This window comes from Staphylococcus debuckii (assembly GCF_003718735.1).
Lineage (GTDB): Bacteria > Bacillota > Bacilli > Staphylococcales > Staphylococcaceae > Staphylococcus > Staphylococcus debuckii.
The window spans coordinates 2,133,844-2,191,514 of sequence record NZ_CP033460.1; the positions used below are offsets into that span (position 1 = coordinate 2,133,844).

General features: G+C 36.2%; 51 protein-coding genes, 2 rRNA genes and 1 pseudogene (1 of these 54 running past the window's edge). 9 read left to right on the plus strand and 45 right to left on the minus strand.

Annotated features, from left to right (window positions below; translation table 11 throughout):
- The 9 genes from CNQ82_RS10290 to CNQ82_RS10330 form a co-directional block, all read right to left on the minus strand.
- Window positions 1–897, minus strand: a 23S ribosomal RNA gene (locus tag CNQ82_RS10290); it reaches 2,028 nt to the left of the window's first position.
- Window positions 898–1,141: 244 nt separating this feature from the next.
- Window positions 1,142–2,693, minus strand: a 16S ribosomal RNA gene (locus tag CNQ82_RS10295).
- The 16S and 23S rRNA genes sit together here, the layout of an rRNA operon.
- A gap of 444 nt (window positions 2,694–3,137) precedes the next feature.
- Window positions 3,138–4,205: a P-loop NTPase gene (locus tag CNQ82_RS10300; protein ID WP_095104147.1), complete on the minus strand. Its 1,068-nt coding sequence runs from the start codon at window positions 4,203–4,205 to the stop codon at window positions 3,138–3,140.
- Between the two features lie 168 nt (window positions 4,206–4,373).
- A complete protein-coding gene (locus CNQ82_RS10305) occupies window positions 4,374–5,822 on the minus strand; it encodes an MDR family MFS transporter (protein ID WP_123145180.1) in 1,449 nt (482 codons plus the stop codon).
- 78 nt (window positions 5,823–5,900) lie between these two features.
- Window positions 5,901–6,368, minus strand: coding sequence for a SepA family multidrug efflux transporter (locus CNQ82_RS10310; protein WP_123145181.1), 468 nt, complete (start codon window positions 6,366–6,368; stop codon window positions 5,901–5,903).
- Between the two features lie 102 nt (window positions 6,369–6,470).
- Window positions 6,471–7,808, minus strand: coding sequence for a multidrug efflux MFS transporter SdrM (gene sdrM / locus CNQ82_RS10315; RefSeq protein ID WP_123145182.1), 1,338 nt, complete (start codon window positions 7,806–7,808; stop codon window positions 6,471–6,473).
- 120 nt (window positions 7,809–7,928) lie between these two features.
- On the minus strand, window positions 7,929–8,612 hold the full coding sequence (trhA, locus tag CNQ82_RS10320) for a PAQR family membrane homeostasis protein TrhA (RefSeq protein WP_123145183.1): 684 nt from the start codon (window positions 8,610–8,612) through the stop codon (window positions 7,929–7,931).
- Window positions 8,613–8,632: 20 nt separating this feature from the next.
- The gene (locus CNQ82_RS10325) at window positions 8,633–9,826 is read right to left on the minus strand and encodes a UTP--glucose-1-phosphate uridylyltransferase (RefSeq protein ID WP_123145184.1); all 1,194 of its coding nucleotides are present in this window, start codon (window positions 9,824–9,826) and stop codon (window positions 8,633–8,635) included.
- A gap of 156 nt (window positions 9,827–9,982) precedes the next feature.
- The gene (locus CNQ82_RS10330) at window positions 9,983–10,498 is read right to left on the minus strand and encodes a metal-dependent hydrolase (RefSeq protein WP_095104135.1); all 516 of its coding nucleotides are present in this window, start codon (window positions 10,496–10,498) and stop codon (window positions 9,983–9,985) included.
- 188 nt (window positions 10,499–10,686) lie between these two features.
- On the opposite strand from CNQ82_RS10330, the gene CNQ82_RS10335 reads away from it, so the two are divergent.
- Both CNQ82_RS10335 and CNQ82_RS10340 read left to right on the plus strand, forming a co-directional pair.
- On the plus strand, window positions 10,687–10,944 hold the full coding sequence (locus tag CNQ82_RS10335; RefSeq protein ID WP_123145185.1) for a SunI/YnzG family protein: 258 nt from the start codon (window positions 10,687–10,689) through the stop codon (window positions 10,942–10,944).
- Window positions 10,945–11,088: 144 nt separating this feature from the next.
- Complete coding sequence (locus tag CNQ82_RS10340) at window positions 11,089–11,430, plus strand: heme oxygenase (RefSeq protein WP_123145186.1); 342 nt, start codon at window positions 11,089–11,091, stop codon at window positions 11,428–11,430.
- 49 nt (window positions 11,431–11,479) lie between these two features.
- Here the strand turns inward: CNQ82_RS10340 and CNQ82_RS10345 are convergent, their stop codons facing one another.
- The 7 genes from CNQ82_RS10345 to CNQ82_RS10380 form a co-directional block, all read right to left on the minus strand.
- Complete coding sequence (locus CNQ82_RS10345) at window positions 11,480–12,850, minus strand: YjiH family protein (RefSeq protein WP_123145187.1); 1,371 nt, start codon at window positions 12,848–12,850, stop codon at window positions 11,480–11,482.
- 261 nt (window positions 12,851–13,111) lie between these two features.
- On the minus strand, window positions 13,112–14,074 hold the full coding sequence (locus CNQ82_RS10355; RefSeq protein ID WP_123145189.1) for a FecCD family ABC transporter permease: 963 nt from the start codon (window positions 14,072–14,074) through the stop codon (window positions 13,112–13,114).
- Window positions 14,071–15,102, minus strand: coding sequence for a FecCD family ABC transporter permease (locus CNQ82_RS10360; RefSeq protein ID WP_123145190.1), 1,032 nt, complete (start codon window positions 15,100–15,102; stop codon window positions 14,071–14,073). The genes CNQ82_RS10355 and CNQ82_RS10360 overlap by 4 nt, the downstream gene beginning before the upstream one ends.
- Before the next feature lie 14 nt (window positions 15,103–15,116).
- Window positions 15,117–16,118, minus strand: a complete 1,002-nt coding sequence (locus CNQ82_RS10365; RefSeq protein ID WP_123145191.1) for an ABC transporter substrate-binding protein — start codon at window positions 16,116–16,118, stop codon at window positions 15,117–15,119.
- Between the two features lie 700 nt (window positions 16,119–16,818).
- Window positions 16,819–17,886 carry an alanine racemase gene (locus CNQ82_RS10370; protein ID WP_123145192.1) on the minus strand — a complete coding sequence of 356 codons (1,068 nt, stop codon included), beginning with the start codon at window positions 17,884–17,886 and terminating at the stop codon, window positions 16,819–16,821.
- A 5-nt stretch (window positions 17,887–17,891) separates the two neighbouring features.
- On the minus strand, window positions 17,892–19,649 hold the full coding sequence (locus tag CNQ82_RS10375) for an IucA/IucC family protein (RefSeq protein WP_123145193.1): 1,758 nt from the start codon (window positions 19,647–19,649) through the stop codon (window positions 17,892–17,894).
- Entirely contained in the window at window positions 19,646–20,821 is a 1,176-nt protein-coding gene (locus tag CNQ82_RS10380; RefSeq protein ID WP_123145194.1) for an MFS transporter, read from the minus strand. The genes CNQ82_RS10375 and CNQ82_RS10380 overlap by 4 nt, the downstream gene beginning before the upstream one ends.
- 106 nt (window positions 20,822–20,927) lie before the next feature.
- On the opposite strand from CNQ82_RS10380, the gene CNQ82_RS10385 reads away from it, so the two are divergent.
- Window positions 20,928–22,895: an IucA/IucC family protein gene (locus CNQ82_RS10385; RefSeq protein WP_123145195.1), complete on the plus strand. Its 1,968-nt coding sequence runs from the start codon at window positions 20,928–20,930 to the stop codon at window positions 22,893–22,895.
- A 145-nt stretch (window positions 22,896–23,040) separates the two neighbouring features.
- Here the strand turns inward: CNQ82_RS10385 and CNQ82_RS10390 are convergent, their stop codons facing one another.
- The 10 genes and pseudogenes from CNQ82_RS10390 to ppdK all read right to left on the minus strand — a co-directional run bounded on the left by CNQ82_RS10390 (window position 23,041) and on the right by ppdK (window position 34,290).
- Entirely contained in the window at window positions 23,041–23,538 is a 498-nt protein-coding gene (locus tag CNQ82_RS10390; RefSeq protein ID WP_123145196.1) for an Asp23/Gls24 family envelope stress response protein, read from the minus strand.
- 63 nt (window positions 23,539–23,601) lie between these two features.
- On the minus strand, window positions 23,602–23,841 hold the full coding sequence (locus tag CNQ82_RS10395) for a DUF2273 domain-containing protein (RefSeq protein ID WP_231917562.1): 240 nt from the start codon (window positions 23,839–23,841) through the stop codon (window positions 23,602–23,604).
- Between the two features lie 8 nt (window positions 23,842–23,849).
- Window positions 23,850–24,398, minus strand: a complete 549-nt coding sequence (gene amaP / locus CNQ82_RS10400; RefSeq protein ID WP_123145197.1) for an alkaline shock response membrane anchor protein AmaP — start codon at window positions 24,396–24,398, stop codon at window positions 23,850–23,852.
- A gap of 439 nt (window positions 24,399–24,837) precedes the next feature.
- Entirely contained in the window at window positions 24,838–26,382 is a 1,545-nt protein-coding gene (locus CNQ82_RS10405) for a BCCT family transporter (protein ID WP_123145198.1), read from the minus strand.
- A 171-nt stretch (window positions 26,383–26,553) separates the two neighbouring features.
- A complete protein-coding gene (locus tag CNQ82_RS10410) occupies window positions 26,554–27,567 on the minus strand; it encodes a zinc-binding alcohol dehydrogenase family protein (protein WP_123145199.1) in 1,014 nt (337 codons plus the stop codon).
- A 12-nt stretch (window positions 27,568–27,579) separates the two neighbouring features.
- Window positions 27,580–28,596, minus strand: a complete 1,017-nt coding sequence (locus CNQ82_RS10415; protein ID WP_123145200.1) for an NADP-dependent oxidoreductase — start codon at window positions 28,594–28,596, stop codon at window positions 27,580–27,582.
- Between the two features lie 68 nt (window positions 28,597–28,664).
- Window positions 28,665–29,539, minus strand: a pseudogene (locus CNQ82_RS10420) (alpha/beta hydrolase).
- Between the two features lie 130 nt (window positions 29,540–29,669).
- Window positions 29,670–30,677 carry an NADP-dependent oxidoreductase gene (locus CNQ82_RS10425; protein WP_123145201.1) on the minus strand — a complete coding sequence of 336 codons (1,008 nt, stop codon included), beginning with the start codon at window positions 30,675–30,677 and terminating at the stop codon, window positions 29,670–29,672.
- 165 nt (window positions 30,678–30,842) lie between these two features.
- A complete protein-coding gene (locus CNQ82_RS10430; protein ID WP_123145202.1) occupies window positions 30,843–31,661 on the minus strand; it encodes a pyruvate, water dikinase regulatory protein in 819 nt (272 codons plus the stop codon).
- The gene (gene ppdK, locus CNQ82_RS10435) at window positions 31,648–34,290 is read right to left on the minus strand and encodes a pyruvate, phosphate dikinase (RefSeq protein ID WP_123145203.1); all 2,643 of its coding nucleotides are present in this window, start codon (window positions 34,288–34,290) and stop codon (window positions 31,648–31,650) included. Before ppdK ends, CNQ82_RS10430 begins: the two co-directional genes overlap by 14 nt.
- Before the next feature lie 218 nt (window positions 34,291–34,508).
- Between ppdK and CNQ82_RS10440 the strand changes: the two genes are divergently transcribed.
- A complete protein-coding gene (locus CNQ82_RS10440) occupies window positions 34,509–35,027 on the plus strand; it encodes a YfiT family bacillithiol transferase (protein WP_123145204.1) in 519 nt (172 codons plus the stop codon).
- Window positions 35,028–35,191: 164 nt separating this feature from the next.
- Window positions 35,192–35,671 carry a PTS sugar transporter subunit IIA gene (locus CNQ82_RS10445; RefSeq protein ID WP_123145205.1) on the plus strand — a complete coding sequence of 160 codons (480 nt, stop codon included), beginning with the start codon at window positions 35,192–35,194 and terminating at the stop codon, window positions 35,669–35,671.
- Window positions 35,672–35,774: 103 nt separating this feature from the next.
- Here the strand turns inward: CNQ82_RS10445 and CNQ82_RS10450 are convergent, their stop codons facing one another.
- The 8 genes from CNQ82_RS10450 to CNQ82_RS10485 form a co-directional block, all read right to left on the minus strand.
- Window positions 35,775–37,169 carry a DHA2 family efflux MFS transporter permease subunit gene (locus CNQ82_RS10450; protein ID WP_123145674.1) on the minus strand — a complete coding sequence of 465 codons (1,395 nt, stop codon included), beginning with the start codon at window positions 37,167–37,169 and terminating at the stop codon, window positions 35,775–35,777.
- A 120-nt stretch (window positions 37,170–37,289) separates the two neighbouring features.
- Window positions 37,290–37,757, minus strand: a complete 468-nt coding sequence (locus CNQ82_RS10455; protein ID WP_123145206.1) for a MarR family transcriptional regulator — start codon at window positions 37,755–37,757, stop codon at window positions 37,290–37,292.
- Between the two features lie 421 nt (window positions 37,758–38,178).
- Window positions 38,179–38,388 carry a hypothetical protein gene (locus CNQ82_RS10460; protein WP_123145207.1) on the minus strand — a complete coding sequence of 70 codons (210 nt, stop codon included), beginning with the start codon at window positions 38,386–38,388 and terminating at the stop codon, window positions 38,179–38,181.
- A gap of 75 nt (window positions 38,389–38,463) precedes the next feature.
- On the minus strand, window positions 38,464–41,682 hold the full coding sequence (locus tag CNQ82_RS10465; RefSeq protein WP_123145208.1) for a type I restriction endonuclease subunit R: 3,219 nt from the start codon (window positions 41,680–41,682) through the stop codon (window positions 38,464–38,466).
- A 12-nt stretch (window positions 41,683–41,694) separates the two neighbouring features.
- Window positions 41,695–42,852 (minus strand): restriction endonuclease subunit S, encoded by a 1,158-nt coding sequence (locus tag CNQ82_RS10470; protein WP_123145209.1) that lies wholly within the window; start codon window positions 42,850–42,852, stop codon window positions 41,695–41,697.
- Window positions 42,845–44,536, minus strand: a complete 1,692-nt coding sequence (locus CNQ82_RS10475; protein ID WP_123145210.1) for a class I SAM-dependent DNA methyltransferase — start codon at window positions 44,534–44,536, stop codon at window positions 42,845–42,847. Before CNQ82_RS10475 ends, CNQ82_RS10470 begins: the two co-directional genes overlap by 8 nt.
- 180 nt (window positions 44,537–44,716) lie before the next feature.
- Window positions 44,717–45,160, minus strand: coding sequence for a JAB domain-containing protein (locus CNQ82_RS10480; RefSeq protein ID WP_123145211.1), 444 nt, complete (start codon window positions 45,158–45,160; stop codon window positions 44,717–44,719).
- A gap of 413 nt (window positions 45,161–45,573) precedes the next feature.
- Window positions 45,574–46,116, minus strand: a complete 543-nt coding sequence (locus CNQ82_RS10485; protein WP_164711965.1) for a helix-turn-helix transcriptional regulator — start codon at window positions 46,114–46,116, stop codon at window positions 45,574–45,576.
- A 194-nt stretch (window positions 46,117–46,310) separates the two neighbouring features.
- Here CNQ82_RS10485 and CNQ82_RS10490 point away from each other — a divergent pair, with 194 nt between their 5' ends.
- The 4 genes from CNQ82_RS10490 to CNQ82_RS10510 all read left to right on the plus strand — a co-directional run bounded on the left by CNQ82_RS10490 (window position 46,311) and on the right by CNQ82_RS10510 (window position 50,566).
- Window positions 46,311–46,697 carry a hypothetical protein gene (locus tag CNQ82_RS10490; protein WP_120380551.1) on the plus strand — a complete coding sequence of 129 codons (387 nt, stop codon included), beginning with the start codon at window positions 46,311–46,313 and terminating at the stop codon, window positions 46,695–46,697.
- The gene (locus CNQ82_RS10495) at window positions 46,681–47,997 is read left to right on the plus strand and encodes an FtsK/SpoIIIE domain-containing protein (protein ID WP_123145213.1); all 1,317 of its coding nucleotides are present in this window, start codon (window positions 46,681–46,683) and stop codon (window positions 47,995–47,997) included. Before CNQ82_RS10490 ends, CNQ82_RS10495 begins: the two co-directional genes overlap by 17 nt.
- A 94-nt stretch (window positions 47,998–48,091) precedes the next feature.
- Window positions 48,092–49,201 (plus strand): replication initiation factor domain-containing protein, encoded by a 1,110-nt coding sequence (locus CNQ82_RS10500; RefSeq protein ID WP_123145675.1) that lies wholly within the window; start codon window positions 48,092–48,094, stop codon window positions 49,199–49,201.
- Between the two features lie 306 nt (window positions 49,202–49,507).
- Window positions 49,508–50,566, plus strand: coding sequence for a tyrosine-type recombinase/integrase (locus tag CNQ82_RS10510; RefSeq protein WP_240624883.1), 1,059 nt, complete (start codon window positions 49,508–49,510; stop codon window positions 50,564–50,566).
- Between the two features lie 71 nt (window positions 50,567–50,637).
- Here CNQ82_RS10510 and rpsI read toward each other — a convergent pair whose 3' ends face one another.
- From rpsI to rpmJ, 11 genes are all read right to left on the minus strand, one after another.
- Window positions 50,638–51,030, minus strand: coding sequence for a 30S ribosomal protein S9 (gene rpsI / locus CNQ82_RS10515; RefSeq protein WP_047130843.1), 393 nt, complete (start codon window positions 51,028–51,030; stop codon window positions 50,638–50,640).
- Window positions 51,031–51,049: 19 nt separating this feature from the next.
- On the minus strand, window positions 51,050–51,487 hold the full coding sequence (gene rplM, locus CNQ82_RS10520) for a 50S ribosomal protein L13 (RefSeq protein ID WP_123145216.1): 438 nt from the start codon (window positions 51,485–51,487) through the stop codon (window positions 51,050–51,052).
- 214 nt (window positions 51,488–51,701) lie between these two features.
- Entirely contained in the window at window positions 51,702–52,505 is an 804-nt protein-coding gene (gene truA, locus CNQ82_RS10525; RefSeq protein ID WP_123145217.1) for a tRNA pseudouridine(38-40) synthase TruA, read from the minus strand.
- Between the two features lie 4 nt (window positions 52,506–52,509).
- A complete protein-coding gene (locus tag CNQ82_RS10530; RefSeq protein WP_123145218.1) occupies window positions 52,510–53,316 on the minus strand; it encodes an energy-coupling factor transporter transmembrane component T family protein in 807 nt (268 codons plus the stop codon).
- A complete protein-coding gene (locus CNQ82_RS10535) occupies window positions 53,306–54,169 on the minus strand; it encodes an energy-coupling factor transporter ATPase (RefSeq protein ID WP_123145219.1) in 864 nt (287 codons plus the stop codon). The genes CNQ82_RS10530 and CNQ82_RS10535 overlap by 11 nt, the downstream gene beginning before the upstream one ends.
- On the minus strand, window positions 54,166–54,972 hold the full coding sequence (locus CNQ82_RS10540) for an energy-coupling factor transporter ATPase (protein ID WP_123145220.1): 807 nt from the start codon (window positions 54,970–54,972) through the stop codon (window positions 54,166–54,168). Before CNQ82_RS10540 ends, CNQ82_RS10535 begins: the two co-directional genes overlap by 4 nt.
- 357 nt (window positions 54,973–55,329) lie before the next feature.
- Window positions 55,330–55,698, minus strand: coding sequence for a 50S ribosomal protein L17 (gene rplQ, locus CNQ82_RS10545; protein ID WP_123145221.1), 369 nt, complete (start codon window positions 55,696–55,698; stop codon window positions 55,330–55,332).
- Window positions 55,699–55,720: 22 nt separating this feature from the next.
- On the minus strand, window positions 55,721–56,665 hold the full coding sequence (locus CNQ82_RS10550; RefSeq protein ID WP_046099928.1) for a DNA-directed RNA polymerase subunit alpha: 945 nt from the start codon (window positions 56,663–56,665) through the stop codon (window positions 55,721–55,723).
- 85 nt (window positions 56,666–56,750) lie between these two features.
- Window positions 56,751–57,140 (minus strand): 30S ribosomal protein S11, encoded by a 390-nt coding sequence (gene rpsK / locus CNQ82_RS10555; RefSeq protein WP_095104062.1) that lies wholly within the window; start codon window positions 57,138–57,140, stop codon window positions 56,751–56,753.
- 23 nt (window positions 57,141–57,163) lie between these two features.
- Window positions 57,164–57,529, minus strand: coding sequence for a 30S ribosomal protein S13 (gene rpsM / locus CNQ82_RS10560; RefSeq protein ID WP_095104060.1), 366 nt, complete (start codon window positions 57,527–57,529; stop codon window positions 57,164–57,166).
- Between the two features lie 22 nt (window positions 57,530–57,551).
- Window positions 57,552–57,665 carry a 50S ribosomal protein L36 gene (gene rpmJ, locus CNQ82_RS10565; RefSeq protein WP_002479550.1) on the minus strand — a complete coding sequence of 38 codons (114 nt, stop codon included), beginning with the start codon at window positions 57,663–57,665 and terminating at the stop codon, window positions 57,552–57,554.
- Window positions 57,666–57,671 lie beyond the last annotated feature (6 nt).

Genomic DNA, 57,671 nt, shown 5'->3' on the forward strand with positions numbered 1-57,671 from the left:
AATCATCACTTGAGGCTAGCCCTAAAGCTATTTCGGAGAGAACCAGCTATCTCCAGGTTCGATTGGAATTTCTCCGCTACCCTCAGTTCATCCGCTCACTTTTCAACGTAAGTCGGTTCGGTCCTCCATTCAGTGTTACCTGAACTTCAACCTGACCAAGGGTAGATCACCTGGTTTCGGGTCTACGACCAAATACTCAACGCCCTGTTCAGACTCGCTTTCGCTGCGGCTCCGCATTCGCTGCTTAACCTTGCATCAGATCGTAACTCGCCGGTTCATTCTACAAAAGGCACGCCATCACCCATTAACGGGCTCTGACTACTTGTAAGCACACGGTTTCAAGTTCTCTTTCACTCCCCTTCCGGGGTACTTTTCACCTTTCCCTCACGGTACTGGTTCACTATCGGTCACTAGAGAGTATTTAGCCTTGGGAGATGGTCCTCCCGGATTCCGACGGAATTTCACGTGCTCCGTCGTACTCAGGGTCCACTCAGGAGAGAATTGACTTTCGACTACAGGACTCTTACCTTCTCTGGTTCGACTTTCCAGTACGATTCGTCTAATCAATTCTTTTGTAACTCCGTAGAGAGTGTCCTACAACCCCAATGAGCAAGCTCATTGGTTTGGGCTCTTCCCGTTTCGCTCGCCGCTACTCAGGGAATCGAGTTTTCTTTCTCTTCCTGCGGGTACTAAGATGTTTCAGTTCTCCGCGTCTGCCTTCGGACATGCTATGTATTCACATGTCGATAACACAACATAACTTGTGCTGGGTTCCCCCATTCGGAAATCTCTGGATCAACGCTTACTTACAGCTACCCAAAGCATATCGTCGTTAGTAACGTCCTTCATCAGCTTCTAGTGCCAAGGCATCCACCGTGCGCCCTTAATAACTTAATCACGTTATTAATTATGTGAGTAATCTTCTTTGCCGTAGGCAAAGAAGATTACTAGCGATTCATTTAAATGAATAAAGCTTTTAAAACTCTAATTCACTCGGTTTTGCTTGGTAAAATCTATTTTTACTTACTTATCTAGTTTTCAATGTACAATCATGAATACTCGGATGAGCATTCAAAACTGAATACAATATGTCACCTTATTCCATCAGTTTCTATTGAAACTGTTCCGTATATATCCTTAGAAAGGAGGTGATCCAGCCGCACCTTCCGATACGGCTACCTTGTTACGACTTCACCCCAATCATTCGTCCCACCTTCGACGGCTAGCTCCTAAAAGGTTACTCCACCGGCTTCGGGTGTTACGAACTCTCGTGGTGTGACGGGCGGTGTGTACAAGACCCGGGAACGTATTCACCGTAGCATGCTGATCTACGATTACTAGCGATTCCAGCTTCATGTAGTCGAGTTGCAGACTACAATCCGAACTGAGAACAGCTTTATGGGATTTGCTTGACCTCGCGGTTTCGCTGCCCTTTGTACTGTCCATTGTAGCACGTGTGTAGCCCAAATCATAAGGGGCATGATGATTTGACGTCATCCCCACCTTCCTCCGGTTTGTCACCGGCAGTCAACTTAGAGTGCCCAACTTAATGCTGGCAACTAAGCTTAAGGGTTGCGCTCGTTGCGGGACTTAACCCAACATCTCACGACACGAGCTGACGACAACCATGCACCACCTGTCACTTTGTCCCCCGAAGGGGAAGACTCTATCTCTAGAGCGGTCAAAGGATGTCAAGATTTGGTAAGGTTCTTCGCGTTGCTTCGAATTAAACCACATGCTCCACCGCTTGTGCGGGTCCCCGTCAATTCCTTTGAGTTTCAGCCTTGCGGCCGTACTCCCCAGGCGGAGTGCTTAATGCGTTAGCTGCAGCACTAAGGGGCGGAAACCCCCTAACACTTAGCACTCATCGTTTACGGCGTGGACTACCAGGGTATCTAATCCTGTTTGATCCCCACGCTTTCGCACATCAGCGTCAGTTGCAGACCAGAAAGTCGCCTTCGCCACTGGTGTTCCTCCATATCTCTGCGCATTTCACCGCTACACATGGAATTCCACTTTCCTCTTCTGCACTCAAGTTTTCCAGTTTCCAATGACCCTCCACGGTTGAGCCGTGGGCTTTCACATCAGACTTAAAAAACCGCCTACGCGCGCTTTACGCCCAATAATTCCGGATAACGCTTGCCACCTACGTATTACCGCGGCTGCTGGCACGTAGTTAGCCGTGGCTTTCTGATTAGGTACCGTCAAGGTGCGCATAGTTACCTACGCACTTGTTCTTCCCTAATAACAGAGTTTTACGATCCGAAGACCTTCATCACTCACGCGGCGTTGCTCCGTCAGGCTTTCGCCCATTGCGGAAGATTCCCTACTGCTGCCTCCCGTAGGAGTCTGGACCGTGTCTCAGTTCCAGTGTGGCCGATCACCCTCTCAGGTCGGCTACGTATCGTTGCCTTGGTAAGCCGTTACCTTACCAACTAGCTAATACGGCGCGGGTCCATCTATAAGTGACAGCAAAACCGTCTTTCATTGCGGAACCATGCGATTCCGCATATTATCCGGCATTAGCCCCGGTTTCCCGGAGTTATTCCAGTCTTATAGGTAGGTTACCCACGTGTTACTCACCCGTCCGCCGCTAACATCAGAGGAGCAAGCTCCTCGTCTGTTCGCTCGACTTGCATGTATTAGGCACGCCGCCAGCGTTCATCCTGAGCCAGGATCAAACTCTCCATAAAAGTTTATGATTTGTTTGACTAGCTCATAAAAAACTAATTTGTTTTAAAACGTCTAAGACGTTTGTTAATTGGAATTAACGTTGACATATTGTCATTCAGTTTTCAATGTTCATTTTATTCAGTAACGTCATTTATTTTATCATTTCTTTTCAAGAAAGTCAACAACTAATTAACATTACTTTTACAATTTTAAAATGTTTTCTTCATTTTATCAAGAGTCAATTTTACACTCTCTTTTTTTAATCGCTTTAATTTTTTCGGCGACTTTATTAATATATCATCAATTAGTTATTAAGTCAACACTTAATTTCAAATATATTTTTTTAAGCTGCGAGACATTGTTCTTTCTCTCGCTCACAAAGATATATTCTAACAGGATTACAAAAAATTGCAATAGAAAAACGCATATTTTTTTAAAAAACATGCGTTTAAAGGGATTTCTGTTTATTTCATTGTTTTAGTAATGATTTTTTGTGCCATTTCTTGATATATTTCACCTAATTTATCTGTAGGTTGATAAATAGATGGTGCGAAATCTTTGGGATCCCAAGTTGGTTGAGCAAGTGGTAATTGTCCCAATAACTCTGAATTAAGTTCGTCTGCTAATTTTTTACCGCCGTCTTTACCGAAAACATATTCTTTATTCCCTGTCTCTTTGCTTTCAAAATAGGACATGTTTTCAATAACACCTAAAATAGAGTGTTCAGTATGTTTAGCCATTGCACCAGCACGTGCTGCAACAAATGCTGCTGTTGGATGTGGAGTGGTTACAATGATTTCTTTACTTGAAGGAAGCATTGTATGCACATCTAAAGCAACATCTCCAGTTCCTGGAGGTAAATCTAATAATAAGTAATCTAATTCTCCCCATTTTACATCAGTAAAGAAGTTAGTAAGCATTTTACCTAGCATTGGACCACGCCAGATAACAGGGGCATTTTCTTCAACAAAGAATGCCATAGACATCACTTTTACTCCATGACGTTCAACTGGTTTAACTGATTTACCTTCAATTCCTGGCTTTTTATCAATTCCCATCATATCAGGAACACTGAAACCATAAATATCTGCATCAATTAATCCAACCTTTTTCCCTTCTCTTGCCAATGCTACTGCAAGATTGACTGCAACTGTTGATTTACCTACTCCGCCTTTACCAGAAGCAATTGCAATAAATTCCACTGGGTTATCTTTTGAAAGTAAACCTTCAATTGTTTGAGGCTCAGCATTAGGATCTTCTCCTGTAAATTTAGCAACCGTTTCTGGTTTTAACTCTTCAAAACGGATACCTACAGTATTTGCCCCATTTTCTTTTAAAGTTTCAACAATAGCCATTTGCAAATCTAATTGTGGTTTTCCACCTAATTTAGCCATTGCAATTTTGACGCTAACATGGTCGATTTCTTCTTTTATTGTGATATTAACAATACCACCTGTATCTTTAAGCGGTACATCTAAAATTGGATCTTTTAGATTCCCTACTAATTTGTTGACTTGTTCAACTGTTAACAAAGCTTGTCACCCCAAATATATAATTATTTACTCCTTCTATTTTAACAAACTTAGGGGGTAAGTGGTACTGAATGATTCAATCAATATGCTTTATTCAGTATTTTAATTACAAAAAACCAGTAAAAACGCTCAAAATACTGTCTTTACTGGTTTCAATCAATCTTTTATTTAAATTTCTCTCACGTTCGGCGCTTTACGAGTTTTGTCTTTATCTCTTACAAATAGTCCAATAACTAATCCTATTATTACTAATATAGTTATTACACCGAAGGATAAATCCACTCCTCGTGCTACAGCTTCTCTTTGCAATAATTCTTTTGAAGCTGCTTCATGCGGTTTTGGCGCAAAAGTTTTTGATCCTAAAGTCATCAAAGCAACCATTAAAGCAGTGCCTATTGATGAAGCCATCATTCTAGCGAAGTTCATGATTGCTGTACCATGCGAAATATCTTTGTTCGGCAAAGCATTCACGCCCGCTGTATTTAACGGCATCGTTAATATAGAGACTGAGAACATTCTGATAGCATAGACGACCACAAGAAGCCAATAAGGGGTATCTACCCGTAAGAAAGCTAAAACACCAGTCAATATTATCAACATAGTAAAACCGATAATAATCAATGGTCTTACTCCGTATTTATCATAAGCTTTCCCCGTGTATATTGACATTGCACCATTAATAATGGCGCCCGGTAAAATCACCATACCAGAGAGCATTGCTGAAAGTCCCATTGCATTTTGTACATACATCGGTATCAACAAAGCAGGTCCAATCATGGATGTCATTACAATCATCGAACAGATTGTAGTTAGGGTAAAAGTTTTATTTTTAAACACTCTCAAGTTCAAAATAGGATTCGCAATTGTTAGTTGTCGTTTAATAAACAGACCGATTACAATTAAACTTACTATAAGCGGTACATAGAACATCCAACTCGTAAATCCTAATGATCCAGCATTACTAAATGCATATAACATTACACCGAAACCTAATGTTGAGTAAACAACTGACAGTTTGTCTAATGTAATATCTTTAGGTTCATTATAGTTAGAGATACTTGTTGCTCCGAATATAAATCCTGCTCCTGCAATCACAGCAACTGCAATAAATGGTACGCGCCAACTACTGATATCTATAATTAAACCGGATAAAGTCGGCCCTATTGCTGGAGCGAAGGAAATCACTAGGCCAGCAAGCCCCATTGCGAATCCGCGTCTGTCTTTCGGAAACAATGAAAATAACGTAAATTGCATTAACGGCATTATAATACCGGCACCCATTGCTTGAATGACACGTGCTGTCATCAAGATTCCGAAATTAGGTGCGATAGCTGCTAGAATTGTCCCCGTTAAAAAGATACCCATTGAGGCCAGATACAAAGGTCTGGTTCTTATTTTATCCATTAAATAAGCTGTTAATGGTATCATTACGCCATTAACGAGCATAAAGCCTGTCACCAACCATTGTGCTGTATTCTCTCCAACATGTAGTCCCTTCATAATTGCTGGTAAAGCTGTATTAAGTAATGTCTGATTCAGAATAGAAATAAAACCACTTAATATCATCACTGAAACAATTATATTACGTCTATGTTTGGTTATGACCTGTTCGGACATTTAAACACTCCTTTTCGTACTACCTTTGTTATGATGCAATAATAAAGGTTAGCAAAGCAAACTAATTGCTTGCGGAGATTACTTATTTCTATTTAGATTTTCGCTATCTGGATAAAATACTTCTTTACATATATATAAGAAAGCTATGATCAACATAATAACCCAATAGTCTATATTAATATATACATAATGAATGTGCACAATGAAAAAGAACATCACTGTAGTTACAGAATAGGAAATCAGATGGAAAATTTCGCCGTGAAAATATGGACTCTGCGGTAATTTCTTTTTAAAGTAATCCATTAGATATTCTACGGTAAACATTGTAAAGTAACCGAGTACAATATAACTGCCATAATAAAATAGATTTTGGTAAAAACCTTTATTATAACCAAAATACCCTAGATGAAAGAAAATAAGCAGTCTACTTAACCCATATAACACAAATCCTAAAAGTGTGAGGAATATCGCACCCGAAATCACAAACACAAAAATAACAATTAAAGTAGATATAAGATTAAAAAAGTTGTTTTTAAAGAATTTCAAGCACCCTCACCTCTTTCTATGCAGTTATTTTTACACATGTATCATAACACAATAAAAACCTCTCTATAAATTAAAATATCCCGCTTCACCACGGGATATTTTTCAGGCTTCTGATTTATTATTTTTATACAGAGTCAACCATAGCGCGAACAGAATTAAAATAAACACTATAATTAACGTTACGTTGTTAAGAATACGTGCGCCTCCTATCACAAACGGCATCGCATAAATACCGCCCATAATAGTAGAACCGATGGAGTTGCCCAGATTTTTAGATAAAGAGTAGAAAGACATCATACGCTTCATCTCATTTGGAGATGTTTCTTCTTGCACGATTACACTGTCTTTCGTGTAAACCACGCCGAAACTTGCACCTGCAAGCAATAATGTAATAGCCAATAATACCGGAGCTGCATGTGTAGCAAATATAAGAATACTACATACCAATAACGAAGTGAAAGCGACGATATATAGCGTTTTTCTAGTTATATTCGCCTCAATACGATGCAGATTGAAATTAATAACCAGCCAAGCTACAGATATCGGAAATACTACGAAACCACTTTGTAATGGTGATAATCCCAATTCTTCCTGTAAATAAATCGACATATATAGGTTATAGCCCATTAAAATCATGGCATAAATAAAGTCAGTAACGAATACTAACGTAATTGTGCGGTTGAATTCAGATACAGGAAGAAAAGGAGCACGCATTTTCTTTTCTACCTTAAATAGTTTATAAGCTATAACTGCACCAATCACGAAAGCAATAATCTTCAGCCAAAATGGAAGAGGCGCTGTGACTGCTCCGACAATAAAGATTAACGTTAAGTAAAAGAAGGAAAGACCTTTACTGTCAAAAGGTTCTTCATTTTCGACTTTATCTTCATCAAAATGAAAGGTGATAAAAGCAAGTACAGCCGCAATTACTGCAATAGGTATATTAATGAAGAACAACCAATGCCATGTTGCAAATTCCAAGATTCCTCCACCTAATAAAGGTCCGATAATGCTTGAGATTCCCCAAACACTGCCGACAATTCCCATTATCTTATATCTTAGAGGAATTTCAAAAGCTAATTTAGGTACGATTTGGCTCAATACCATCATAATACCTGCGCCAAGACCTTGAACAAAGCGAGATATAATTAATAATGTAAATGTACTACTTAAACCTGAAAATAAACTACCGATACTAAATAAGAACAATCCCGTTATCGTCACATAAATAAGCTTAAAGCGTGACAGGAACTCTCCTACTAAAGGATTCACAATCACAAGTGCTATAAAATAAACTGAGAATACTAAAGAAATTGAAGCTGTTACATTTAAATCTTGTTTAATTGTAGGCAGTGCTAAAGAAATAATCGATGTTTCAATGGCTGACATGAACATAATCAATACTAGTGCAGTCACTACCCCAATTGATTTCAATTTCATAAAACGAATTCCTCTTTTCTTAATCTCTTTTCTTAGATTCTTACAATAAGAAAGAGGTTGGCAACTTTAAACAACCCTTTCTGATTGTCATTTAAAGATCCATCCTCTGTTTCTTTCTATCTACATATAATACAAAATACCGATGAAGTGGCATAATGAAGCAATTACAATAAAGATATGCCAAATCATATGAAAATAGGGCTTATTCTTCTGAGCATAAAACCATGCTCCGATTGTATATGCAATACCGCCAAGCAAAATAAATAACATAAATTGCCATGATGCTTCTTTCCATATAATCGGAATATAAATGATTCCAACCCACCCCATAATTAAATACATAAATAAACTTAATTTGGGATTCACTTTCTCAGCGATTGCTTTGTAGAGAATACCCCAGATTGTGATGCCCCATAATAGTATCATAATAATCCAGCCGAACCATCCTCCGACTAATACTAGCGACACTGGAGTATACGTACCAGCAATGGCGATATAAATCATACTGTGGTCTACAATCCTCATAATATATTTGTGTGAAGAATTATTTTGCATCACATGATAAATTGTGGAAGACAGCAGCATTAAAAATATACTGATTACATAAATTGAGACGCTGACTGACGTTAACGTACCACCCTGGTTATAACTATGTACGGCTGCATAAGGTAAGGCGATTAATGTTACTAAAGCAGCACCCCCATGTGATGCAGCATTTCCAATTTCTTCTCCGAATGATAACGGAATAATGTCCTTGAATCGGCTAATTGCGTTTTCTTTTCCTGTGTTTGAAGTCTGTTTCAATAATGACTCCACCTTTACGGTTAAATAAGATTTCTGCGTTTTAAATCATTAGTTGCAGTTTCCACGCTATCTTTTCCTTCGCGGTTTTTTAGCGGTGAAAATTCTTCATCTCGCGGTACTTGCAATGTGATAAAACTTGTTGCGTATTTAAAGATATCAAAATAAAATAATTCAAATTTCAAAGTAGGCTTTGTCACTATATCAAAATCTTCATCCAACTGTGCTAATTGCTTCACTGCTAAATGATAAGGCATTTCTCTATCAACAGCCGACTGTATAAAAGCAAGTTTAAAAGCATGAATACCGATATTAGCATTATGGAATGCATCCGCTTCTGCTTCATCCAACTCTGAATACTCAAGCACGGCATCCTTACAATTAATATTGACTAAACGCCCTACACTTTCTCCTGGCTTAGGTTCAATTGATTTAGAGCTGATATCACGATTATATTCTACTGTAAATCCAGCAAATACAGGATCCAGCACACGTGCTAACACATTATCGATATTATTCATAAATATAAATTTTATGCCATCTTCTTCCATCTTATCAAGGTAACCTTGCTCCTCAAGGGCTTTAAATACACCGCCGTTTCCGTTCGGCGTTTCCATAACTTCGCCATTTTCGCCTAATACAATACCGCCTTCTTCATTTAAAGCAACAATATTATGCTGTTTAAAGAAATGAATAGAATTTGCATCATAACCAAAATAGTTCTTTTCCTCAAAGAAATGGCGTGTTGCTTCATCATTGATATCACTTGTCATAATATACCAATCAATATTACGACCTGCTTCTTCTGCTAGATGAATCAACTGTTTGGCTTGTAATTCGAAAAGACTCGTCCCTTCGATTTCAAAAGAACCCTTTGGTCCATCATAGCCTAATCGAGTACCTTGTCCGCCCGCCATAAGCACAACGGCAAATTGTCCCTCTTTAATCGCATCGATTCCTGTATGATAAAATGCGTCCAACTCTTCCTTAGAATAGTCGTCCTTGACTTTATATTTAACTTCAGTTGCCTCTTTTGCTTCTTTACTTTTATTTTGCGACTTCTCAACATAAAGTGATTGATACATATCTTGAATAGCAGTTAAATCCAAAGATTCTAATTTAGAAGCAATATTTTCTTTTTCATTCGAACTCATTAATTTCTCATATTCTAATAAATGTTGTTGATTATTTTTCTCTAATTTGTTCTTATCCAACATGGTACCTTTTACCTCTCCTTAAGTTTCTCCGCGATTAGCGAGTGTTCAAAATATTAATATACTTCGATACTCTTAATACCCTAAGATTATATCATATATTAATCAGTTCGGCTTTATCCTAATCAATTCTATCTTATACCTTTTTAAGTTGTGCTATCAAAACGGCAAGGTTATAAATTGATTCAACCACTGATTAATAACTTCGCGAAATATAACATACGTACCACCGAAAGTAAATGCGGTTGCTAATGATAAATCTACCATTCCGCCTGTTTTAAATTGGATCGGGAGTTTAACAGATAACGGCAATGGATATAACAATTTAACGCCTCTAGGTGTCAACATATCCAAAATAATATGAGATGCCATTCCACCGATGAAAGCTGTGAAATACATTTCCGGTGTATGAATGCTTGTTAATAATAATGCCATCAATAATGTAAATAATAGAGAGTGTGTAAATGTTCTATGACCGAACAAAGTACGAACGATAAAGCTTAAAAATTTGAAGCGCCGCCCTATTTTGCTCTGTGTATGGCAAATATCCGGCAACATACTTCCGCCTACTGCTAAGACAACAGTTGTAATAGAATTGAACAAATCCGGATGATAATAATTAACTGCGAGTGTTCCTATTAAAAACCCGCATGATATGTGCGTTTTTCCTGTCATCTCTAATCTCCCTTCTGATTTTATTATTTTACCACAATTCATCTTTAAAATCGAACATATTTTCGGTTCATATGTTCGCCTTTTTCAATTAGTATGTCACATTCTAAAAAGTATCTCATAATCGTTGAAAACGTTTTCTAAATAGTGTATGATGTATTTACAATATTTTAAAAGGATGTGTTCTTGTAATGGCAATGACAGTAAAAAAGGATAATAATGAAGTAAGAATCCAATGGAGAGTCGCTAACATTAAAATTCCTACAGACAGCATCAAAAGCATAAGAGAAGATCAAGACTTGCACGCAGTACCTGAAGAAGGTAAAGAAGTATCACGAATCGGTACTACTTTTGGTAAAACAAACCGTGTTATTATCGATACTGATGATCACGAATACATCATTTATACATTTAACGACAAAAAAGTTTATAACGAATTAACAAAATAAATAAAAATGATAAAAGCGGTCGCGCACTCTACTAGAAGTGTTCGACCGCTTCTTTATTCTTCTTTGTTTTTATCTATTAACTTCTATAAAATTGAGAAACAGGGTCAATAACTTATAATTAAAATCATAAAGGAGCGATGCACGATGTATATCGTTACAAATAGAATTGAAGTCAAAAAAGGATTTGCTGAAAAAATGGCACCACGCTTCACTTCAAATCCTCAATTAGAAGAAATGCCAGGGTTTAATCGCGTAGAAGTATCTTTAATCGAAGATGACAATAAAGATACTGAAGAAATGTATGTAACGACTTGGTGGGATTCCGAAAAAGACTTTGAAAACTGGAAAAATAGTGATGCATTTAAACAAGCACATCAACGCTCTGATAAAAACGCATCACAATCAGACGAAAAGAAAGAATCGCCTATCATTGGCAGTAATCTTGTAAAATCTCATGTCCTTACTGCACTTGGTAAATTAGAATAGTACACAAAGAGGGGGTTGCGACAAATTAATGTCACAGCCCCCTTTTCTATTAGAAATATAAATGCGCCATCAACGCTATAATAGGCAACACAATGATAGTTCTGAGTAAGAAAATGACAAACAATTTGCCGATACTGACTGGAATCTTAGATCCTAAGATAACGCCTCCGACTTCAGATAAGTAAATCAATTGAGAGATACTCAAAGCCCCTACAACAAATAACGTGACTTGGCTTTTTACGCCATCAATTAAGATAGAAGGTAAGAACATATCTGCAAATCCTACGAGCATCGTTTCAGACGCACGCCCTGCTTCTGGAATTTGTAATAGCTCTAATAATGGAACAAATGGTTTACCGATAATTTCAAAGAATGGCGTATATGTCGCAATAATTGTTGCCAGCGTACCGATTGTCATGACAACTGGTAAAATTGCGAACCACATATCCACTACAGTTCCTAATCCTGATTTGAAGAAATCAACAAAGCCAGGTGCTTTAATTCCTTTTTCAGTAGCTAAATTAAAACCATGTCTTACAGCTGAAACGCCTTCAGGTTTAGATTCGTCTTTACTGTATTCACTGTTTTCAACTGCATATTCATCAGGCACATTGCGTAACGGCCAAATTCTCGGCATAATGACTGCTGCCACTAAACAGGAAACTATGACAGTTAAGTAAAAATAAAAGAAATGATTCTGCATGCCGACTGTTTCAGCTACTACAATCGCAAAGGTTAACGATACTACACTGAAAGTAGTCGCAATCACCGTCGCTTCTCTTCTGGAGTAAAAACCTTGTTCATATTGACGGCTGGTAATGATTACACCCACTGTGCCGTCTCCGATAAATGATGCCAAGTTATCGACAGTAGAACGGCCAGGTAATGTAAATAACGGTCTCATTACTGGTCGGAATATCGGTCCAAGCATTTCTAATAAACCGAATTCTAGCAGAAGCGGTAAAAATAAAGCTGCGAAGAAAAATACCGATAGTAAGGTTGGTAATAAATCTGAGAAAATTAAATTGCCTGTATCATCTGAGTAAACGATTTTTGTGCCGAAGTGCAAGAAAGTCATCCATGCAAACACTACAGCTAACAATCTGACAATCAACCAGATCGGTGTCACATTAAATACCGTGTTCATTAAACCTTGAGGATTAATTCGATTTCTAAGAATAGTAGAACATAATAAAGTAAGAATTCCTGAAAGTGTAATAACAATCAGTAAGATATAAGGCATCGACCCTCCTAATAAATCTTTCAGCCAATGCGCTAAAAATGCTACGGTTAAAGTAGTTTGTTTCTTGCCATCTTCTGTCACTGGTATGGGAATTAAGAAAAGCATAATCCCGATTAATGACATGATAATAAATTTTAAACGTCCTTTTATCATTTGCGATTTTGTATATTTTTCCATAATCTTCTCCCTCTCGTTAAAACAATTATAAGCATAATCATGAGACTTAGCAATAGAAAATTAAATATTAATACAAAATAATGTATAAAATCTACAAATATAATTAGCTTCTCTCTTAAAAAGAAAGGCGCTATACATTGCCTTTCTCCTCTCAAAAGTTTTTCTTTTTCCAAAATAGAAGTATGTATTTTGCATAAACTTAATGGTTTTTCCATAAAAAAAGAACCGCTTCTCTTCCATGAGAAACGGCTCTGACTTTCACTACATTTTTCTTAATACATAGATGAAGTATGGTGCACCGACAATCGCAATAATAACGCCGACAGGAATATCTAGTGGCGGATGAATGCCGCGTGCTAAGGTGTCGCTGACAATAATCAAGATAGCTCCGATTAAACCAGACATCGTAATGATATGAATATGTTTATGACCGACAATGGTTCTAGCAATATGCGGTGCAATCAAGCCGAGGAAACTCAATCCGCCTACTACTGCGATTGAAGATCCTGCGAGCATTACTGCTAAAATAAGCATCACCATTTTTACGGTACGTACTCGAGTACCAAGCGCAGTTGCTACTTGATCACCGAGATGTATGATGTCTAGGCGTTGTGCTAAGAATAATATCAACAGCACTGTAACAATGAACCACGGCAAGATTGATAATACATGATCCATATTACGACCGAATAGGCTCCCAGTCAGCCATACCAGCGCTAAATTCGCTTCAAGCGGGAAACGAATTAATAAGTATTGAACCACTGCCATACAAATCGCACCAATGGCTAAACCGATTAAAGCCAGGCTAGACCCTTGTACATCTTTACGTGCAATTAAGTAAGACAAGATTAAACTGACTACTAATGCACCAATGAAAGATGCTACAGGCAACGCATAGATAGGCGCTTTCGGGAATAAAATCAAGACTGATACCGCTGCTAAACTTGCACCTTTCGTAATCCCGATAACGTCAGGAGAAGCTAATGGGTTACGTACGACGCCTTGAATAACAGCACCTGAAATCGCAATACTGCTTCCGACAAGCAATCCTACTAGCATACGTGGTTCTCTATATTCATTGATAATGAAGTCATCTTGCATAATTAATCCCTTAACAGCTTCAAGTGGATTGACGAAGACCGCACCGACTGAGAGAGAGAATAAAGAAACTAATATTAATATCACAATGACAATCAGATATTTTCTTCCTAAATGTTTTGTCATATGCGTTTCACTCCTCTCAATGTCAATGATAAGAAGTAAATTGCACCTACGAATGAAGTCACAATACCTACTGGTGTTTCATAAGGGTAAGCAATCAATCTGCTGATGACATCAGAAAGTAATAGAATGGCTGCACCGAATATCATAGTGAGTGGAATAATAACCAAATAGTTATGTTGCGTATAATGCTTCACGATATGCGGAACGATTAAGCCGATAAATCCGATTGGCCCAGCAATCGAAACAGAAGCACCTGCAAGTACGACTACTAAGATACCTAGAATCAGACGTGTCAATTTAATATTTTGGCCAAGTCCTCTGGCAAGCTCGTCTCCTAATTCTAAAATAGAGATACTGCGCCCCATAAAGATTGCAGCAATAAATGCCGCTATTAACCATGGCAAGATTGATATCACATCAGCCCATTTTAAGGTAGAGAGTGAACCTACTAGCCAAAAGTAAACAGTTGTTGTGGAGTCCTCATTCAGTAAAATCAGCCCCTGCGTCAAACTTGTGAAGAAGAGATGCACCGTCATCCCTGCTAAAGCTAATTTGACCGGTGTCATACCTTTTGTTGAATCAGATAACATGTAGACGATACTACCACCAATAAATGCACCAATAAAAGCGAGTAAAGTAGATAAAGGCGTTAACGCGGGAAACATAACAGTAATGACCACAATCACGAAGGAAGCCCCTGCATTGACACCAAAGATTTGAGGTGATGCCAATGGGTTGCGCGTCATAGCTTGCATAAACAGTCCAGCAACAGCGAGTGCTGCACCAATAAGCAAACCGCCTATCATTCTCGGCATACGTATATTATGTATCACTAACGTGTTTTTTGTATCGTGGTGCCATATTAAATAATCTGCAACGTCTTTCAACTTCATATTTGTAGTACCGACAGTCAAATTGAAATACATCACAATAAAAAGAAAACACACACTCCCTATAAAAAGGAGCGTGGTGCGTTTTCTTTGTTTCTTTTCAATTAGGCTGTGGTTAGATTGTGTACTCATAACCATTCACCTTCTCCGTCTTACTTATTACCTTGATCGTCTTTGTGTTCTTTAGAGATTTCTACTAATTCTTTAGCAAGTGCTTCAGAAGAAATCAAACCACGTGATCTTGACCAAGTACTGCGATCTGCAGTGTACACACGATTATGTTTAACCGCATCGATTGTTTTCCAAACTTTATCATTTTCTTGTTTATCTAATAAAGGTTTGTCTTTTTCATCAATCATAATAAACATTTGTTGCGGATTTACTTTCGCTAATTGTTCAGTTGACATTTTTAAGTAAGGACCATTCATGTATTTAGGTAAATCTTTAGAAGTACCTTTGTTCAATGCTTCTTTGAATCCTAAATCATGGAAGATTTGACCTACATATGATTTATCAGAGTGTGCCATAATGTCAGATTTAGTAATTACGGCTGGTAAAGCTGATAATTTTTTATCTAAAGTAATTTCTTTGCTGTATTTATCCATTTTTTCGTTATGTTCTTTTAAGCGTTTGTCGCCTTCTTTTTCTTTACCTAATGCTTTAGCAATTGTTTTGAAAGCTTCGATGTTTTGTTTATAGTCACCGTCAAAGCTTGGTAAGAAAATAGTCGGTGCGATTTTGTTTAATTCTTTTTTAATTCCTTTATGGCGTTGTTGGTCAGCAAGAATTAAATCTGGTTTTTCTTTACTGATTACTTCTAAGTTCGGTTGTTTACGAGTACCCACTGATTCGTATTTACCGATTTTTTCACGGATTGGTTTGATGATACGATCTGGTTTGTTATCATCTGCAACACCAACTGGCGTAATACCTAATGCAGCTAATGCATCTACGAAAGAATATTCTAAAGCTACGACACGTTTAGCGCCCTTTTTAACTTTAGTTTCTCCACCGTCATTTTTGATTGTGATTGTATCTTTAGAATCTTTTTTGCTTGATTCTTTAGATTTGTCACTATTACCGTTGCCGCAAGCCGTTACAACAGTTAAAGCTAAAACTAATACTAGAATACCGAGAAACTTCAACTTCTTCATGTTTCTGATTCCACTCCTTCTTATATATTGATGCTTTTGTAAAGTGGCGAATGAAATAATACTCTAGCTGACTTGATTGGTTCAGTTTCAAGCCATAATATGTAAGCGCAGAAAGAATTGATAGAATGTAATATTTCATTGCCGCTTCATCTTTCATCTTTACTTATAATACTATTGATAACGATTCTCATTGTCAACAATATTTTCCACTTTCTTGAAAAAAACTGAGAGAATTGCATGATTGCGTTTTCTTTTGAAAAAGAGGAGCTTGGGATGTGAGGGATAGCGGGAGGTATGTGGGAGTTGTGGGAGTTGCGAGTTTGGAGTGAATGGCTGTGTGGGGATTATGCGAGTTTATTGGACATGTTGCTCTCATTCTTGGCCGATATACCCGTTTATTGGACACGTTTGCCTTATTCTTGGCCAATATATGCGTTTATTGGACACGTTGACTCGATTCTTGGCCAATATATCTGTTTATTGGACACGTTTGCCTTATTCTTGACCAATATATCTGTTTATTGGACACGTTCGCCGCCATCTTGGCCAAATATATCTATTTAACAAGCGTGTAAGGTTAGAAAATGTTAGATTCTAGACACTACCTCACCAGAATTGTCTAGAAAACACACTAAAGGACCGGAACAAATTAATGTTCCGGCCCCTCCTCTATAAACCATACATCTCGCCGTGCAGCCCGCTATTTAATTTTTACTTTTTCATCTGCAGTTTGAAATGTGTCAACTAGGATTTGTATGCCTGGTTCTCTCACATAGTCATGCGGCAGTGTTTGTTGGTACATGCTTTGCGCTAATGCCTGATATCCTAATTTAAAAGTCATGGTATCACCAACTTTATGATAATCAGAATTCTTCAAATCTACCATTAAGTGGTCACTCGTAGCGCCCATAATTCTTACATCGTCAAAAAGCGGAAATATGTCTTTAACTGCAGTATCAATTTGTCCAACATCCAATATTGCTTGTAGATACGATGCATCTTGCGCTGTATCAATGCGAGGTTTGATCTCTATAATTTCTGCTTTTAAAGTGATAGCATTTTGGAATAAATAATGGATTGGTTGTTGATCAACGGTGTTTGTTCCTCTGAACAAGGACTCTCCGATGCGCAAATCATTAATACGGCCAAAAGTACAGAAATCTAAGAGTGGTAAGGCACTAGAGTTGCCGCCTGAAATCATCTTCAACGGATAACCTGTTTTCTTTTCCACAGATTGAATAAATTGATTAATTAGCAGTATGTCCTCTTCTGTAGGCGGAATGTCTTGGAAACACATAAAGTTGAATGCTAATCCAGCTAGACAGATATGTTTCATGTGCAGAATTTCGTTAATATATTCCACTATATCGTAAGTCAAGACGCCTTCTCTGCTATCTTTCCAATCCACCATCAATAATATTTTATGTTTGCGGCCAAGAGAGGCTGCCACTTGATTCAATTCATGAATCGTTTCTAAATCTGTTTGAATACTGATGCTCGTCTTCAATACGGTATCTTTCAACTCGCGGCGATTCGGCGTACGTATCATCATGTAAGACAAATCGTCATCGTGCAATTTATCAATATTAGCAAAGCGCGCATCACCTACATGATGGATACCTAATTCTTTCAACGCTTCGACGATAGGACGATCTCCGGCAATACATTTTATCACTGGAGTGATATCTAAACCGCGTTGTTCTAATTTATATTTCAACATTAAAGCATTGTATTGAATCTTAGCTAAATCTATTTCTAAGTATGCCATCTTGGTCACTCTCCTTCCCATAACGGGTTGGCAACTTCAGTGTTTACATATTTTTTAACTTTGCCTTCCATACGCATACGCATCAGTGATTTGACTTTCATCGTTTTTGCAAATAATACTTTTTTCAAAATATCAGCGTGTGGTTTATTCGGATCGATTGCATTCAGTGTAATATGGCGGATAATCTCAAATATTTCATCTTCCTCGATACAATCGTATTGTTGAAAATGATACGTTAATTCTCCCATCTGATTCTGAATGACTGCATGTTGGAATTTGGCTATGACATCTTCAATTTTATCAGCAATCAGACTTTGATTTTCTACCTCTACATTAGGCAGTTTTTCTTGTAAAGATGGCAAATCAATGCGTGAGCCACCTAAATCGCGTACTGCGAAAGCCATTCTATAATCTTTACCAAGTTTCACAATGGTGTTTTGCATGTGCGCTTCTAACGCAATACCGTAATCTTGAATGTAAGCAATTAAAGGTGGAATTAATGTATGTGCATAAACAGTTATAAATTGCTTAATTGTATTTTTAGAAATTTCGTTGTCTACCCATTCTAAATAACTATCTACAATGGTATGGTCATCAATCGGATTAGGATTGACCAGACTCGCAGTGACAACTGTCACGCCTTCTCCATCTATAAAAGGCTTTTCTCTTACGATGTAAGCCAATTGTCTTGCTTTATCCGCTTCTACATCAGCATGCAATCCATATGGCTCTTTAGCGATTTTCAATTGTGGATAAAGATGCAGCATATCTTGCAGTTCATAACTCAATTTCGGACCGTCTTTGGTGGTTACCGATGAAACTGTGCGAACTGCACTTGTTGCTTGTACTTCAACAGGCAACTTGATGTGAAACGGGCGATTGAGCAAAGCCATCGTTCTAAATGATAAAGTCGCTTTAGAGGGTAACGTGATCGGCGTCGGAATCAGCCGTCTCTCTTGTATCCAGTCTTTGAAGCGGTCAATAATCACATGTTCATATTGCCATGGATGGACAATGACGACATCATAATCTTCTAATTTTAAATTTAATGCTTTGACGAAATGTTTTAAACGCTGCTTTTCATCTCTCAATACTTCATTCAACATAAAGTCAGGATCGAGAGAAGCGGATGTCGCAATTGCATCCTCTTTTCGAATTAACATGACTTTCAAAGGAATTACCTTTTCAAACTCAGGCGCATAACGTTCCACTTCTTCATTCGACAGGGGCAGCTTCGTCTTGGACAACGGATGTGTCGGATGTCCTTCTACTGCCAAGCTTTCTGAATAGAGCAAGTCGTTCATTTCATCTAATGCACTCATGTGCTGCATCCAAGCAAAATAGTTCAAACTTACTGGCATTCTGGAAAACTTCATGCTGTCATGAATTAATTTGCGGCGCTGACCCATCTGAGCATACGTAAGATCGAACCCTCTTCGGCTGTGAATCAGTTCTTGCTCAAGACGTTCTGGAATTGTAACCTCAAATTCTTCCTCCAGAATCTTCAGTAATTGTTCTAAGGTCTGAACGATGACTTCCTGATTTCTAATTTGGAATGCTAACGGGCCGTTCATCGTATAGCGTTTGAAGGCGGCTTCACCTGTTACCTGCACTGACAGAATACGTCCTTTAAATTGAACGTCTAAATGGCCGTCATAGTGATCGATTCTTGTACCTTCCGGAAAAATATTTTCTTTAATCATCGCATTCAATACACGGTGCTGCATATTGATGTCTGCACGTTGAATGGTTGTTTGTATCATACTACACTTCCTCTATTCTTCATTTCTTTGATACCAAAAAAGATGACGGCAACTATAATTGTACTGACACCCATGGCTATAAATGTCGGGATAATACCGATCCACTCTGTTAAAGCACTCATGATCACTGAACCTAGCGGAATCATACCGCGGTCCATCATGACGATACTGAGTATGCGTCCTCTACGTTCATCCTCTATGTGAGTTTGAAAATAGACTCTGTTGGTGGTACGTGCACATTGGCTGAATAACCCAATGAGAAAAATAAATCCAAAGAGTAATATCGAATTCGGCATAATCACTGCAATTAATGCTACCCCGAATAATATTGAGCTTAAGTAATAAACATTAATAGAATAGAAAAACTTCAATATTTTGGGTAATAATAAGGTAGCAGTGATACCGCCGATTGCACTAAATGTCATGGCAATCCCAAAGACAGATGCTTGACCAGGAAAGTTCAAACTGGTTAGCACAGGCAAGAGCGTGGTATATGAGAAACCAGTCGCCATAATAATGAGTGAAGTTATAAATATATTAAACCCTTGTACATGGGTTTTAAAATAATCCGCTACAATACCAAATGAAAATTTAGTGTCAGCTTCTTTGCCTGTTGATGCTACTTTAAAATGCAGTGGCAAGCACAGAAGCGTTGCCAAACAATATGTAATTGTTTGTGCCAAGAAGGCGAACTTCACATTCAGTGCGGCTATAATCGCACCTGCAATAGCCGGTCCGATTGAGCGGCAGATATTAATAATAAATGAATGATAGGAAACTGCCTTGACTGTACTGAGCGATTCAGACAAATCCGGTAAAATCGCTTGTCTGATTGGCGTCTCAACAGCATTGAGTATGCCTCTCCCGCAGGCATAAATCAATATTATATATATAGGCAATTGCCCCATTTTGAAGCTGAGAAAACATAAAATTGCAGTTAATACTGTCGAAGAGGTAATCGTAATACGAATTAACACACCTCTGTCATATTTATCTGCTATCGACCCAGCCCAAATACTTAAAAATAGTATGGGAATGAGTCGAACAAAATTAACCAGTCCTAAGTAAAATGCATTATGATATAACTCATATACATACCAATTTAATGCGATTTGGCCAATCCAATTCCCCAAAAACAGAAGGAATGAACTTGGAAAAAAATACTTTGCCATTGATAATTCCACCTGTCTTTTTAATTGATAATGATTATCATTACCGATATGATGGATTATACAAATCTTTGGTAGTTTTGTAAAATATTTATTGAAGAGGTGTACTATGAACAACAATTTAGAATCACAAAATATAAAAGCTTTATCCCTTACAAAAGAAGAACAATCAGCTTATGATTATCTGGCAGAAAGTCATCCTAAATGGGCTGAAGCCTTCCAAACAGTCTTAATGCAGGCAAGAGATTTAATATCAAAGCGTTTGATTGTTTCAATCTATCGAGAAAATATGGTGGGACAAGGTCAAAATAGCGAGATTATTTCTGCTGAGCAATTACCGTTCGCTTTAACTGCTCCCACAGGAAAAATTATGAAAATGATCTGGCCTCGTTCCGGTAAAATATTGTATGCACCTATTAGCGGGTTCCATGCATTTGATCGCATAGACATGGAGGCTCCGTTTTATTTTTCTGAACTAGAGACTGAAAAGGTACAACGTCTTCAGCATCCGGAAGAAGTGCTTGAAGTTATTCTTAATGAGGCTCCAGAATATAAAGGCGCTGCCAGCAATCAATTCAGCGACGACTTGATGAATAGTGCAGCCAATATGGCAATGGCCTTGAGCTATCAACATTTAGCCTTGCAAGATGAAGACCGCCCTATGTTGGAAATTATTGCCAATCATATTGATAGTTATTTGCGTTCAGAACAAGCAGTTGTTGAAGGCCATCCGCTTCATCCTGGCGCTAAACTGCGTAAAGGTCTATCACCAGAAATGAATTATCAATATTCATCTGAATTTCATCAACCGCAGCACTTAAATTTTATTGCGGTTCACAAAGATTTGACACGCACACAATCACTTGGATATACATATAATGAACTGATTTTCCAAGCGTTTCCAGGCTTAGAAAAAGCCTTTAAGCAATCATTAACTCATGACCAGCAAGATGATTATCGAGTAATGATTCTGCATCCATGGCAATATTCAGAAATTCTGCATCGTGACTATCAAGATGAAATTGCACGTGGCTTAATAGTGGATATGACTTATGATACAACCTATTATGCCGGTCTTTCATTTAGAACTTTGATGCCGAAGCTGCCTATTATCACGCCCCATGTTAAGTTATCTACTAATGTACATATTACTGGGGAAATACGTACTTTATCAGAGCAGACTACTTTCAATGGGCCATTAGTAACTGAAATATTAGAAGACATTATGCAAAAGGATATGTTGTTTAGTGATATTAACTCTAGTCCGATTCCAGAAACAGCAGGCATTCACTTTTACAATACCGATGATAAAGGAGATCATCAAACGAGACGCAGTGAGCAACTTGGAAGCTTATTGCGTACAAACATCTATCAATTAGCAGACAAAGAAACGATTAATCTAATTCCTTCTAGTTTGGTGGCTTACAATCCGAATCAAGGAGAAGCAGTGGTCAATTCATTAATTCACCGTGCTCAATTTGCAGGACAACATGCTGATTTCGAAAAAGCTGCTCATGCTTGGCTTTCTGAATATGCTCAAGCTTTATTAGATATGGTAATTCCGTTGCTCGTGAAATACGGAATTGCTTTAGAAGCACATTTACAAAATGCGATTGCCTCTTTCAATCTAGACGGCACATTGAATCATATGTATATTCGAGATTTCGAAGGGCTGCGCATTGATGAAGCACAATTGAATCGCAGCGGTTATTCAACTGAGCATTTTCATGAAAAATCACGTATCCTAACTCATAAACCAGCTTCTGTTTTTAACAAAGCTTTCTATTCTACTGTGCAAAATCATTTAGGCGAGATTATCTTGACCATCGCTCAACATACAGAGGATAGTGTGCAATTTGAAAATGCTTTATGGGATGCAATTCGCACAATCATTCAAGAGAAGTTTAAAATAATGCGTGCATCTGGAGAAATTGAAGAACAACGTTTGAAGGAAATAGAAGACATCTTCTTCGATCAGAAAATCGATTATAAATGCGTCACTACAATGCGTTTAGAGGACGAAGCACATGAGTACACATATGTGAAAGTCGACAATCCTTTACACACTGAAAAGTAATACCTTGAAAGAGTGTGGCAGAATTAAGGGAGCCGGACATTAAATTGGTCCGCTCCCTTATTTTTTTAGGTCGCAACTCGGTAGTCATAGTGAATTAAAAAAAGCGATGCACGTTTAATATGCACCGCTCATTCTTTACAATTAATTATTGAAGACCTTTGTTTTGGTCTTGTTGTTGCTGTTGGTTATTCTTTTGTTTTAATTCAAACTCTTTACGAGTTAAAACATCATCAACACGCATGTTGACTTCAACTACTTGCAAACCAGTCATATGTTTCACTTGTTCTTTAATTAAATCTGTTACTTTTTGGAAGATTTTAGGTGCTGATTCGCCGTATTCTAAGACTACTTTTAAATCAACTGCAGTTTGTTTTTCTCCTACTTCCACTGACACACCTTGTGTCACATTTTCAGTACTAGAGAATTGATTACTTAAATTATCTACAAAGTTACCTTTTAAAGATAAGATACCTTGTACTTCGCGCGCTGCAATACCTGCAATTTTCTCGATTACTTCATCTGAAAATGTAAGTTTATTATGAAATTTCGGTTTAGTATTCTCTTGGTTTTTTTCTTGTTCAAGTGAATCTACGCCAGTTTCTTGATCATACGCTTGTTTTGCTTTTGTGTTATCTACTGCCATAATAGGATTCCCCTTTTCTAATTTAAAATAGTCGTTAATGCTCAACTACATTGGATTAAGTATTTAGCTCCACCGGTTTAAGAAGTTTAAGAATTCTTGTCTACGGTCTTTAATGTACCCGATACCTATGCCGATTAAACATAGCACCACAATGAGAACCGTCTTCCAAAAGCCCAGTGTTAAAAATAAAACTGCAATGATAAGAAATACTAAAAATCCAACAATTCTGCCTGCGTAATTTTTTATAAAATTAACCACATGCTGTGTCGTGTCATTCGGTTTTTGATTGTTATTCGCCATGATATCCCTCCTTATAGCACTCTTGGACTAGATGGACTTTTCTGATCTTTGACATTGACTTCTAATTTACGTACGGGCACTTCAGAGAAGTATTCTACTTTCTGTTTAATATCTTTTCGAACATTTTCTGTCAGTGTTTTCGCATGTGTGTCGTCTGGCAAAAAGAAATCCGCTTTAATATCTATGTAGGATTTTTTCTTTTTACTGTAGCACTTCGTTACCACATTCGGTTGCATCAATTGTTCATATTGCGCTAAAGTATCATAAACAACTTTGTCTATAGATTTGCGAGCAATATAAATATGTCCATCTTTATAAATTTTATAAAGTCCAGGCTTGCGATGCGTCGGTGCAAATAAACTGAAGACCAATATCAAGCCGAGTAATATGAGCAATCCTGACAACACGAAGAGTACGGGTAGAAACCAAGCGAACGTCAATAATTGATGTCGATAGGTCTCAACTTGTGGGACTTGAGGTACTTTCGCAATCATAAATACGAGCATTCCCACTACGATAACGATGAGCAATCCTAAGATGAAATTTTTCAATCTTCTCACAGCGCTGCACCTCCTTATTTCTATTACATAATATTGTTATATTTTAAAATACCCTCAATAATATGTTAAAAACACTTTCATTTAAATATAGTCAAATTTAATTATCAAAAATCAAAGGAGATGGTTGAATTTTGATTTTTAGTATGAAGGATTGTCTATGTGTATAGGCGCCGGTCGCGAGCCTAGACACTTTCACCTCGATCTGTATAGGCGGAGATTGCGAGCCTCGACACATTCGCCTCGATCTGTATAGGCGCCGGTCGCGAGCCTCAACACTTTCGCTCCGATCTGTATAGGCGGGGATTGCGAGCCTCGACACTTTCACCGACTCGCCCGACAAATCCCCTCTTTTTTCATAAATTTACGTCCCCTCATAAAAAGAAAGCCGAGACTTTGACAAGTCTCAGCTCTCATAGTGAAAGGCTCTCGCCCTTGCACTTTATTCTTCTTTATTTTTCTTGTATAAAATTTCGCGGTAAGTATTCTTTGGAGTATGATACCTTGGCTTTTCAACTGAAAGTGCCCTGAAGAGTGACCACATCATTAAAATAATGACAATAGAGAACGGCAGTGCCGCAATAATCAGTAAGTTCTGGATTGCTTGTGTGCCACCTGTATAAATCATAATTAATGCGAATAAGGCTAGAATCACGCCCCAAGAAACTTTTACCACTGAAGCAGGATTAATACTGCCATTTGAACTCAACATACCTAAGACATAAGTTGCTGAATCTGCAGATGTTACAAAGAATATCATAATCACTACAAGTGTTACTAAACTTAAAATAAAGCCGAGCGGATAATGTTCTAATGTCGCAAAGGTTGCCGTTTCAGTTGCTTCTTTAGCAATATTGGCAATATGATTTTCTTGTAAATAAATCGCTGAAGCACCGAATACTGCAAAGAAGAAGAAACATACGAGTGCAGGTACGAACAGCACTCCTAAAATAAACTCTTTAATTGTACGTCCTCTAGATACTCGGGCAATGAATATACCTACGAATGGTGCCCATGATATCCACCAAGCCCAATAGAAGATAGTCCAATTTTGCATCCATTGGAATTTCTCTCCACCATTTTGTGGAATACGCAAACTCATTTTAAAGAAATTAGCAATATAATTCCCCAATGAATTAGTGAACATATCTAAAATGTATAGTGTAGGTCCTACGGCAAAGAGTACGATTAAAACTATAAATGCTAGAATCATATTGATATTACTCAATGTTTTAATCCCTTTATCAATACCGGACCAAGCACTCCAAGTGAATAAGATAGTAGAAATAATGACAATCACGACTTGTACACCGAAATTAGAAGGCACTTTAAATAAGAAATGCAGTCCTTCATTAATTTGCAACGCACCGAAACCTAAAGTGGCTGCAACCCCTGTAACCGTGGCGATAATCGCAAGTACATCGATCATGCCGCCAAGCGGTCCACGCATACGTTTTTCACCGAGAAGCGGAACGAGTGTCGCACTGACTAAACCAGGATAGCCTCTATGAAAATTAAAGTAAGCAAAAACTAATGCGACGATTCCATAGACTGCCCATGCATGAATCCCCCAATGGAAGAACGCAAACTGCATGGCATCATCAATAGCAGGTTGTGTTCCCGCTTTATGTATCGGTGTTTTAGTAAACGCATGGCTGATTGGTTCTGCAGTAGTCCAAAAAACTAAGCCGATGCCCATACCTGCGCTGAACAGCATCGCAAACCAAGATTTCAAGGAAAACTCTGGATCTTCTCCCTCTTCGCCTAAAGTGATGCTGGAATATCTAGAAAATAAAAGGTACACACATACAATCAATATTACGAGGACTAATAATAAATAATACCAAGTAAAATTTTTCGCAATAAAGGTTGTGATTTGTTGTGTCCCTGTCTCAAGTTGTTTTGGAAAAATGGCACCGAATACTACGAAAAGCGTACATATTGCAAGTGCGAACCAAAACACTTTCGTCATTTTTTTATCTTTCATAACGAAAAAAACTTCCCCCTATTAAGTTGATGCCTTATTATTACCCTCTTTCTATGCTTAGAACACTTTATTCTCGCAGTTTCAACATTCCCCTAAGTAATGTAGATTATCTGTCTCGTTGCATAATAAAAAAGGAACTGAGACATTAATTACGTCCCAGCCCTTTCTACTTTATTCGTCTTCCATATTAATAACCAGTTTACCAATCATACTGTGACTTTCTAATTTTTCATGTGCTTCATATAAAGTATCTGCCGTCAAACCATCAATAACTTTAGTTACTGTTGGACGGTAAGCACCCCCCACCGCTTTATTAGAGATATCTGTTAAATAGCGATGATATTTAATGACATCGTCATCATATAACGCACGTGTATACATAAATTCATGTGTGAAGGTAATACTTTTATCTTTCAAGAGATTTAAATCTTGGTCTTCTTCAAAAGCTACAATAGTTGCAATATGGCCTCTTGGTTTCACTAAATCAATCATCTTCTTATAATATAAATCCGTATTGAACGTGCAAAAGATATAGTCAATCTGTTCAATCCCTTGTTGTTTCAATTGAGCTTGCATATCTTCTTTATAATTCAGAACATAATCCGCTCCCATAATTTCTGACCATTCTTTCGTTTCATTGCGCCCAGCCGTTGTAACCACGCGTAAGCCGTATTCTTTTGCAACTTGGGTCGCAATACTGCCGACACCACCAGCACCATTGATAATTAATAAAGTTTTATCTTTATTATTATCTGGATTAGAAGAAATGCCAAAAACATCGAACAATGTTTCATAAGCCGTTAAACCAGTGAGCGGTAAACTCGCCGCTTCGTTATATGTTAAATTATCTGGTTTACGCGCAACATAACGCTCATCTATGATTTGGTACTGCTCATTTGAACCGTCATAATTAGGTGAACCTGAATAGAAGACTTCATCGCCAACTGAGAATAACTCAGTTTCAGGCCCTGCTGCTACGACTTCACCTACTGCATCAAAACCTAGAATTCGTGGCGCGTTTTTAATGGGTGTTTGACGAATTTTCGTGTCGACTGGATTAACACTGATAGCCTTTACTTTAATCAATAGTTCATTGTGCTTAGGAATAGGCTGGTCTTTATCAAATTCATAAAATAAATTTCCTTCTGACAAGGCAAAGGGTTGATCTGCACCGATTGCTTTCACACTACCACCTCATTAATCAAGAATATTAGAAACTTTAATCACTTGTTTACCGAAGTTTTCTCCAGTAAATAGGTTTCTGAATGCGTGAGGAACTTGGTCAATTCCATCTGCGACAGAGGTTTTTGTTTTAATTTTACCTTCTTTAACCCATTGTGCAAGTTGTTTTCCTGCACTTTCAAAGTTTTTCTCGAATTGAACCACTAAGAAGCCTTGCATTAATGCTTGGTTTTTAATTAAAATCGGTTGAATGGCTAGTTCATAAGATACCTCTTCATCATTATATTTAGAAATTGAACCACATACCGGAATACGCGCAAATGTATTTAAATGTTTAAAGACTTCATTTGCTACAGTACCGCCGACATTTTCGAAGTAGACATCGACGCCATCCGGCACTGCCTCTGCTAATTTATCAGCATAGTCATCACGTTTGTAATCGACAGCATGGTCGAAGCCTAATTCTTCAACTAAATAGCGGTTCTTTTCTTCTCCGCCTGCAATACCGACGACTTTAGCGCCTTTGATTTTCGCGATTTGACCTACCACTGCACCGACTGCGCCAGAAGCTGCAGATACAACAACTGTTTCTCCTTCTTTCGGCTTACCAATATCTAGCAAACCATTGTATGCTGTTTGTCCTGTCATACCTAGCACACCTAGATATAAATAAGACGGTACATCTAATGGCGGTACTTTTCTAATCGTTTTTCCATCTACTGTAGGAAGGGTTGCCCAAGGCATCATGCCTGTTACAATGTCGCCTTCATTAAAATCATCGTTATTGGATTTTTTAACTTGGCCTACAGTGAAACCAACAATCGGTTCATCTAATTGGAAATTCTCAACATAAGAATCTGATGATGGTTTCATGCGATTTCTCATATAAGGATCGACCGAGATATAAGCCGTTTCAACTACTACTTGGCCTTCTTTTGGTTCTTGCACCTCAACATCTTCATAACGGAAATCCTCATCTTGTGGCATACCTTCTGGATATCTTGCCAATACAATTTGTTGGTTTTGTACCATTATTACATCTCCTTTTCAATAATATGATAGTTTATCTATTACCGTTTTAAAGATTTTTTAATCTTACATTATTTCCACAAGAAATTAATCAGTTGATGAGCTACTTTAGGATTCTCATGCAATTGGCTGTGCTGTCCTTTCTTACCTTTAATTATCATTTCTCGATAACTTTTAGTATTACCTTCTAAAAGATATCTTAGGGATTTGGAAGAAGCGTTCGTCACACGCTCATCGCTATTTGTCCCATCTCCCACATCACCGTAAATAATACTTCTACTTTAGGATATGCTTTATTCTTACGTAAACTTAATAAATCAACGTATTCATCTGTCATTCTGTTCGGTTTGCCCTCTGCATTCAGCTCAACTTTGCCAGGCTCATCATTAATACCGATAATACCATTGAAAGTACCTGCAATGTTCACTTGTTTATGTAAACTTGGTAGATCCGGATTATTGCTGTATTGCAGCATATAATAAGCGAATGATAGATTACTCATAGAATGTGTGACGATATTGAATTGATCAAACTGATATTTCTGCTGCATGGCTTCCATTACGTTTTTAATCCATAAAGCATTTTGTTTCATGTCCCCATTTTTATTATCTCTTAAGTTAATGAGAACCACTGGATGTTTTTCATTTTTAGGCAACTCGCCTTTTAACGTCACATGGCCATTTGAAGTGACGTCGGCTATAATCGGATGCTTAGTAACGCCTTCTTTTTGAACTTCTTTTTTAAAAAAAGCTTCGGAGTTTATACTACCGCCATACCCGTGCATAAAGAAAGTCGGCGTACCGATAGATTTATTTGTCGTATCATGACTACTTTGATGATTCGAATCCAACATATATTTGGCGATACCTAAAACGCCTAAGATAATAGCAGCCATAATTAAAATAGCTGTAGTCTTAGGATTCGGTTGATTTTGCTTATCCATCATTGATTCCCCTTTGTTCAGTTTCTTCGATTTAGTGATATTTGAATTAAGTATAGAGGTTTCAGGATTATAGCGCAATTTGTATGTATAGAAAAACGGATGAGCCAAAAACTCATCCGCTTCTCCTCTTTCTTTATTCCTCAGCTACTTTCACAACTTGTTTTCCAAAATTCTGTCCTGTAAAGAGATTTTCAAAGGCTTCTGGTACATGATCAAAGCCTTCTGCTATAGAAGTTTGTGATTTGATTTTGCCTTCTTTGACCCATTGGGCTAATTCTTTAGCAGCACGCGGGAAGTCATCTTTAAACTGTCTCACAATGAACCCTTGCATCAAGGTTTGGTGTTTAATTAAGATGGGTTGGATAGCTGGTTCATATTCAGGTACGTCAGCATTATAAGTCGAAATCGCACCGCATACTGGAATACGCGCGAAAGTATTGAGATGTTTGAACACCTCATTCGCCACATCTCCGCCGACATTTTCATAATAAACATCGACGCCATCAGGTACAGCCTCTGCTAATCTTTCTGCATAATCATCACGCTTATAATCCACAGCATGATCAAAGCCTAATTCATCAATTAAATAACGCGTTTTCTTCTCGCCGCCTGCAATGCCTACAACTTTAGCACCTTTAATTTTCGCAATCTGTCCCACAACTGAACCAACGGCACCTGAAGCTGCAGAAACAACTACAGTTTCTCCTGCTTGAGGTTTACCGATACATAATAATCCATGATAGGCTGTTTGACCTGGAGACCCTAAAGTACTTAAGTACAAGTATAACGGACCGACTGGATTCTCTATCTTTTGCAATTCTTCTCCGTCAACTGTGTTGTATAAACGCCAAGGCAGAGCACCTACTACAAAGTCACCCTCTTTAAAATCTGGATGTTGAGAAGTGGTTACCTTACTTACCATACGTCCTACTATAGGCTCATCCACTTGAAATGATGTCACATAAGGGTCATTTTTACGCATGCCGTTTCTTAAATAAGGATCCATTGAGAGGTAAATCGTTTGTACGAGTACTTCATTTTCTGAAGGTTCCTTTACTTCGACAGATTCATAGCGGAAATCTTCTTTTGTCGGCATCCCTTCTGGAAATTGCGCTAAAACAATTTGTTGATTTTCAACCATTTAAACATCTCCTTAGTTCTCATTAACATACTCTTCTCTTCCCGAATTTCGAAAAAAATAAAAGACCGCGCTTGAGTGTGAGTGCTCAAACACGGTCAGACGTTTATATTTTAAAATGTGAATTTCGGATATTTTTCAAAGTGTGAGAAAGATAAAGCCATATCCTTATTTTTTATTTAAATATTTTTCAATATAGAATGCAGATTCTTCTATAGATTTATATTCTGTATTGATGACAGTCGCATTGAATTTTAAAAAGACTTCTTCTGCATAGCTGAGTTCTTCTTTAATGCGCTGCAAACTATTATAATTTGCAGCACCTTTCATTCCTAAGACGCGAATACGTTCTGTACGGATATTCATAATATAGCTCGGACTTGCAGTTAAGCCGAATACCAACATCTTCTTATTAAACACTTCTTCAGGTATTGGCGCTTCAGGTACTAAAGGTATGTTCGCTATTTTGTAGCCTTTATTTGCCAAGTACATGCTAAGCGGTGTTTTAGAGGTACGGGAGACCCCGACAATCACTGCATCAGCTTCTTCCATGCCTTCATACACTTTGCCGTCATCGTATTTAACCGAGAATTCCATCGCTTCAATACGTTGGAAATAATGCTCGTCTAACTTCCGAAGTGCCCCACTTTCACGTAAAGGTGAACGGTGAGTGCGTTCTTCAATAATACTGAGCAAGCCAGACATATAATCTACATAAGGAATTTGTTCTACTTTAGCAAATTCCTGTCCTAATTGATTGAATTTCGGACTGACTAAAGTAGTGACCACTACGGCATTACGTTGCTTGGCTAAGTTTAAAATCGTTAAGAATTCCTCTTCACTTTTAATAAATGGAAATTTTTTAATTTCTGCTTTCTCTTCTAAATCTGGAAACTGCGTCAATGTGGCGTGTGCCATACGCATCGCTGTTTCTCCGATAGAATCTGAAACAATATACAATGTTAAATTTTCGTTAGTTGTTTGCACCGACCAATCTCTCGCTTTCTACCTGACTTTGTGCAGCAGCTAAAATCGCGCCCGGCACACGGAAAGGTGAGCAAGAAACATAATCAATATCTAAATCGTTAAAGAAGTGAATTGATTTCGGATCGCCGCCAAGTTCACCGCAGACTCCAATTTTGATTTGAGGGTTGCTGGCTTTTGCTTGTTCAACTGCTGTCTGAATCAATTGTCCTACACCGTCTACATCTAAAGTTTGGAAAGGATCAACTGATAACAAGTCTCTATTAATATATTCACCAATAAATTTACCTGCATCATCGCGTGAGAAACCATATGTCAATTGTGTTAAGTCGTTAGTACCAAAGCTGAAGAATTCTGATTCTTGAGCAAGTTGGCCTGCGATGAGACACGCTCTAGGTGTTTCTATCATTGTACCAATAAGATAGTTCACTGTCTTGCTTTCTTTTTCTTCTAATTCAGAAATAGTTGTCTGAATTGTATCTTTTAAAGTCTTAAATTCTTCAACAGTAGAAACTAATGGAATCATGATTTCTGGTTTACTTTCAATACCTTCTGCTTGCAGGCGCATCACACTGCCGATAATTGCTTCAGCCTGCATTTCAGCGAGTTCAGGATATGTGACAGCTAAACGGCAGCCACGGTGTCCTAACATCGGATTGACTTCATGCAAATCACCTAAACGTTGTTTCAATACTTCTGGTTGCACGTTTAATTGTTTAGAGACGATTTGAATTTCTTCTTCTGATTTTGGAAGGAATTCATGTAATGGCGGATCTAATAAACGTACAATGGTAGGTCGGCCATTAGATAATCTGAAGATTTCTTCAAAGTCTTCAGTTTGGTATTTACGAATTTCATTTAGGGCCTCAACGCGCTCTTCTTTTGAAGAAGCTAAGATGAAACGACGCATTTGCACCAGACGTTCAGCGCCAAAGAACATGTGCTCTGTACGTACGAGGCCAATTCCTGAAGCGTCGAATTGATACCCCGCTTCAATGTCTGCAGGTGTTTCAGCATTCATGCGGACGCCTAAACGCGCACTTTCTTCCGCCCATTGCATGAAGCGGTCGAATTCTTCGCTATGCTCAGCACTCGTTGTTTCAATTTCACCCAGGTAGATATTGCCTGTTGAACCATCAACGGAGATAACGTCACCTTCATGAATTTGTTTACCATGATAATTAACCACTTTATTAGCAGTATCAATATTCAAGTTTGAGCAGCCTGTCACACAGCATTTACCCATACCACGTGCAACTACTGCAGCATGTGAAGTCATACCGCCATGTGTCGTTACAATTGCTTCACTTGCGACCATTCCTTCAATATCTTCTGGAGAAGTTTCAGGACGCATCAAGATGACTTTGTCCCCTTGTTCTGCTTGTGCTTTAGCATCTTCAGCTGAGAAGACCACTTTACCTGTTGAAGCTCCAGGGCTTGCAGGAAGTCCTGCGTCAGAAATTGCTTCTGCTGCTTCTAAAGCTTTTTCTTCAAAAGCTGGGTGCAGCAATGTATCGATTGATTTTACATCTACCTTTGTCAGCGCCTCTTCTTTCGTAATAACCCCTTCATCTACTAAATCAACGGCAATTTTCATGGCTGCTTTAGCAGTACGTTTACCGTTACGCGTTTGTAAGATATACAATTGAGCATTTTCAATCGTGAATTCGATATCTTGCATATCTTTGTAATGTGCTTCTAATTTCTCAGTCACATCTACAAATTCTTGATAAACATCCGGCATTTGTGTATCTAACGTTGCGATTTCTTTTGGTGTACGGATACCGGCTACTACATCTTCCCCTTGTGCATTTAATAAGTATTCACCGAATAATTTATTCTCACCCGTTACTGGGTTACGTGTAAAGGCAACGCCAGTTCCACTGCGGTTACCACTATTACCGAAGACCATTTCTTGTACATTGACTGCAGTTCCAATGTCATGTGGAATGTCGTTTAAGTCACGGTAGACACGGGCACGGTCGTTATCCCATGATTTAAATACCGCTTCTACTGCTTCAGTTAATTGTTGCAGCGGTTCTTGCGGGAATGGTTTGTAGACTTCTTCAACATAGATTTCTTTGAAGCGGTCACTGATTTCCTTTAATCCTTCAGCTGGAATATCGGCATCTATTTCATATCCATGTTCTTCTTTATATTTATCAAAGTAATGATCGAAAGCAGTCATGGTAATGCCATAGACGACTTGTCCAAACATTTGTAATAAACGTCTGTAACAGTCATACGCAAATCGTGCATCTCCCGTTTTTTCTGCTAACTTTTCAACATTTTCATCATTCAAACCTAAGTTTAAAATCGTATCCATCATACCCGGCATGGAAATTTTTGCACCGCTGCGCACAGATACTAATAATAAATTCTCGTCAGATGAAAATGCTTTGCCAGTTCGTTCTGAGAATGCTGCCAATTGATTATGTAATTCTTCTTTCAGTTCATCTGATAATATTGAACCATGTTTTAAATATTCAATACAAGCTTCTGTCGTAATTGTAAAACCATCTGGTACAGGTAAGCCGAGTCGCTTCATTTCCGCTAAGTTAGCTCCCTTTCCTCCTAGAAGGTCTTTCATAGCTTGACTTCCTTCTGAAAATGCATAAATATATTTTGTCATTTGCTGATCACCTCATATATCTTTCTTAATGTGTCATACTAATTATTTTAAAGTATGTCATACTGAAAGCGTTTTGACAATTAAAAACATACTATTTCAAAATATTTTTTGGAAAGGTTTTCATTAAATCGTAATATTTTGCTCCTTTTAGGAGAATAATTCGGATTAAAATATAAAAGTGATATACTCAAAGTAATCAAATTAATAAAGGAGATACTATGCTTAAAAATCAATATCCCATCGGTTCATATACTTTTCCAGAAGTTTTTACTGCGCACGACTTAGCAAGATGGATTAAAGATATAGAGAAACTGCCTGAAAAATTAACGACACTAACAAGCAACCTGTCTCAAGCTGAAAGACAAGCAACCTACAGAGAAAATAGTTGGGACGTCCAAACCTTGATACATCATATTGCAGATGCGCATATGCATGCCTATATACGTACCAAGCTGATATTGACAGAACATTGTCCGAACGTCTGCACCTTTGAAGAAAAGGAATGGGTAAAACTTTCCGATCAAGATGTTCCTTTAGAATACTCGCTAGCCCTAATTAATGGTCTCCATAAACGGTGGGCCACATTATTAAAGAGTTTGTCAGAAACAGCATTTCATCGAAAAATGCACCATCCAGATGACGGAATGGTAACTTTAGCGGCATTGATTTCTAAGATGGCTTGGCATGGAAATCATCATTTAGAACATATTCGGATTGCGTTGAATAAAGGGAAATAAACGTGAAGGTAATGGCAGCGTTTTAAATATGGCAAAATACTGTCAATCAAGCAGATAACTTATCGTACTTTCAATTAATAAGTTGACGTACATCTATTTATAATTCTATACTTTAAGTGAAAAGATAGAATGTTAAATAATATACATCGAAGAAGGAGCAACCTATGAGTCATTTATTTTCTAAAGAAAGTGTATTCGTCTCGAATGCCACTAGCAAAGAAGAAGTTTTTACAGAAGTGTCAGAAGCATTGATTAAATCAGGAGATGTAAAAGATAACTTTTTAGAACACGTATTAGAACGTGAAAAAAATTATCCAACAGCAATCAGCTTAGCTAACATCAGCAAAGACTATCCTAATGTGGCCATTCCACATACAGAACCTGAATTTGTTAATAATACTAAGATTGTACCTGTTAAATTAACTAACCCAATCGTATTCCAAAATATGAGTTCACCTCATAAAGATATTACTGTTGATTTCTTATTCGTTATTTTAAACGCAGATAAAGCAAGCCAAGTTCATCTTCTATCTGATCTTGTTGCATTTTTCGAAACTCAAGATAAAGATGCATTTGCTGATTTCTTTAAATTAACTGATGCTGACGCTATTTATGAATACTTGAATAAAAACTTTAAAGCTTAAAAGGTAAAAAACCATCTTGGAAGCTCAAACGGCTCCAGGATGGTTTTCTATTTTATTTAATTTTCATCTGTTTCTTAGTTAATTGAAAGATTCATCAGCGATTTTAAGCTCGTCTTTTTAACTTTAATAACGGTAGTAATAGGATAATGAGTAAGATTGCTGATAGCGCAAATCCTCCTTGATATCCGCTTAATTCTTGAGCTGTTGAAAGCATGTTATAACTCATGAAGTATGCTGTTATTGCGGCTATCAATGCTGTGCCGAAACTGGATCCTAAATTTTCTATCATATTGATTGCAACACCTGCTGGAGGCAAATCTTTGTCTGCCAAACCAATATAAGCTGAACTTGTAAAACCAAGCATAATACCTCCGACACTGCATCCTCGTGCGAAGAGCATAAGATAGAGCCACCATAAACTTGTATGATCCGTAATGAAAATAAATGGAATCGTGCTCATGATTGAAATGAGAATCGAAACAAAGCTTACAATCTCTGCACCTTTACTATCAATTAACTTACCAATTATTGGTCTTGTTACTAACATTCCCACGCCTTGAGGAATGAGCGCTAAAGAAGCTTGAACCATATTCATATGATAAATATTGATAAACAATAGCGGCAAGATAATCATCGGTCCCATTATCGCCGCGTTCGCTAATAATAGACCTGCTCCAGATAATGAGAAGAATTTATATTTAAATAGTGACAATGGCAGAATTGTTTCGCTGTTTCTTTTTTTATCATAAAGCATGTATAAAATTAAACTTACAATGCCTATGACAATGAAAATAGTAGCCGATGAATTAAACTGGCTATTGTTGTGACTTAACTGATTGATGCCGTACATAAATGTACCAGAAAATACAATCAGTAAAATCATACCTACTACATCTAATTTCTTCTCTTTATCAAACGGTGTGAAATTAGGAATGTACTTATTCATTAAGGGTACTGCGATGATAACAACAAAGATATTAATAAAAAATATCCAACGCCAAGATAGAAACTGTGTCAGAAAGCCGCCAAGTACCGGACCGAATATTGGTCCAAATATCATAGGAGTACTTACGATAGCCATGACACGCCCTATTTTATCTTGTCCTGCTACTTTTACTAAAAGTGACATCATTAGTGTTGTGATAACCCCAGCACTGAATCCTTGAATCAAGCGTAAAATGACGAATAGATATACATTAGTACTTAATCCTATGATTAAAGAAATGGCACCAAATATGACAGTAGCATTGATAAAAACTGCTTTACTATTAAATCGATTCATTAACCATCCAGATACTGGAACTGCTATGGCCAATGCCAACATATAACCTGTAATGGCCCACTGAATAATATTAAGTGAGGAATGAAAATCTTTGATTAAGTGATTGATTGCGATATTTATCATCGTAGAGTCTAGCATCGGAGCAATCGCGCCTAATGCAATCGCCCATGCACCTGCTAGTATATCTCTTGGTAATTTATTTGTAGAATGTGCTATATTAAAGCTCCTTTCGAATATTGTTTCCTGTTCAACAAAATAAACTTTATCACGATATTGTTTCCTCGTCAACAATAATTAATGATAAAAAAAGACATCCCCTTTCTAGGAATGTCACCTTTAATTAATCGCACGATTTTGTTTATTAATTTCTTGATCCAGATGATTGCGATATTGATTTATAAAATTCATCATTGCTTGATACTGTGCCTCGTCCATCTCTTCGAAGACCTTTTCATCACGTTTCTGAAATTTAGCATGTAACTGTTCGTGAGTATCGTATATTGCTTTACCAGAATCAGTTAGTTTAAAGTAAATTTCCTTTTTATTATCTTCTTTTTGATAACTTTCTATCAATTCTTTTTTTATCAATCTTCTTGTCAGTTTACTAATAGCACCTCTAGTCATATAGAGCGTTTCAGCTAGCCTTCTGACATTAGGATTTGTATTTTCTTCAATGGCTTCAATACAATGCACCTCAGTAGAAGTTAAACCTTTAAGTGCTTCTTCCATTTCAAACTTATTTAAATAAGAAATCTTATTAAATAAATCTCTGAAGTTGTACATGAGTTCTTCTTCTTTATTCATAAGTTATAACTCCTTAACGTAAGCTTTCCTTTTATCTTATTATAACGTAAAAAAACTCCCAGAGCATATGCTCTGAGAGTAGATATCGAAACCAACAATTAACGTTTTGAGAAATATCAAGATGAAATTCATATATACTCAATCAAGCTTAATCCATCTGTATCAATACTTCACCAATTTATAACTGGATAAAGGTTGATGAAAATTGATTGAGATTGATAGCACTTGAACCAATTTGAACCATGAGATGCTAGTTGAATACTATCTCATCAGACTTTTATTAAAACTTGTTTTGTAAAAAATCATTTAACTTAAACATTATATAAACCTTTATAGATATTATAATTTTTACATTTGCACTACATTCGTTATTATTTCATTTACAAGCTTATTTATTTCATCTGAATTTGTAGATGAAGCTTTATAATTTGGGTTTTCTAGAAAAGATTCTTGTAATGGACTGTCTAGTGTATTTTCTATTATTCTTTGCATCTGTTCTTAGAGCACTTGGTAGTAACGAATAATCTCCAGGCTGTCCTCTGGAAAAGCAATATGCATCAGATAATTCTTCAACATAATTCATATATTCGCTTAACTTTTTAATCTTTGGTTCTTCTTGTTTTATCGTCAATTATTACCCTCCATATTTAACTGTGAGAATACAGGTATTTTCCAACCCATTAATAAAGCGCGAAATTACTATTCATTAAGATACAGCACTTTCAATCATAGCTTCTTCCATTAAATGTGTCATAATAACTTCTGTTTTTACATTAAACGTTTCTTTATCATAGCTATCTGGTAATGTTTCATCTAATAATGCTTCTATCTCAAATTTAACAGCTTGTCTAGGTTGCTCGTCTTTATACCAGTCAATGACGTTCGTTTTACTTTGTTCATTTTTAATAGACTCGTATAATCTCTTCGCAGATAACTTTACTTTCTCTTCTTCTTTTTTCGTTAACTTATCTTTCTTTAACAAGTCATATATCTCTAGCTCCTCTTCAGTCAAACCTTCTTTGACATGCCGTTCATCTTCTCGCTTTAGATTATCTACAAAATCAACCAGATCTTCGTAATAATCTTCATTTGTAGAGTTACCGGAATTATAACGATTAATTAACTCTTTATATCGCTCCACAAAATTAGTTCGCGTCTTATTATCTTCTAGAAGTTTGTTTAATTTATCTTCAATAAATGATCTCAGTTCTTGAATTTCTATGTTTTTATAAGGAGACTCGTTGATTGTTTTACGAATATCATCCGTATTTATTTCTGATAGATTTAATGTTTTCATCGTTGTAACTTCGTATTTATTTTCTCCTGCATCTTCTTTAACATATTTAGATTGTACGCTTAGATCTAGGGTTCTATTAAGTGCTATTTTTGCACTGTCAATATTCTCTTCTCTAACAGATGCTTTAATCATATCACTTAGATAAAAAATAATAGATAGATAATTATTTTTCCAATCAAATTCAAATATCTCTGGTTTACAAGCTTCATATATGTTCTTACACAAATTCGCATAAATCTTAAATTCCTCATGATACTCATCTTTATCTAATAAGATATTCGTATACTGTTGAAAGAGGTCAATCTGATCAAACGTTTCATTTCTTTGAAGGATTGCATCTAAGTTTATATTTAGTTGATTACAAAACCCTCTTGTTTCTTGAATGACATCTTCTAATAATTTTATCTGTTCCTCAATGTTTTTCACAGGCATGTTGTCATCACTATCAGGATTTGCATAATCACCAAGAGCTTGCTTCATGTATTTAAATAAGTTGAGGTAATCTACAATTAATCCAGAGTTTTTTCCTGGAAACACTCTATTAATCCGTGCAATTGTTTGCATTAATGTATGACTTTTCATCGGTTTATCTAAATAAATAGTTGACGTATTTGGTGCGTCAAATCCTGTTAGCCACATCGCACAAACAAATACAAGTGATAATGGATTGTTAGGATCCTTAAAGTTATCTTCAATGTCATGCCCATTTTCATCAATGTGTTTCATCCGTTCACGATGCTTCTTAAAATCTAGCCCCTCATTTTTAAACTTTTCATCTTCATTGCCATCTTCACTAACAACGACAGCCATCTCCACTTGTTGCATATATTTTATTTGATTATTAATCCGTTCTCGTTCTTCTTTTGAAGGAGCACTCGAACGTTTTTGATATAATTCTTTTAATTTTTCATTCCAGTAATATTTTACTTTGTCATACATACGTACAGTAGTGAATTTGTCTACAGATATAACCATTGCTTTACCTAAATATCCCCTATTAGGAAAATGTTCAACAATATCCTTTGCTACAATATTTAAACGATCATCACGTTTTAATACCTCATTCGTTTTGGAATAATGGTTAGATAGCTTTTCCTCCTCTTCAGGAGTCAGGTTTTCATCTTCAATGATCTCTAAATAGTCATCTTCTAAAAAGTCATTCGTTAACCATACTTCAGGAACTCTTCTCGAATAATATAAAGGTACTGTTGATCCATCTTCAATTGACTGAGCAAAGTTATATTCACTAACATAGTCTCCAAACCATTGATTCGTAAGACGTTTTGAACCTAACAATGGAGTACCTGTAAAAGCAATATATTGAGCATTTGGTAGAGCTGTTCTCATGTTTTGTGCTAATGATTTGTACTGTGTACGGTGTGCTTCATCTACAATGACGACAATATCATCCCGCTCAGATAATACTGGGTAGTTCTTCCCTTTATCATAACGGAATTTTTGTATAAGTGTAAATAAGAATGGCTTATTCGTTTGTAAGTCATCTCTTAATGCTACACCATTTTTAGGATTAGCCGATTCCTCTTCTGTGACTGTTTCTGTTCTTAGAAAGTTTTTATACAGCTGATCATCTAAATCTTGCCGATCAGTAACCATTAAAAACGTAAAATTCCCGGTTGTTTTTCTGTTAATCTTATTAATAAACATCGCCATTGAATAAGATTTACCACTTCCCTGAGTATGCCAAAACACACCTAGCTTACCGTTTAATTCTTCACGATTTTCAAATGATTTAACTCCATTATTAACACCTAAGAATTGGTGGTTTTTAGCCAATATTTTCATTCTTTTATTTTCAAATAGAATAAAATTCTCAACATAATCGAGTAAAGTTTCATGTTTCAAAAGATTCTCTAACAAATACTGAATACTTGTTCCCTCAGAACGTATTTGTTGACGATTTATTGTGTCATCTTCTGTTGAACGTAACCATTCGAAAAAGTGATTGTAATTGGCTGTAAAACTACCTATTCTCGTTTCAGATGCATTTGATAGAACGCACAATTGGTTAAAATGAAATAATTGCGGAATATCACGAATATAATCTTGTAAGTTTTTATCATATGCCGTTTTTAATTTAACATCTGAATTCTTTAGCTCAATAAAAACAATAGGCAATCCATTCACAAATAAAAGTAAATCGGGTCTACGATGTTGTGTTTCTCCTTTAATCCACATTTGGGAAACAAGTGTAAACGTATTATTAGATGCAGTATTAAAATCAATGATACGAACTGTTTCATATTGTTTCTTACCATCTTTTTCGAATTCTACATGAATCCCGTTTTTTAACTGTCTATACCGTTCATAGTTAACGACCTCAAGTTCTTTATCTGTAAAAGGACGTCTGAAGTCTTGTACAATATCTTTCAATAAATTTGTTGGTATATGTGGATTTAGACTTTGCAAACTTTCAAACAACACCTTTGGGAGAATTACTTCCTGTATATTCGAGCGCCCTGTTCCATCCTTTTCACTTTCTAATACATTTAATGAAGAGAACACTTTATTCGCATTGATGTTTGCATTAATAAAACTATAATATTCATTTTTCGATAACACCTGAATACATGCTTGCTCAATCATATCTTCGGTAATTGTCTTCCTCATATTGTCCCTCCTCTATTTCACCTCAATTGTACCGTTCATCAAACGGGGTAAAAGAAGATCACGCTGTTTTGATAAGTTTTGATTTTGTTTAGATAAATTAAATATCTCTTTTAATATATCCTCAATTAAATTGTTGAATTTCTCCAATATATCTATTAATGGCAATATAATTTTTATGTTTTTAAAGTTTCTTTGATTTAACCCAGGTTGAGCAGAGGTCATGCTCAGAGCTTGCATTAGATCAAAATATGATTTTTGTTTTAATGTGAATAATAAGTAGTTTTGAAGTATAGATTCTTTACTACTGACAAGGAAAACATGTTCATTTATAGCTGTTTCCTTGTATGGAAAGTCATCTCTAAACATTGTGACTTTCCCTGTGTAAGCACCATCCTTATAAACAGCAATATCTTTACTCCGAACCTTACCTCTAGTCATTTTTTTATAAAAACTATAGGGAATCAGATATTCATTAGTATTAATATACTCTCCTAATCCTTTAACATCTCCTGCGCCTAGACTAACTATCATGACTTCTTCGCTTGTCACACTTTTAGGTCTGCTTCCAGATTCTAATCTAGATATAATTTCACCCAATTTTACATTTTCCCATCCTTCAGGTATCCCTTTATCAAACTTTATATTTTCAGATCCTGGAAATCTCATTCGCACAAACCATTCTTTGTAAATTTCCTCCGCTGTTTGTTCTAAAACTTCAATTCTACGGTTGTTATTTTCGATTAATTTATCGTATGTGGAAAGAATTTTTGCTATTTTTTCTTGTTTCTTTATATTAGGGATTATTATTTTTAACAAGCCGATATGATTTCTGTTTAATGTCGGAACTCCTGCTCCTGAATTAAACTGCTCTAAACCCATTGTCTGCAAAAAGTAATATATAAAATTAATATCATTTCCTTTAGAATCTTTTACATATAAAGTTGTGTTCAATGGCCAAGCCTTTTTGTTAACGACTTGTACCTTGCCTATGGAACCTGAACGTCCTACCGTTACTACAGGTGAATCAACTTTATATTCATCATGATAGCCACGGATATTAGTAGAAGCAATAACTGGATAATTTCCTTCCCTGCTTTTATCATGGGGTAAGTCGTATCCCCTTTTTAAAGTAACAAAGTCTTTTAATTTAATTGTTTTCCAATCACTCATATTCAATCACCAAACTATCCAAATGCTTTCCTATTTGTTCTTCCAAATCCTTTGCTTCTTTATTTAATTGTTTAAACTCTTCATTTAAACCCGATAACTTCCCCTTAAATTGCTCAGCTTTCATGCCATCATCTTCTATGACAACCCCCACATATCTTCCAGGATTTAATGAATAATCTTGATCAATAATTCCATCTTCACCATCAAGCTTAGCCACTTTACATAAACCTATTACATCTTGATATTTTCCATCAGGAAAACGTTCCAGTAACCAATCAATTTGTTTTTGGAAGTATTTCTTATCCTTTTCTGAATCTGAGTTATCTCTACTAGTTTCATATTCCTTAATCAGTGAATAAAAGCTCTCACTATCTCCTTCATATAAACGGTTAATAATTGCTAAATTCTTTATTTGTTCGTCAGAAAACTCTCTTAATGCACGATCAACTTGAGTAAATATATTGCGTGCATCAATAAATAGTATTTCATCTTCCTTTTTCTTTTGTTTATCAAAAAACCATAATGTAGCTGGTAAAGTTACAGTACTGAACATATTAGATGGAAGTGCAACCATTTGAGAAACAATGCCATCTTCTATTAATGTTTTACGGATCTCCTTTTCGCTATGTCCTGCATCTGAGGCAGAGTTTGCCATAACGAGTGATGCTTTTCCTGTTTCATTTAATGCAGTGGCAAATTGATTAATCCATAAATAATTTCCATTCGGTACTTTTGGCTTTTTACCTTTAGTTTGAGGTACACCATATGTATTAAACCTTTTTTGCTCCTTTACTAAATCCAATTCAACATTGTCAACATTAAATGGTGGATTCGCTAATACGTAATCAAAATTACCAAATGAATCATATGGATCAGCATAATATGAGTTTGCCTCTGTTACCTCTCCACGAATATTATTTAAAAATAAGTTCATTTTTGCTAGCTTAACCGTTTCACCAGTGCGTTCTACTCCATAAGCTCTTAGATTTAAAGGTGTTCCACCATTCTTTACTTTATGTTCTTGAGCATAATGAGCTGTTTGAACAAACATACCACCAGAACCACAAGCAGGATCTAATATCTTACCTTCCATTGGTTGTAAAACCTCAACCATATAACGTACGACAGTCCTTGGTGTATAGAACTCTCCTCCACCTTGCCCTTCAGCTAATGCAAAATTACCTAAAAAGTATTCATACACTTCCCCAAAAATATCATTTTGAGAATCTGTTGGAATGTCATTAAAGTTTCTGAGTAGCCTGTTTAAAATTTTGTTGTTATCTTCCGCATTTAAATTATGATAATTATCTTTTGGTAATACGCCTACAAACTCTGGAGAATATTCTTCAATACCTTCCATTGCATCCTTAATTTTATTCGCGATATCTTCCTCTTCATTTAAATTAAGTAAATATGAAAAACGTGATTGTTTAGGTAAGTAAAACCCACATTTTTCAATTGCAATCTCTTCAATCTTTTTTTCACGTCTTCCACCTTTTAACGCCTCGTACTCTTTCATAATTTCATCTTCATGTTGTTCATATTTTGCATCAGCGAACTTTAAAAATATTAATCCCAGTACGGGAATTGAGTATGCAGATGCTTTTAAACCTGAATTCGCACGTAATTCATCTGCTGTTTCCCATAAGTTTTTCTTTAAGTTATTCAGTCTTTCTTGATTCAATGAAAATTCACTCCTAAAGTTAATATTGGTATATCATTTGGTTTTTATATTTTAATCTCTTAATGTCTTGTTTTATATACTTTAGACCTACAATTACATTCTACCATAAATTAGCTCTTACTTTTCAACCGACACCTGTCATATGTAGATCCTTGAAGAAAAAGGGAGTATTTCTCCCTTTTAAAAATGCCCTTTCTCTTTCAAACTTGTAAACTTACCTTCGTTATTTACTACTAGATGATCTAATACTTCAATTCCTAGTAGCTTGCCAGCCTCTGCTAAACGCTTTGTTACGCTGATATCCTCCATCGATGGTGTAATGTCACCACTTGGATGCTGATGTGCTACAATAACGCTTGCTGCATTATTGAGTATTGCTGATTTAAACACCTCACGTGGATGTACTATCGAAGCATTTAATGAACCAATATGACAACGATGAACTGCTACAACATGATTCTTTGTATTTAAACACATAACAAAGAATACTTCCCGGTCATCACGTCCAATAAATCGAGAAGCAATTTCTGCTCCGTCTTCAGGACTTTTTATCATATAATTTACACCCTCCTCAGCTTCACAAATAATTTGTTCGATACGTACAATCTCTAAAATGGTTTCCATCTAGATCAACCTCTCTTATGTTATTTTTGACCTTTTTGGTCACCATTCCAACAATCTCCGCATCGATTAATGTCAAGTGGCGTAAGTAGCGACAGCTATCAAGTGATTCGCAGATATGATGAGTAAAGCCCAATAAATTAGAGTGCGTTTAAAGCGTTAATTGCTTTATTACGCACTCTGCCATTATATCCGAAGAACGAAAACCCTTTACATAATCGATAATACGTCCATACTTTACGGACGCATTAGGAGATTACAATCAGGGGAGCTGAAAAGGAAAAACAGAGCCATCCTATTCACACACATTATGAGATTATCTATTTTAAAGTATTGAAGATTATCAAATATGCTTTCATTAATTCAAATAGTTATATACCTAAAACAATACATGACAATACTTCATACATAACCTATTATCCAAGTACATCTAGAACGTTACTATCTGTAAAATCTTCAATATCATGTATTTCTTGTGAATCTTTTTCATTAAAATATAATTCATCAAATATACTTTTCATAATTGGTTTATGTTTTTCAAAAATACCTTCTCTTAGTTCATTATAAGCCTTCTCTTTTTTACCCTTATCTATATTAAAAGAATATTGTCTATCAATATACAATTCATTTAGGTCTCTCAAAAAATCTCTAAACTTAGAATTTATTAATAAAACCACATCATCCCCATTGTGATTTTTTCTATTTGTTATTTTAAAAACTTTATTTAGAGATTGCAAAACCTCTACCATCGTATCCCTTTCATTGATAATATCATTTTTGCAATATAGCCAGTCCAAAGACACATCAAACATTTCTGATATGATTAATGCTTGATCTATTGGTATTTGTCGTTCACTCTCATATTTTTTTATTGTTGCAAGTGACAAATTTAATTTTTCGGCTAATTGTTCTTGAGTAAGATTTTCCATTTTTCTCAGTTCACTTAGGTTATTTTTCATATAAACCCCCACAAATAATATATTTACATCAAGGTGATACATATAGTATACCTTGATATAAATATATTACAAAGAGCATTGTGAAATGTATCATTCGAAATACTGTTAGTCACTTATAAACACATTGGTTTTCTTATAAAGTTATAAGTAAGTTAGCGCTAACTTAAAAAACTTATAGAAAGAAGGAATTTACAATGCCAATTGCAAATGCATGGGTTTTTACTGAAACCAACTTCAATGCTGAAGAATTTTTAACTAACACACACAATCTTTTTAGATTAGTATCACAACGACCGTACACAAGTAAGAAAGATCCTAGTGAAAGTGGAGTAACATTAACTTTATTAATCACTAAAGATGATACGGAGTATGGAATAGATAAAAAAAGTGGTTTAGAACGTGACAACAATGTCCTAAACACCTTTGATGTAACTGTGCTTAATAATAAAACTTCTATTAATGTAAAAAAAGGCGAATACGTGAAACTTATTAATTACATTCCAGAGAAATCCTTTGTTATAGAGTTTGATTTGATTTTAAGATTTGAAGATGTTGAAAAAGTAAATGTCAAGACAAAGTAAAAAAATCAGTACAAGTAGAATCCAGAATGGGATCTATCTATACACAACACTTATCTTTCTTATAGTAATAACATTAATCATCTTAGTGGTAGACAATTTATTTGAAATAGGGGTTACGAAATACAGTACCCCCTATTTTATAACCGCCATCGCTTCAATAATTATAATACAAGCTTTAACTTGGATGATAAGAAATAAGGGTTATAAAGGGATAAAGCATGCCCTAGTCCACTATTCTATTGTACTGAATTTAAGAAGGGCTTTTTTAGATTCAAATTACTATAACATTAGATTTCGCCTTAATAAAAAAACAGCACGGCTACCAAGAATTAAAATTGAATTTGAAAAGGGGTTATCCGTCGGTAAATTATATATTGAAAACATTCATATGGAAAAAGATATAAGTACCAGTAATATATCGATTGCATTAAATAGATATGTTGTAGAAAGAAGTTACTTATCAAGAGATGAAAAATATTATATATTCGATATTTTTGATAGCAACATTAATCGCCAACTTACTTTTCAAAGTTCAGATGGATTACGAGAGCATGCATTAGGTTCAGATGAACAACATCTATTCATAGATAAATTCACAAGCATACCAATGCATAGTTCATTATTTGTTGGACAAACAGGATCTGGGAAAACATACGCACTGTATTCCTTGATTCTTCAAATGCTACTCAAAAAGGAAAAGTATAATCTCTACTTTGTAGACCCTAAAAATTCGAGTCTATCAGTTGTTGGTGAAAAGGTATCTAGTAATAATACAGCGAGCTCTTTCGATAAGATTATTGAATTGTTAAGGAGATTCAACGAACTAATGGATCTTAGAAAAATCGAAATAAAAAACAAACTAGAATCTCAACTTGAAGCCACATATGCAGACTTTGGGCATTCAGCACATGTTTTAATGTTTGATGAATTTGCTAGTTTTCAAACCGTTTTGCAATCCATGGAAAAAAAGAAGCGTGATGAAGTAATGAAACTAATATCACAAGTTGTTTTACAAGGAAGACAATTAGGATTCTTTATATGGTTTGTCATGCAAAAGTCAGATTCGAATCAATTACCAACATATATTCGTGAAAATCTCCCAGTAAAATTTGTGATAGGGAATGCGGAAAAGCAGACATACGTAACAGCCTTCGGACCAGGAGTAGATATTAAAGAAAAGGATTTCCAATTAGGTGAAGGACTTTTAGTTTGCCCTTTAATAGCAAACCAACCAAAAATTTGTCACTTTAGTTATTTAGACTTCAATATTCTAAATGCTGTGGAGGATTTAAGTGAGTAAGCGGGGGTTATGTAATAACCCCCGCTCCAAAACAAATAAACTACTTACTAAAGGCTGTTATAGCAATGTTTATTTACTTAAAAGGAGTGGTTTTTTGTTAAATGTTCAGGTTGATGAGTTTACATTAGTTTTACAAGCAACAAAAAGACCTTCTTCCATTGAAACATGGCCTAGTCTAGCAAACTCTTTAATTTATGAATTTACTAGGTTATCAAACATTGAGTTAGTACTTGGTGAATTAGTGAATTCTACTGATTCGCTACCAAGAGGATATTCACAAGGGTTCTCTTGTGAAAATGTACCATACTATTTTTCAATTGCTTATCATACAGATTTTATCCAAATGGGGGTTTGTATAAAGTTTTCTGCGCATGCTTGGATGAAATACAGGGAGCAGTACGAGGTTCTTTTTAATCGTTCAATACAAATACATCAATTCATATCGAATATAAATAATAATAATAATTTATATTCCTCAAGGCTTTCAAGAATCGATATTGCAATTGATTTTATTGATGAAGGTATTTCAGTTAATACTATTTATAATCAACTATCTAGAAAGAACCAAATTGTTAAGACTTCATCTGGTAGACGAAATTTATCTAGTTTATCAGCATTAACTAAAAACAATGAAACCTCTACCTTTTATTTAGGTACAAAAGGGAAAAATATAAAAGCATTGCTGCGAGTTTATGATAAGAAGAGAGAACAAGTAGAAACGATGGGAGTTCGTTATCAAGAGTCTCTTAAATATAATAATTGGATAAGATTCGAAGCAGTGTTTAAAGGTTCATATGCACACGATATATCTGCTAAATTAGGAAACATTAAAAACGATGTAGAATTAAAAAACTTACTTGTTTCTGCTTTAACTGATCGTTATCTTTTTTATTATGCAAAGTCTAATAAGTTAACAGTATATAGCAAAAAGATGCTTAATCTACTCGAAAAACAAACTTTTATGTTCAACTCTCCATCACCACGAATGAATTTATTAGAGCAATCTCAACAGCACATTTTAAATGGTTCGGGTTTATTCCCCTACTTATATAAAGTTTGGGATATTTGGGGAGATAATGGATTGAAAAAATGCCTAGAATTTCTTTATGAAGAATTCGAAAATTATGAGCCAAATGATGATGTAATATTGTGGCTAAATAAATATTCAATGTTATATAAAAAACAAGGTTATCCATTCAAATAAATAAAATAAACACATGAAGGAGCTGATGCTATATGAGCATCAATAAAAACATTAAGAACTATCCTTATCTTTTAACTCGAGAACAAGCATCTAATTTTCTTGGCATAGATCCAAAATCATTCGATAAATATATACGACCACATGATGATCTTGAACGTTTTATGGTAGGAAAACATGAACGATATACAATGGAGTCTTTAATTAACTTTATCGAATCGCAATCTATCTAACGTTTTAACAGTTGATATTATGCTAGTTACAGAATACAATACAAGTGTATTCAACTAGCATCTATCAACTTATTTTATGAAAGGAATTGATAGTATGGCTAGCATTGTAAAACGTGGTAAATCATACAGAGCACAAGTTTCACTGTATAAACACGGACAGCATAAAAAGCTATCGCAAACATTTACAACTAAAAAAGAAGCGAGACTTTGGGCATTAGAAATGGAACTAGCAAAAGGTGAAGGGAAAGAACTTGCATATAGAACAACCTCATTTGCTGATTTCTTTGAGAATTGGATATACCTTGTTAAAGTCAACGATGTGAAAGAAACAACTTTCCAAAATTACGTTCGTGCTCTGGGCATCATTCGTAACTTGTTCGGTGATATTCAATTAAAAGACCTGAATGATATAGTTGTTCAGAAGAAAATTGATGAATATGCAAAAACACGTTCCCGAAAAACAACGCATGAAGTTCTTCTAAAGATAAAAACATCTTTACGTGATGCATATGCTCGTGGCTATATTGCAAATGACTTTGCACCGTTAGTAAAAACACGTGGTGTTGATCCACCAAAGCGAAACAAAGCATTATCGATTACAGACTTTAAAAAGCTTCGTAATCACGTTTTACAGCATCCAGATGATGAATTTAAGACATTAGTATTACTTGCACTAGAAACAGGAATGCGACGTGGTGAACTACTGGCAATCCGACCCAATAGCCTCTATGAACACGGTATAAAAGTCAGACATTCAATCAGCCCTACTTCTGATGATACTTCATTAAAAACAGAAAATGCAAAGCGTGATGTATCTATTAACAAAGAAGTGTACGAGATTATTCGTCAGATACCTGTGAAAAAGAATGGTTACATTTTTAACTTCGAAGGATTTAAACAATCAGAGATGTTAGCAAAGTTGCTAGAGGAATTGGGAATTGAAAAAACAACCTTTCATGGCTTACGTGATACACATGCATCATTCTTGTTTGCCCAAGATATAGATATTGCATATGTATCAAAACGATTAGGTCACATTAATATTCAAACAACGCAAAATTATTATCTGGAATTAATGCCAGAAAAAAAGCACCAGCAAGATGCCGATGCTTTAAATCTGTTAAGTGCATTATAAGGTTCAAGTTTATGATTTGAACCAACTTGAACCAAAAAACCTTTGTAAACGTTGGTATATAAACAATCCTATTAACGTTTTGAGAATTGTGGAGAACGACGTGCTTTTTTAAGACCTGGTTTTTTACGTTCTTTCATACGTGGGTCACGAGTAAGTAATCCAGCGCGTTTTAAAGAACCTCTGTACTCAGGATCTGCTTCTAATAACGCACGAGCGATACCATGACGGATAGCTTGTGCTTGACCTGTGAAACCGCCACCGTGAACGTTAACTAAAACGTCATAGTTACCTTTAGTTTCTGTAACTTCGAATGGTTGGTTTAAGTCTAAGATTAATGATTCAAATGGTAAATATTCACGTACGTCTTTACCGTTTACTGTGATGTTACCTTCGCCTGGTACTAAACGTACACGTGCTACTGAGTTTTTACGACGGCCTGTGCCTCTATATTCAACTTGTGCCAATGTAATTTCCTCCTTCTAATTAACCACGTAACTCGTAGTTTTCTGGTTGTTGTGCAGCGTGTGGATGTTCAGCGCCACCATATACATATAATTTTTTACCTTGTTTTTCGCCTAAGCGTGTACTTGGTAACATGCCTTTGATTGAAATTTCAAGTAAACGTGCTGGGTTTTTCTCTCTTAATTCACCAGCTGTGATTGATTTGATTCCGCCTGGGTAGTTAGAATGACGGTAGTAAACTTTGTCTGAAGCTTTTTTACCTGTCATTTCGATTTGTCCAGCGTTGATGATGATTACATAGTCACCACTGTCAACGTGTGGAGTAAAAGTTGCTTTATGTTTTCCGCGTAAAATAGTTGCTACTTCTGATGATAAGCGACCTAAAGTTTGGCCTGCTGCATCGATAACATACCATTTGCGCTCAATGTTTGATTCATTAGCCATAAATGTTTGACGCATAATAATTGTCCTCCTAATAATAACTGCTATGCAAGTTGCTTTTTTTAAAACAATGTTACGATTCAAAGCTCAGATAATATTCATTTAGTTGATTTTAATTCGACTTTGCTTCTATATCTAGTAACACAATAAGTTTCCGGGGCTTATCGTGGTGGTGATATAAAACAATACCGCATATAATCGTATAATTTATCTAGGTATTTGTCAATACGATTCAATCATTTTCTAGTGATTTTTTGCGATGTATTTTAATATCAGATCCTAAGTCATTCACTAATTCTTTTGGAGCTAAATAGATTTTTTCCAAATAAAGTCCTTCTGCTGGCGCAGTAAAAGGAACCTGTTTGCGATCTTTAGCTTCTAAAAGCTTAGGGACATCTTCAGGTTGGCGTTTCCCTTTGCCTACTTCAATTAAGAAGGCAACAAGTACACGAACCATATTATACAGAAAACCTGAACCAGTCACAATGTAATCAAAGCCATTTTCTGTTTTAATAATTTCACTTTGGTATAAAGTACGTTCTTTACTCTCTACTTCTGTTTTCTGTGAACAAAAGCCTGTAAAGTCATGTGTACCTATAAAGTGCTGTGCCGCTTCATTCATCTTTTCTAAATCTAAGTCGTCACGATAATATGTCTTTAATCCGCTCATAAAGACATCGCGATGCGCACCTTGATATACTTTATATCTATAGCGCTTGCCTACGCAGTCATAGCGACAATGAAAGTTCTCGTCGACTATAGATACCTCATTGACATAAATGTCGTCAGGCAAGGCGCTATTCATCGCATATTGCCATTTATCAGGCGCGATATTCAATTCAGTATCAAAGTGGAAATATTGTTCTATCGCATGCACGCCTCTATCCGTGCGACTTGACGGATGAATGCGTACATGACGTTTATGCATACGTTTTAAAATCTTTTCAAATTGTTGCTGCACTGTTCTGCCGTGCTGTTGAATTTGAAACCCTAAAAAGTTACTTCCTTGATAAGAAATTTTTACTAATATCCGCACATTTCTACACTCCTATATTTTTCAGTGCAAATAGAATTGCAGCAATTGGAATCAACAATAAGATAAGTACTGTATCTTTCCAATGCCACTTTAATTTACGATAGCTGGTACGTTTGGCTTTCACATCATAGCCTCTGACTTCCATCGCAATTGCTAAATCCTCAGCGCGTTGAAAGGCTGAAATAAACAATGGAATCAACAATGGAATGAACGCTTTAATTCTTTGTCCTATGGAACCTGAACTGATTTCTGATCCTCTTGATTTTTGCGCTAGAATAATTTTATCCAATTCTTCCATTAACGTCGGGATGAAACGCAAAGCAATCGACATCATCATACTTAACTGCTGTACAGGCACTTTGATGAAGCGTAATGGTGATAAAATTTTATCAAATGCATCTGTCAGTGCAATAGGACTCGTTGTGAGTGTCATGATAGTAGAAATCATCATAATAAACATTAAACGACAACAAATATAAATACCTTCTATTATGCCCCCTGTTTCAATTGTGATAAATTTCCAATGAAACAGAACGGTTCCGCCCTTCGTCAAGAACAGATGCATTAAAAAGGTAAACACTAAGAAGAAGAGAATCGGTGTTAATCCTTTCAATAGATACAATAATTTGATCTTCGAACAATACATTAAGATAAGAACGACTAGTAGCATCCAGCCATACATAGCAAAATTATGACAGAAAAATACTAATACGATATAAAAGAATACAAAGCATAATTTAGCTCTTGGATCTAAATGATGAATCATAGAATCTAGCGGCAAGTAACGACCAATAATAAATTTATTTTTCATGAGCTTGCCACTCCTTGTAAAGCTTTATAAATTCCTTATCTGATAGTGCTGTTTCAGGCAACTTGATATGATGCTTTTGCTCAAAATCATATTGCAGCTGTACAATATCCGGCAAATCTAAATGATATTCCTTAACGCGCTGATGATTGCCAAATAGAGCACGCGGTGTCCCTTCAAACACCAGAGTACCTTTCTGCATTACTTTTACATTCTCTGCGTACTGTGCCACGTCGTTCATATCGTGTGTCACTAGAATTATTGTCTTCCCTTGTTCTTCTTGCAACTGTTTGAATAAAGCCATCACCTGGTCACGACTCTGCGGATCTAAACCTGCTGTCGGTTCATCTAGAATAATAACGTCTGGATCCATAGCCAAAATAGAAACGATCGCAACCTTCCTCATTTGGCCTCCAGACATTTGAAATGGAGACTTCTCCATGATATCGCGTTCAAACCCTAATTGCATCAATAAACGATAAGCGTACTCTTTTACCTTCTCTATATCCATTTTAAAATTTTTCGGACCAAAAAGAACTTCCCTTTCTACACTATCCTCAAAGAGTTGAGATTCCGGGAATTGAAAGACGATACCGATTTTTTGACGAAATGGACGAATAACTTTGTCTTTCGTCTTAGCAGTTATTTTTAAATCATCTAATTCTACTGCTCCGTATGTCGGTTTCAAGAGCCCATTAAATTGCTGGATTAAAGTAGATTTTCCTGAGCCTGTTTGGCCTATAATGGCATAATAGCGGCCATTTTCAAAATGTGTATCAATATGATGCAGTGCTTCATATTCAAAGGGCGTTCCTATTTGATATACGTAGCTGACATCATCAAACTTTACCTTCATAAGCACCCCACCAACTCATCATAATTTATAAATTCAGATGGATGGCCTAGCATTTGATTGATTCGCATTGGAAATGGTAAATCTAAGCCAATCTCTGTCAATGATGTCCCTTTCTCAAAAATTTCTTTCGGTGTCCCTTGTTCGTATACCTTACCCCGATTCAATACAATCATATAATCTGAATCAACAGTTTCTGTTAAATCATGGGTAATAGAGATAATGGTTACATTTTTATCTTTATTTAAATGACGCACTAAACGCATGAGTGATTGTTTTCCTTCTGGATCAAGCATAGAAGTAGCTTCATCCAAAATAATAATTTCTGGGCTTAGTACTAATACACCTGCGATGGCCACACGTTGCTTTTGTCCTCCTGACAGTGCTTGTGGTTCATGATTACGCTGTGCGTACATATCGACTTCTTTAAGAACCTCTGGCACATCTTCATGCATTTTATCATAAGGAACTAAAAAGTTTTCCAAACCAAATGCTACATCGTATTGCACAGTTGAGCCGACAAATTGATTGTCAGGATTTTGGAATACAATACCAATATGCTTTCTGATTTCACTTAAATTATCAGGAGTGATCTTCTGATTTCTATATAAGATTCGTCCTTCTTGGTATTGCATCATCCCCATCATCAACTTAGCAACTGTTGATTTGCCAGAACCATTATGGCCGACGATAGAGGTCCATTTTCCTTCAGGTATCTTGAAAGAAATATTATTTAATGTAAACCACTCATCGCCTTGATATTGGAATGAAACATTATCGAATTCAATTATATGTTCATTAGTCAAAATGGCTCTGTCCCTCCGTTATAATTTTCACTCTTTTATTGTACATGAATATAAGTTAGGTGTACATGTACAGATATGATTAAAGCCCCTATACGTATCATACCGTTAGGGGCTTTAAAATAAAAAAGCGCGCACCCCATTCTTTTTTGAGTTCACGCTTTAAATTTATTAAGTTAGATGAATGGGGTACTCTGAGCTAGACAATATTTGTATGTGGCAAACATTATCGTTGCACTCATTTGCTTTATATAATCAATAAGTCTGTGTGTTTATTTTTAGTACAATGATAAGCGCACAATGCTCTCATCGTGTTCTTCTACTTATCATCTTCGCTTAGTTTCAAGTTATAACTTCAAATTAAACTAATTCGATAATTGCTGATTCAGCACCGTCTCCACGACGAGGTCCTGCTTTAAGCACGCGAGTGTAACCGCCTTGACGATCAGTGTAACGTGGTGCAATTTCACCGAATAATTTTTGTAATGCTGTTTGTGTTGTATCGTCTTCGTTTAAGATTTCAACATCACGAACGATTTTAGCTGCTTGACGACGAGAAGCTAAATCTCCTTTTTTACCTAAAGTAATCAAGCTATCTACTACGCCGCGTAATTCTTTAGCGCGAGCTTCAGTAGTTTCAATACGCTCATTAACGATAAGTGAAGTAGCTAAGTCACGTAACATAGCTTTACGTTGATCAGATGTACTACCTAATTTTCTGTAACCCATGAGTTAACCTCCTTTACCTTTATCAATCTTCTTTTCTTAGACCTAAACCTAAGTCTTCGAGTTTGTATTTTACTTCTTCTAAAGATTTACGACCTAAATTACGTACTTTCATCATATCTGCTTCAGATTTGTCAGCCAATTCTTGAACAGTGTTGATTCCTGCACGTTTTAAACAGTTATAAGAACGTACTGATAAGTCTAATTCTTCGATAGACATTTCAAGTACTTTTTCTTTTTGGTCTTCTTCTTTTTCAATCATGATTTCAGCGTTTTTCGCTTCATCAGTGAGTCCAACAAAGATGTTCAAGTGCTCAGTTAAAATTTTTGCTGCTAAAGAAACTGATTCTTGTGGAGTGATAGATCCATCAGTCCATACATCTAATGTTAATTTATCAAAGTCACTGCTTTGACCTACACGAGTATTTTCAACAGTATAGTTGACTCTTTCTACTGGTGAGTATAATGAATCAACTGGAATAACACCAATTGGTAAATCACTCGTATTATTTTGTTCAGCTAATGCGTAACCTCTACCCTTATTAGCAACAAGACGGATTTTCAAATGTCCACCTTTAGATACAGTCGCAATTTTAAGCTCTGGATTTAAAATTTCAACATCACTGTCGTGAGTAATGTCTGCTGCTGTAACTTCGCCTTCATCTTTAACATCGATTTCTAACGTTTTATCTTCTTCAGAATAAATTTTAAGAGCAAGTTTCTTAATATTCATAATGATTGTAGATACGTCTTCTACTACGTTATCAATTGCTGAGAATTCATGAAGTACGCCTTCAATCTCGATGTACTTAACAGCTGCACCTGGCAATGAAGATAGTAGGATACGACGTAAGGAGTTTCCTAGCGTAGTGCCATAGCCACGTTCTAGTGGTTCAACAACAAACTTACCGAATTTAGCATCTTCACTAATTTCAATTGTCTCAATTCTAGGTTTTTCAATTTCTATCATTATTTACATATCCTCCTTGGTTACGTCGACTTATAAGATACTGCTTATCTCAGTGATCTGCGGAACATAACATTTAACTATAATATTATACGCGACGACGTTTTGGCGGACGGCAACCGTTATGAGGTACTGGAGTAACGTCTCTGATAGCTGTTACTTCTAAACCAGCTGATTGCAATGCACGGATAGCTGATTCACGACCAGGACCAGGTCCTTTTACTGTTACTTCAACTGTTTTCAAGCCATGTTCCATAGCTGTTTTTGAAGCAGTTTCAGAAGCCATTTGTGCAGCGAAAGGTGTTGATTTTTTAGAACCTTTAAATCCAAGAGCACCTGCTGATGACCATGATAATGCATTACCGAATTCATCAGTAATTGTTACGATTGTATTGTTGAAAGTTGAACGGATGTGTGCCACACCATTTTCAACATTCTTTTTCACTCTACGTTTACGAGATACTTGTTTACGTGCCATTTAAAATTTTCCTCCTTTACCTATTATTTTTTCTTGTTAGCTACAGTTTTAACTGGGCCTTTACGCGTACGAGCGTTGTTTTTAGTTTTTTGACCACGAACTGGTAAGCCACGACGGTGACGGATACCACGGTATGATGAAATTTCCATCAAACGTTTAATGTTTAAGTTTTGTTCACGACGTAAGTCACCTTCAACTTTGTATGCGTCAACTGTTTCACGGATACGACCTAATTCGTCGTCTGTTAAATCTTTAACGCGAGTGTCAGGAGAAACGTTAGCTTCTTCTACAATTTTAGCAGCAGTTGATTTACCTACACCGTAGATATAAGTTAATGAAATTACAACGCGTTTTTCGCGTGGAATATCGATTCCTGCAATACGTGCCATATTATTTTACACCTCTCTTTTATTAACCTTGTCTTTGTTTGTGTTTCGGATTTTCACAAATGATCATTACTTTACCTTTACGTTTAATGACTTTGCATTTTTCGCAAATAGGTTTTACTGATGGTCTTACTTTCATTTTTAT

Coding starts and splice junctions, on each gene's coding strand:
- CNQ82_RS10335 (WP_123145185.1), top strand. CDS start 10,687: ATGGCAATGACAGTAAAAAAGGATAATAATGAAGTAAGAATCCAATGG.
- CNQ82_RS10480 (WP_123145211.1), bottom strand. CDS start 45,160: ATGGAAACCATTTTAGAGATTGTACGTATCGAACAAATTATTTGTGAA.
- rplQ (WP_123145221.1), bottom strand. CDS start 55,698: ATGGGTTACAGAAAATTAGGTAGTACATCTGATCAACGTAAAGCTATG.
- CNQ82_RS10365 (WP_123145191.1), bottom strand. CDS start 16,118: ATGAAGAAGTTGAAGTTTCTCGGTATTCTAGTATTAGTTTTAGCTTTA.
- CNQ82_RS10415 (WP_123145200.1), bottom strand. CDS start 28,596: ATGGTACAAAACCAACAAATTGTATTGGCAAGATATCCAGAAGGTATG.
- CNQ82_RS10510 (WP_240624883.1), top strand. CDS start 49,508: ATGAAAGGAATTGATAGTATGGCTAGCATTGTAAAACGTGGTAAATCA.
- CNQ82_RS10425 (WP_123145201.1), bottom strand. CDS start 30,677: ATGGTTGAAAATCAACAAATTGTTTTAGCGCAATTTCCAGAAGGGATG.
- CNQ82_RS10370 (WP_123145192.1), bottom strand. CDS start 17,886: ATGGCATACTTAGAAATAGATTTAGCTAAGATTCAATACAATGCTTTA.
- CNQ82_RS10340 (WP_123145186.1), top strand. CDS start 11,089: ATGTATATCGTTACAAATAGAATTGAAGTCAAAAAAGGATTTGCTGAA.
- CNQ82_RS10495 (WP_123145213.1), top strand. CDS start 46,681: ATGTCAAGACAAAGTAAAAAAATCAGTACAAGTAGAATCCAGAATGGG.
- CNQ82_RS10360 (WP_123145190.1), bottom strand. CDS start 15,102: ATGGTTATGAGTACACAATCTAACCACAGCCTAATTGAAAAGAAACAA.
- CNQ82_RS10470 (WP_123145209.1), bottom strand. CDS start 42,852: ATGAGTGATTGGAAAACAATTAAATTAAAAGACTTTGTTACTTTAAAA.
- CNQ82_RS10375 (WP_123145193.1), bottom strand. CDS start 19,649: ATGATACAAACAACCATTCAACGTGCAGACATCAATATGCAGCACCGT.
- CNQ82_RS10530 (WP_123145218.1), bottom strand. CDS start 53,316: ATGAAAAATAAATTTATTATTGGTCGTTACTTGCCGCTAGATTCTATG.
- CNQ82_RS10355 (WP_123145189.1), bottom strand. CDS start 14,074: ATGACAAAACATTTAGGAAGAAAATATCTGATTGTCATTGTGATATTA.
- CNQ82_RS10550 (WP_046099928.1), bottom strand. CDS start 56,665: ATGATAGAAATTGAAAAACCTAGAATTGAGACAATTGAAATTAGTGAA.
- sdrM (WP_123145182.1), bottom strand. CDS start 7,808: ATGAAATTGAAATCAATTGGGGTAGTGACTGCACTAGTATTGATTATG.
- CNQ82_RS10465 (WP_123145208.1), bottom strand. CDS start 41,682: ATGAGGAAGACAATTACCGAAGATATGATTGAGCAAGCATGTATTCAG.
- CNQ82_RS10490 (WP_120380551.1), top strand. CDS start 46,311: ATGCCAATTGCAAATGCATGGGTTTTTACTGAAACCAACTTCAATGCT.
- CNQ82_RS10390 (WP_123145196.1), bottom strand. CDS start 23,538: ATGGCAGTAGATAACACAAAAGCAAAACAAGCGTATGATCAAGAAACT.
- rpsK (WP_095104062.1), bottom strand. CDS start 57,140: ATGGCACGTAAACAAGTATCTCGTAAACGTAGAGTGAAAAAGAATGTT.
- rplM (WP_123145216.1), bottom strand. CDS start 51,487: ATGCGTCAAACATTTATGGCTAATGAATCAAACATTGAGCGCAAATGG.
- CNQ82_RS10535 (WP_123145219.1), bottom strand. CDS start 54,169: ATGAAGGTAAAGTTTGATGATGTCAGCTACGTATATCAAATAGGAACG.
- CNQ82_RS10440 (WP_123145204.1), top strand. CDS start 34,509: ATGCTTAAAAATCAATATCCCATCGGTTCATATACTTTTCCAGAAGTT.
- CNQ82_RS10455 (WP_123145206.1), bottom strand. CDS start 37,757: ATGAATAAAGAAGAAGAACTCATGTACAACTTCAGAGATTTATTTAAT.
- CNQ82_RS10445 (WP_123145205.1), top strand. CDS start 35,192: ATGAGTCATTTATTTTCTAAAGAAAGTGTATTCGTCTCGAATGCCACT.
- CNQ82_RS10305 (WP_123145180.1), bottom strand. CDS start 5,822: ATGTCCGAACAGGTCATAACCAAACATAGACGTAATATAATTGTTTCA.
- CNQ82_RS10385 (WP_123145195.1), top strand. CDS start 20,928: ATGAACAACAATTTAGAATCACAAAATATAAAAGCTTTATCCCTTACA.
- CNQ82_RS10330 (WP_095104135.1), bottom strand. CDS start 10,498: ATGACAGGAAAAACGCACATATCATGCGGGTTTTTAATAGGAACACTC.
- ppdK (WP_123145203.1), bottom strand. CDS start 34,290: ATGACAAAATATATTTATGCATTTTCAGAAGGAAGTCAAGCTATGAAA.
- rpmJ (WP_002479550.1), bottom strand. CDS start 57,665: ATGAAAGTAAGACCATCAGTAAAACCTATTTGCGAAAAATGCAAAGTC.
- CNQ82_RS10325 (WP_123145184.1), bottom strand. CDS start 9,826: ATGTTGGATAAGAACAAATTAGAGAAAAATAATCAACAACATTTATTA.
- CNQ82_RS10380 (WP_123145194.1), bottom strand. CDS start 20,821: ATGGCAAAGTATTTTTTTCCAAGTTCATTCCTTCTGTTTTTGGGGAAT.
- rpsM (WP_095104060.1), bottom strand. CDS start 57,529: ATGGCACGTATTGCAGGAATCGATATTCCACGCGAAAAACGCGTTGTA.
- CNQ82_RS10345 (WP_123145187.1), bottom strand. CDS start 12,850: ATGGAAAAATATACAAAATCGCAAATGATAAAAGGACGTTTAAAATTT.
- CNQ82_RS10485 (WP_164711965.1), bottom strand. CDS start 46,116: ATGAAAAATAACCTAAGTGAACTGAGAAAAATGGAAAATCTTACTCAA.
- CNQ82_RS10405 (WP_123145198.1), bottom strand. CDS start 26,382: ATGAAAGATAAAAAAATGACGAAAGTGTTTTGGTTCGCACTTGCAATA.